Source organism: Streptomyces sp. NPDC045470 (genome assembly GCF_040646595.1).
Classification (GTDB): domain Bacteria; phylum Actinomycetota; class Actinomycetes; order Streptomycetales; family Streptomycetaceae; genus Streptomyces.
Genome location: NZ_JBEZAN010000008.1, coordinates 57,030 through 114,426 on the forward strand (window position 1 = coordinate 57,030; position 57,397 = coordinate 114,426).

Below are 57,397 nucleotides of genomic sequence, written 5' to 3' on the forward strand. Positions count from 1 at the left end.
ACGCGGTCGGCGGCGTGGTGGACGATCCAGATCAGTTGCTCGACGGGGAGGCGCAGGTTGAGCGTGTGGAGGACGGCACCCATGGAGGGGATGGCGAGGTACGCCTCCAAGTGCTCGGCGTTGTTCCACATGAGCGTCGCCACCCGCTCGTCGCCGTCGACGCCCAGTTCGTCACGGAGCGCGTGGGCGAGCCGGGCGGCGCGGGCGCCGATCTCCGCGTAACTGCGGCGGTGCGGCTCGCCGTCACCGGTCCAGGTGATCGCCTCGGCCTTCCCGTGGATCGTTGATCCGTGCGTCAAGATCCTCGAAACGAGCAGGGGTACGTCTTGCATCGTGCTCTGCACCGGGAGCCTCCCCATAGGGTGCGCCTGTTACGCGCGGGTAAGTTCCTGGTGATTGTCCTGGTGTTTCTCGCGGTATGTCACTACCCGGCCCGTACGGATTCGGCCGTTGTCCGGGTGCCCGGCGGCCCTCCGCACCGCCGGTGAGCGGTACGGAGGGGGTGCCGCCATGCTCCTGGGGTACGGCTCGATCAGGCCATCTTCGCCATGTCGGGCAGAGCGGCTTCGCCTCTTCCGCCCCGGTCGAGCGCGAACCACACCCCCTTGCGCCGACGGGTGTCGATGTTGGGCCGGTACACGCCCCACCGCGACGCCAGCGCTTCGACCAGGTGCAGGCCACGCCCCGACCCGTCGTCGAGCAGCGCGGGCAGGCTGAGGAGCCGGCTGCGCGGGGCGTCGTCCCACACGGCCACGCGTACGGATGTGGGGTGCACGGTCACGTCGAGGCGTACGACGGCCGTGTCGGTGTGCAGGTGTACGTTCGTGACCAGCTCACTCACCAAGACGCGTACGTCGTCGACGAGTTCGGCGTTGCCGGTCAGGGTCATCAGGTCGGTCACGACGGCTCGGGCGATCCCCGGCGCGGTGGCCCGGTTGAGCAGATCGAACCGGAACGAGTCGCGTGCGACGGGGGGTGCGGGGGCTGGTTTCGGGGGTGCGAGAGTCATGGCTACGTCTCCCAACGCGAGGATGCGCGCTGCCCGCTGCCGTGGCCTGGCCACTCCCCAGGTGCGCTCCCAAAGGGCGCGCGAGTGACTGCACTTCGGCTGAGCCGACGCGTGGCGCGGTACTGAGAAGGACGGTAGTGGCAACCATGCTCCGTAGCAAGGATGCCCACTCATACTGGTGACGACTGGTCGACCCGTGACACCGTTGCACGGCAGACTCAAGGAAAAGTGGGGACGGTGACATGCCAGCGAGGGACAACCCGACCGCACGGCAGGCGCGTTTGGGTGCCGAGCTGCGGAAGATGCGCGAGGCCGCAGGCAAGACCGCACGCGAAGCAGCCGGCCTGCTGTCGACCGACCAGGCCAAGATCAGCCACATCGAGGCCGGACGGATCGGCGTCTCGGTCGAGCGCCTCACCCGGCTCGCCACCTTCTATTCCTGCGATGACGCCGCGCTCATCGACGCCCTTTGCGCGATCGCGACGGAACACCGAGGGCAGTTCTGGTGGGACGAGTACCGCGGCCGGCTCGCGCCGGGCTTCCTGGACATCGCCGAGCTGGAACACCACGCGACGCGCATGCGGTCCATGCAGTCGGTGAACATCCCGGGGATATTCCAGACGGAGGAATACGCGCGCGCCATCCACCACGGACACATTCCGGCCCTGCCGCCCGACGAGATCGACACACGTGTCGAGTACCGCATGCGCCGACGTAGCGTCCTCGAACGCGCCGCCCCGCCCCGCTTCACCGCCGTCATCCACGAGGCAGCGCTGCGTATGCGGTTCGGCGGACGCAAAGTGGCACGCGCCCAACTCGAATACCTGGTCACCGTGTCCGAGTGGCCGAACGTGGAGGTCCGAGTGCTGCCGTTCACGTGCGAAGACTTCATCGAGGCCACCCAGCCCGTACTGTACGCAAACGGCGTCGTGCCACGGCTGGACTCGGTTCAGATCGACAGCGCTTTCGGAGGACGCTTCCTGGACGCCGAAGTCGAATTGAAACGGTACCGGGCCCTGCTCGACACCGCCGAGAGAGCAGCACTCGGAACCGAGGAATCCCGCAATCTCATCCATCACATCGCGCGAGAACTGTGAGACATCCAAGCATGGGACAGCAGTGGCAGAAGTCGTCGTTCTCCGGAGCAGGGGGCGAGAACTGTGTCGAGATAGCCACGAGGGGAGAGGCGATCTTCATTCGTGAGAGTGACGAACCGAACGTCATAACGGTCGCCGACCGGAGCAAGTTTGCGGCACTTCTCGCAGGCGTCAAAGCCGGGGAATTCGATCACCGACCGTAAGCAAGGCGCGTGACCAGCAAGTAGGCCCCTCGCACCAAACGGTGGAGGGGCTTTGTCCTATGCCGAGTGGCAATGATGCTCCGTAGCACCCTTGCGGCGGGCTGACGCGTACCGCTACGGTCGCAGCGCGTCGCCGCTCCAGGACCGAAACCGCAAGGGCATGGTTCGGCGTACGCGCCCCTCCCCGTCGGGCTGATTTCTCCAAGCAGGTGCGTCGGGGAGGGACCCAGCCCCGCCCGTGGCCCCGGCCGCTCCACCCCCTACCACGCGCTACGCGCGCTCCGCAGCAGAAAATCAGGAGTCTCGCGCCGTACGGTCGTGGCAGCCTGGAGGTATGGGGACGATGGTGGGAACGGTGACCACACTGTGGCGCTATCCGGTGAAATCGCTGCTGGGTGAGGAGGTTCCGGACGTTTCGGCGGACGCCCGCGGGCTGGCGGGGGACCGTGCGCTCGCCTTGGTGCACCAGGTGTCCGGCCAGGTCGCCAGCGCGAAGAACCCACGGTTGTGGCGCGACTTGCTGAAGTTGCGGGCCGAGATCATCGACGGTGCCGTACGGATCACGCTGCCGTCCGGCCGCACCGTACGGTCCACCGACGCGCACGTGGACCGTACGCTCTCCGCCCACCTCGGGCAGTCCGTCACCCTCGCCGACGCCCCGCCCGAGAAGGCCACCCTGGAACGCTCCCGCCCCGAAGAGGTACTGGCCGCCGGCGCGGCGGCCGAGGTGGAGCACGAGACCCTGGAGATCGCCTCGCAGGCTCCGCCCGGCACCTTCTTCGACTACGCGCCGCTGCACCTGATCACCCGCGCCACGCTCGACCGGATCACCGAACTCGGCCCCCGGGCCACCACCGTCGAGGCCGAGCGCTACCGCCCGAACGTCGTGATCCGTACCGAGGCCGCCGGCTTCGTCGAGAACGACTGGCCCGGCCGCGAACTGCGCATCGGCGACGAACTCACCCTCCGGGTCGTGGCCCGGACACCGCGCTGCGCCGTACCGACGCTGGAGCACGGCAGGCTGCCGCGCGACCCGGACGCGCTACGGGTACCCGCGCGCCACAACCGGGTGGTGCCGATGGAGACCATGGGTCCGCAGCCGTGCGCGGGCGTGTACGCGCAGGTCGTACGGCCGGGACGGATGCGCCAGGGGGACGCCGTCCGGCTGGTGTGAGGCTGTACGGGGGCGGCGGGCCGGCAGCGAACGGGTGCTACGCCGCCACCGACAGTTCCGGGTCCTCGCGCAGCTTGGCCAGGGCCCGGGAGACCGCGCTCTTGACCGTACCGACGGAGACCCCGAGCACCTCCGCCGTCTGCGCCTCGCTCAGGTCCTCGTAGTAGCGCAGCACGACCATGGCGCGCTGCCGCGCCGGCAGCCGCAGCACCGCCCGCCACATCGCGTCCCGCAGCACCTGGGCCTCGGCCGGGTCGGGCGCCGGCACCGGGTCGGGCTCGGGTATCTCCTCGCAGGCGAACTCGTCGACCTTGCGCTTGCGCCACTGCGAGGTGCGGGTGTTCAGCAGGGCGCGGCGCACATAGCCGTCCAGCGCCCGGTGGTCCTCGATCCGCTCCCACGCCACGAACGTCTTGGTCAGCGCGGTCTGCAGCAGGTCCTCGGCGTCGCTCGGGTTGGCGGTGAGCGAGCGGGCGGTCCGCAAGAGCACCGGCCCGCGGGCCCGTACGTACGACGAGAACGACGGGAACACAGCGGCGCGGGAGGCGCTGGTGCACACTGGCGTGGTCATGCTCCAACGCTAGAAGCGCGGAACACCGCGAGGGATCGCCCACAGGTGCCGATGCCCCCTCCCCCTCAAGTTGTACGGGTGGGGTTCCCCCTACCTCCTAAAGGCGGACAGCCGCTCGTCCCTCCTCAGGGTGCCCGTCCCCCTTTCGTCAGAGCTCCGGCGCCCGCGCGCCGGAACCCCGCCCGGCCTCCCGGACCGCCGCCCTACCGGATCACGGCCACCGGTGCGTCCACCCGGTTGCGGTCGATGGTCATCTTGCGGCCGCCGTGCGTCTCGGCGACATTGCCCGCGTACTGGTGGATCCGCCGGTGCGGACGCCACGCCGAAGCGGACATCTCGGGCTCGCCGTACAGGTTCGGCTTGGAGTGCCACCGCGCGAACCACATCACCGACGGCAGGTCGCGCGTACCGGCGCGCCGGGCCCGCTCGATGTGCCGTACGCCGGAGTCGGCACTGCTGTAGAAACCGGGCACGTAGCCCTGGCGGACCGTCTCCCGGTTCCAGGCGCGGATGTACTCCAGCGTCTTACGCGTACAGGCCGCGTCGCGCAGGTTGTACGCCTCCATGTCCAGGTACAGCGCGCTGTCCGGGGCGATGCCCAGCGCCTGGGCCCGGCGTACCGCGTCCTGCGCCTCGCCGGTGCCCACCTGCACCGGATCACTGCCGATGGTCACCTTGCGCTTGTGCTTGTTGACCACGCAGGGCGCCTGGGAACCGACGTACAACGGCAGCAGCCGCCAGCCCGCGCGGTGGGCGGCGCGTACCCAGTCCCGGGTGAGGTTGGGCTGGTTGGGGCAGGCCCGGCCGCGCCCGCCGAAGTAGACGCCGACGCCGCGGTACTTGGAGCCCTTCCAGGCCGCCAAGGTGCTCAGCGAGGGTGTCTTGCAGGTGTCGAACGCCCAGCCCTGGAACACGTTCGGGCCGCGTGGCCCGGCCCGGTCGGGCTCCGCGCCGGCGGCCGGTGCGAGGAGTGTGGCCAGCAGACCGAGCAGGCTGGTCAGGGCGGCGGTGAGCAGGACGGCGGGGCGCAGCGCACACCGTCGGATGATCTTGTTTGTGGTTCCCATATCCGGAGTCAAAGTGGGGGCGCGGTGCGCCGCGCGCGGGACACGCCATCGGCCGCACGCATTCAGCCTTCCGAGTGTCTTTTCGGCACGGTGTTCGAAGGGACGTTCCGGCGGCTTCGGTCAGCCGTCCGCGCCGAGCACCAGCCCGGAGGTCGGTACGCCCGTACCGGCGGTGACCAGCACACCGGCGGCGCCGGGCACCTGATTGACCGAGGTGCCGCGGAGCTGCCGTACCGCCTCCGCGATCCCGTTCATGCCGTGCAGATACGCCTCGCCAAGCTGCCCGCCGTGCGTGTTGAGCGGCAGCCTGTCCGCCGCGACGAAGTCCGCCGCCTCGCCCGGCGCGCAGAAACCGAACTCCTCCAGTTGCATCAGTACGAACGGTGTGAAGTGGTCGTAGAGGATGCCGACGTCGATGTCCGCCGGGCGCAGCCCGCTCGTCCGCCAGAGCTGCCGCGCCACGACGGCCGACTCCGGCAGGCCGGTCAGCCCGTCCCGGTAGTAGCTGGTCATCTGCTCCTGGGCCCGGCCGGCCCCCTGTGCCGCGGCCCGGATCACGGCGGGCGGTCGCCGCAGGTCACGGGCGCGTTCGAGCGAGGTGACGACGAGGGCCTGGCCGCCGTCGGTCTCCTGGCAGCAGTCGAGCAGCCGCAGCGGCTCGACGATCCAGCGGGACGCGGCGTGGTCGGCGAGGGTGATCGGCCGGCCGTGGAAGTACGCGGCGGGGTTGCGCGCCGCGTGCCGCCGGCCGACGACCGCGACCTGCCCGAACGCCTCCGGAGTGAGCCCGTACGCGTACAGGTACCGCTGTGCCGCCATGGCGACCCAGGAGGCGGGCGTCAGCAGCCCGGCAGGCAGGTTCCAGCCGAGCGCCGCGCCCTCGGCGGACGGCTCGCGCCGCTGCACACCGGCACCGAACCTGCGGCCCGAGCGCTCGTTGAACGCCCGGTAGCAGACGACGACTTCGGCGATCCCGGCCGCGACGGCGAGGGCCGCCTGCTGGACCGTGGCGCAGGCCGCGCCGCCGCCGTAGTGGACGCGCGAGAAGAAGGACAGTTCACCGATACCGGACGCCTGGGCGACGGTGATCTCGGGGCTGGTGTCCATCGTGAAGGTGACCATGCCGTCGACGTCACCGGGGCCGAGCCCGGCGTCGTCCAGAGCGGCCCGTACGGCTTCGACGGCCAGCTTCAGCTCGCTGCGGCCGGAGTCCTTGGAGAACTCGGTGGCCCCGATGCCGGCGACGGCGGCCCGGCCGTTGAGGGTGTCCGCGCGGTGGAGGGTCATGGGGTGGGCTCCGGGGTGGGCGCCTGAGCGGGCGCGTGCGCGGGGGCGGTGACGGTCACCGTGCCGGTGACGTGGTGGCCGAGGGCGTTGGTGCCCACCACCCGTACGTCCGTCGCGTCACCGTCCCGGGCGAGGACCGTGCCGCGTAACTCCATGACGTCGTCCGGGTAGTTGGGCGCGCCCAGCCGGATCACGACCTTGCGGAGTACGGCGCGGGGGCCGAAGAAGTCGGTGATGTAGCGGCCGACGAGGCCGTTCGTGGTCAGGATGTTCATGAAGATGTCGGGAGAGCCTTTGGCCTTGGCCGCCTCGGCGTCGTGGTGGACGTCCTGGTAGTCACGGGAGGCGATCGCGCCCGAGACGATCAGGGTGCGGGTGACGGGGACGGTCAGTGGGGGCAGTTCGTCGCCGGGCTTCAGCGGTCCCGGCCTCCCGCTGAAGACGGGCAGTACGAGGTCCTCGTCCACCGTCCGGAACTCCAGCCGTACGGGCATCCCGATCCGCACCTCCGCCGGGGGCACGCCGACCAGCCCGGCCACCACCCGTACCCCTTCCGCCAGTTCGACCAGGCCCACCGCGTACGGCGGGTCGAAGGCCGGAAAGGGCGGATGATGCATCACGACGTACGAGAAGACCGTGCCGGAACCGGCGGCCGCCACGGTGTCCCACCCCTCGCCGCCACAGGTGTTGCACCCCGGGAGCCAGGGGAAGCGCAGCGTCGCGCAGTCCGTGCAGCGCTGGATGAGCAGTTCGTGGCGGGCGACTCCGGCCCAGAAACCGGCGTTGTCGCGGTTGATCACGGGGCGGGGGTGGGTGCCTCGATCGCCGGCCCCCGATGACCGAAAACGGCCGTTCCGGGTGACCGGGTCCCGGCGTGCGGCGGGTGCGTACTTGAGGATACGGAAACGGTGCGTCCCGGCCGGTTCGCCGTCCGCCCGTACGTCCATCCGCGTCGTGACGAAGTACCCCGCCCCCAGCTTCGTCGTCTTGCGCGGGGACACCGACTCGATGACGGAGTCGAAGGTGATGCGGTCGCCGGGACGGAGCGGACGCAGATACTCCTGCTCGCAGTCGGTCGCGACGACGGAGGTGCAGCCGGCCTCGTCCAGCAGGGCGAAGAGCGCCTCGTGCGCCGCCGAGCGGCCCGGGTGCCCGGAGAGGCCGCCCATCGTCCACGCCTGCAGCATGGTGGGCGGGGCGACGGCGCCGGGGCCCCGGTACGCGGGGCCGGTGTCGCCCATGGCCTCGCACCAGTGCCGGATCATCGGCTCGTTGACGGGGTCCTTGCCTTCGCCGACGGTCACGGCGGGCTGGCCCACGAAGGGCTTCAGCCGGGCGTACAGGTCGTCGGCGGCGCTTTCTTCGGAGCTTTCGTCGGAGCTTTTGCCGGAGGCCTCGTCAGCACCTCCGGACCCGCGTGCGCCACTAACTCGTCCCGTTCCCGCGGCCGTTGTGCCCGCGGCCGTTGTGCCAGCATCCGCACCCACTCCCGCTCCTTCCCCCGCCACACTCCACTCTCGCCTTTGAAGAGTTTCTGACTGTCCGTCAGCACGCCTTCGAAGTCAAGAGCGAGCGGCCCACTCCCGCGCCGACCCGGCTCGTCGCCGCCACATGCCACCCGCTGCCTGCCGGGCCGCCGTTGTCGGCGTGCGCCACCCCGGCGAAGAGGGGCGCCGCGCAGGGCAGGGCGGCGAAGGCAGCGAGGCGCGAAGGGTGCGAACGCGCGCCATGACGTCATGCCGTTCCTCCTCTCATGGGGCACGCCCGACCATTCCCGACGACGGGGCCGGCAGGCGCTGCACGACGACTGCCCCGACCTGCGGCGCAACATTCCCGCACCTTTCCGGCCTTTCCCGGCCGAGAGCCCATGCACCCCTTCCCTGAATCGAACGCGCATACGAAAATAGCCCCATGGCCTCTCCCCACCTCCCCGCCACCGGAAGCCATCCCTCCCCCTCCGGCACCTGCCTCGGTGACCGCCCTGACGACCGCTCCAGCGGCCACCCTGACGACCGTCCCGGCGGCCGCTCCGGCGACCTCCCCACCCGGCGTCCCGCCCAGTCCCCCCGCCCCGCCCGGCCCGCTCCCCGAGGTGACGCCCACGCCACGGCCCTCACCCACGCTCTCGTCGCGGCCGGCCGCGGCTACTCCGTCCTCCCGCTCACCCGCGCCAAACTCCCCGCCGTACGCTCCCCGCACCACGCCGACCCGACCCCCACCCCCTGCCGCGGCGACTGCGGCCGCCCGGGGCACGGCATCCACGACGCGACCTCGGACCCGCTCGCCGTCCGCCGCCTCTTCGCGGCCGCACCTTGGGCCACCGCGTACGGCATCGCCTGCGGCGTCCCTCCGCACCACCTCATCGGCATCGACCTGGACACCAAGAACGGCGCGGACGGCCTCACCGCCCTGCAACTCCTCGCCGCACAACACCGCTTCACCCTCCCGCCCACCGTCACGGTCCGCACCCCGAGCGGCGGCCGCCACCTCTACTTCTCCGGCCCGCCGGCCCCGCCCGTACCCAACTCCGCAGGACGCCTGGCCCCGGGCATCGACATCCGCGGCACCGGCGGCTACCTGGTCGGCCCCGGCTCCCGTACCTCCCGCGGCGAGTACCGCCTCGCCCCCGGCACCCCACGGCTCCCCGCCCCGGCACCGGCCGCCCTCACCGCCCTCCTACCGCCCCAGTCACCGCCCCACCCGCACCCCCACTCCCTCCACCACCCGTCCGCCCTGCCCTCACCTCCCCCGCACCCCAACCCGGCCCCCGCCCTGCTCCGCTTCGTCCGCACCTCCCCGGACGGCCAGCGCAACGCCCGCCTCTTCTGGGCCGCCTGCCGCGCCTACGAATCCGGCCTCGGCCAGGAAATGGCCACCGCCCTGACCACCGCAGCCCTCCACACCGGCCTCACCGAACGCGAAGCCCGCGCGACGATCGCTTCGGCGGCCCGGCATTGAGGGCAAGAACTGAGCCATTGTTACGTCGGCCCTGTGGCGGGTCGCCAATGGTCACGGCTCACGCGAACCGGCCAGGTACAGCTGGTCGGCCGAGACGTGCGGCACCGCCTCACCCCCGTCGCAGATCCTGCTGACCTGTGGGAGGCGAAGCCCACCGTGAACTGAAAGCGGCGACGCTCTGGCCAGCACCACGCCTGCGGACCGCTCGCCAAATCCCTTCTCCGAGCGCGCCGACTCGCGCCCCGGAACTGGCCGATAGGGGTGGTTACTTGAGTGACACCCGTCGCCCCGTGTTAGTGCACTGCGTAACCTTCACGAACGCAGCCAAGGCAGCAGCTTCGGGGGGACGCATGACACATTTCAAGAGGCTCGTATGTCTGGCCAATTCCCGCAAGGGCGGGGGGCGATGTGTCGCGGGCTTAATTCCCGATACAGGGCGTTGGATACGCCCGGTCAGCGCACGTACGAACCACGAGATATCCCAAGAAGAGCGGCAATACAAGGACGGAACAGACCCGAGAGTACTCGATATCATCGACGTCCCGTTACTCCGACACCAACCGATCAGCTACCAGAGCGAAAATTGGCTCCTCGACCCCCACCGCCGCTGGGTGAGAGCGGGCAGGGCCGAGTGGCACCAACTGCTGACGATGGAACAGCACCCGGACACTTTATGGGTCAACGGGCACAGCACACCCGGGCGCCTTCACGACCGAGTTCCCACGGAACAAGCCGTCACTTTGCGCGACTCTCTCAAGCTCATCCGCGTGAGCCGCATAACGTTGCGCATACGCACCTCGCGCACGAGTCACGGCGAGGCGAAGCAAGCCGTGGACGCCGTGTTCCGGCACACCGGCCGCCTTTACATCGTGCGAGTAACCGACCCCGAGTACGAACAGTCATACCTGAACAAGTACGGAAAGGTACACGAACTGGGTGAATCGTTTATCACGGTGAGCCTCGGCGAAGAGTTCAAGGGCTATGCTTATAAATTAGCGGCATCCATCATCGAGCGATCGAAGGTCGAAGCAGGCAGCAAGCCATGACAACAAGTACCGTGTTCACAGTCGGCCACTCCACGCACAGCATGTCACAGTTTTCAAGCCTGCTTCAGAAACATGAGATCACGGCAGTCGCCGATGTGCGGTCGGCGCCCGCCAGCAGATTCACCCCCCAGTTCAACCGGCACTCGGTGATGCGCGCCCTGCACGACGTCGGCATCAAATACGTCTTCCTCGGCAGAGAACTCGGAGCACGCACACCGGACGCCGCTTGCTATGTCGGCGGCCAGGTGCAGTTCAGCCGTCTCGCACGAACTCCTGAATTCATCAGCGGCATCGAACGCCTGCGGAATGGTGCACAGAGTGAGCGGATTGCCGTCCTGTGCGCCGAACAAGAACCTCTCGACTGCCATCGTTGCATACTCGTGGCGCGAGTTCTCGAAGAATGCGGAATCACCGTCCAACATATTCACAGCGACGGACACGTCGAGAGTCACGCCATGGCAATGCAACGCTTGATGGCCACCTTTGGGCTGGATCAGGCCGAACTGTTCCGCTCCCCGGTCGAACGACTCCAGGAGGCACTCAGCCGCCAGGAAAAGCGGATCGCATACGTCAACGAAGAGCTGAACACCGACGAGGTGCCGGAAAAATGAAACTTTACACGATCGGCTTCACAAAAAAACCGGCAGAGAAGTTTTTCGGTTTATTGCGTGAAGCCGGTGTGACGACACTGGTCGATGTGCGGCTGAACAATGTCTCACAATTGTCCGGTTTCGCCAAGCGCGACGACCTGAAGTACTTCCTCAGTCAGCTTTGCGGTGCGCAATACACCCACCGTGTCGATCTGGCACCGACCCAGGACATGCTCGACGGCTACAAGAGGCAAGGTGCCGGCTGGGCATCCTACGAAGCACAGTTCCTGGAACTGATGCAGACTCGCCAGATCGAGAACACCGTCCCGCAGGAACTACTCGACAACGCGGTCTTGCTGTGCAGCGAAGACAGCGCGGAGCACTGCCATCGCCGACTGGTTGCGGAATACCTCTCACAGCACTGGGACGACGTAACGATCGATCACCTGGCATGAGTCCCGGCCGCCACCACCCGGTGCGAGGACCAGCGGGCAGCACCGGAAAGCGAACGACCCCCGACCGAACTCGCTGGTCAGGGGCCGTTCCGTGCTGCTGAGCTGCGGAGGCTGTGGGATTTGAACCCACGGTGGGGGGTTACCCCACGACAGTTTTCAAGACTGTTCCCTTAGGCCGCTCGGGCAAGCCTCCCCGCGCACCGCCGTGACGGTGGCGCGGGGATCAGACTAGCGCGTCACTTGTCGCCCGTGCGTTGGCCCAGGGTCACCTGGGCGGTGTGCTCCTTGCCGCCACGCTTGTAGGTGAGGGTCACCTTGTCGCCCGGTTTGTGCTGGTAGATGGTGCTGATCAGGGTGGGGCCGCTGTCGATCACGGTGTTGTCGAGCTTGGTGATCGTGTCGCCGGGCTTCAGGCCCGCCTTGTCGGCGGGGCCGTTCGGGGTGATCGCGGCGGAGCCGTCGGCGCCGCCGTTCTGGGGGATGGTCGCGCCGTCGCCGGTGTCGCGCATCAGGACCTGCGCGCCGATCTGCGGGTAGACCGGCTGGCCCTTCCTGATCAGGTCGTCGGCGACCCGCTTGGCCTGGTCGATCGGGATGGCGAAGCCGAGGCCGATGCTGCCGGACTGCTGGCTCTCGCCGCCGAAACCGCCGCCGCCGTTGCCTGCGGACTGGATGGCCGAGTTGATGCCGATGACGCTGCCGGAGGCGTCCATCAGGGGGCCGCCGGAGTTGCCCGGGTTGATCGAGGCGTCCGTCTGCAGGGCACTCATGTACGAGGGGGTGGCGCCGCCGCCGTCGCTGGAGGCCACCGGGCGGTTCTTGGCGCTGATGATGCCGGTGGTGACGGTGCCGGAGAGGCCGAAGGGCGCGCCGATGGCGATCGTCGCGTCGCCCACCTGGACGTTGGCGGACTTGCCGAGCGGGAGCGGGACGAGGTTGGCGTCGGCGGGGTTCTTGAGCTTGATGACGGCGACGTCGTAGCCCTGGGCCCGGCCGATGACCTCGGCGTCGTACTTCTTGCCGTTGGAGAACGTGGCGGTCAGCTTGCCGCCCTGGGCCGCGCTGGCGACGACGTGGTTGTTGGTGAGGATGTGGCCCTGCTTGTCGTAGACGAAGCCGGTGCCGGTGCCGCCCTCACCGGTCGCGCCCTGCGCCTCGATCGTCACGACGCTGGGCAGCGCCTTCTGCGCTATCCCGGAGACCGAGGTGGGCTTGCGGTTCAGCGCCTCCGGGTCGCCGGAGGCGGAGACCGTCGTGGAGTTCGTGTCGGAGCGGTTGGCGGCCCAGAAGCCGATGCCGCCACCGATGCCGCCGGCCACCAGCGCGGCGACGAGTACGGCGGCGACCAGGCCGCCGTTGCGGCGCTTCTTCGGCGCGGGCGCGCCCGGGGCGCCCCACACGCCGTCCGGGCCGCCCGCGCCGCCGCCTCCGTAACCGGGCGGGGGGCCGCCCCAGCCGCCCGCGGAGGCGCCGTGTGCCGCCGTCGCGTACGGAGGCGGCGTGGTCGTGTGGTGGGTGGGGGCACCTGTGGGCGCGCCCTCGCCGCCGGGGTAAGGGTGGCCGCCCGGGTGAGGGCCGTCCTGCGGGGCTGTGGGCTGGGAGAACTGCTGCGTACGGTCGGGGGCGCCGGGCTGGGTGCTGTCCGCCGGGCCCGCCTGGCCGGTCGGGGCCGTAGGGGCGGACGAGCCCGTCCGGCCGGCCGTCGGTGCGAAATCCGGCGGCGGGGGCGCGGAGTGCGGAGTGGCGGCAGGAGCGGGGGTGGAAGGCGTTCCGGGGGCGTCGTGCGCCCCCGCTGCGCCCGGCGCATCGTGCGCCGTTGTGGCGCCCGGCGCGTCCGGTGTGCCCGGCGCGCCCGCCGTGTCCCGTGCGCCCGCGCCGTCCGCCGGACGCGCACCGGACTCGGGTGCGCTGTCGGACGCCTGGGGCGCCGACGGCGGCTGGGCCTCCGGCGGGACGGCGGCGCCCTCGTTCTCGGTGCTCACGGCTCTCTCCTCAGCTTCACGACGGTGCCGGGCCACGGCCCGGCCTCTCCTTCAGGATGCGGTTCGGTGTCCAGGATGCGGTGCGCAACCCTGGCGTACGGGCTACGGGCAGGCGGTACCGGCGACTGTCACAGGCGCAAGCCTTTCCCACCGCGCGTCAGGGCGCTGTAAGCCGAGGCTGTGACTGTCTCTCCATCCTTGATGTCGGACAAAAACGGCGCATCTATTGTTATGCGGATCAGGTAGTGCACAAGGCGTCCCTCCCGCGGGCGATGGCACGATAACCCGGTGACCACCGCGTACCCCCTCCGGGACCGCAGCCCGGGCTCATCCCCCATTTCCGTCGTAGCCCATCGTGGCGCGTCCGAGGACGCGCCGGAACACACCCTGGCCGCCTACCGCCGGGCGATCGAGGACGGTGCCGACGCACTGGAGTGCGATGTGCGGCTCACCGCCGACGGCCACCTCGTCTGCGTGCACGACCGCCGGGTCAACCGCACCTCCAACGGGCGCGGCGCGGTCTCCGCCCTGGAGCTGGCCGATCTGGCCGCGCTGGACTTCGGCTCCTGGAAGGAGGACGAGGACGCCACCTGGGAGGCGCCGGACCGCCAGCACGAGGACCCGGAACGCACTTCCGTCCTGACCCTGGAACGACTTCTCGAACTCGTGTCCGACGCCGGCCGCCGCGTCGAGCTGGCCATCGAGACCAAGCACCCCACCCGCTGGGCCGGCCAGGTGGAGGAGCGGCTGGTCGCCCTACTGGCGAGATTCGGCCACACCCGGGCGTCGGCCGAGGGGCCGCCACCCGTCCGCGTCATGAGTTTCTCGGCCCGCTCACTGCACCGCGTACGGGCCGCGGCCCCCGACATCCCTGGTGTCTACCTGATGCAGTTCCTGACGCCGCGCCACCGCGACGGGCGGCTGCCACCCGGTGTGGGCATCGCGGGACCGGGCGTCCGGATCCTGCGCGCGCACCCCGACTACGTGTCCAAGGCGCACCGCGCGGGCCACCAGGTGCACGTCTGGACCGTCAACGACGAGGCGGATGTCGAGCTGTGTGAACGCCTGGGAGTGGACGCAATCATCACCAATCGCCCCAAACAGGTACGAGCCCAACTGGGTCTCGGATAGCGGGCGTCACGGGGAGTGCACCGGCGCATTCGGCCCGTATTCGATCGTTACGAGTGCGTCACCGCACCTGGACTGGCCGGTTTCCGGTCCAGGCCATTGGGGCATTCATCCCGTGGCGTGGGGCGAAGGAGGTCTCGGGGGTGGCGTTGATGGTGGCACAAGAGGTGCCGACGGCGTCGGTCATGGCCGTACCCCATGGTCCGTCGGGGGTCGGGGTGGCCAGGCGGCGCATGCGTGCCGAGCTGCTGGCGAGCGGCGTTCAGGACACGGTCGTCGACGACGCGGTACTCATTCTTTCCGAACTGTTGAGCAATTCGTGTCGGCATGCACGTCCGATATGCGGGCTGGAGACACCGGGTTCCGTACGGGAGCCCGCCCACGACGGGGCGCCGGACGCGATACGCGCGGCGTGGCGCATCGACGGACACGGCCAGTTGACCATCGCGGTCACTGACGGCGGCGGCCCGACCCGGCCGCAACCGGCCACTCCGTCGGTCACCGCCAAGGGAGGCCGCGGGCTGGCGATCATCCGGTCCCTCGCCAAGGAATGGGGCGTGGAGGACACGGAGGGTGAGGTGACGGTCTGGGCTCTGCTCGCCCTGCACGGCCTCCGCAGCGCGTTCGCTACGCGCGTGGACCTCCCCGTCGAGCTGGCCGCCGACTTCTCCGGCGGGGGGCTCAACGGACTGCCCACCGGGCGGGCCAACGGCGTTCTGCAAGGGCGGGCTTCCGGACGTCAGCGGCCCGAGCGGGCAGCGGCGGCACCGGAGCGGGCCGGGAGACCGGCCACGGCCACGGCCACGCGTCGCGAAGAGTCGGCCGCCGGGCGGGAGAGCGCCGCGTCCGGATGGGAAACCGCTGCATCCGGCTGGGAGACCGCCGCATCCGGGCTGGAGGCCGCGTCCGGGCGGGACATGGTGCCTGGGCAGGGCACGACTGTCAGGGCGGCACTGTCGTTGGTGGAGTGCGACCGCTCGAACGGCTGAGGGGGCAGACGGGCTCCGAGCCCTCGGCCCCCAGGCTCGGGTCCGGGCCGGGCCCGGGCCGCCCTCATAGGCCACGCCCCCCGACGGGCGCCCCGGCGTCCGCCTCGGCCTACGCGCCCCGCCGCCGTCCGTACGCGCCGCACCGTACCCCCGCCGTCCCGGGCGCCGACCCGGCGATACGGCGGCGAACGGTCGCCCGGACCAATTCCGTTGCACCGCGCGGCCGTGGGCGGTGGACGAACGGCGGGCAGGCGGTGGACGGGCAGCGGGCGGACCGTCCGGGGACAGCGGCCGGGGCGCCGTGCCGCCCCCTTCCTGAGCAGCACGCGGCCCCGCCTCGCAGCGCGCGCCGCGAGGCGGGGCCCAGTCGTCTAGGCTCGCGCCGGAACGCGTCCGTACGCCCAGGATCGACCAGGAGAAAGCCTCGCCATGGCCAAGAAGCGCCGTCCCCAGACCAAGGCCGCAGCACCGCAGATCAAGGACGGCGAGATTCCCGTCGTCGGGGCGCGCGAGCCCTGCCCCTGCGGCTCGGGCCGCCGCTACAAGGCGTGTCACGGCCGGAGCGCGGCGCACGCCGTCACCGAGCTGGTGCAGCGCCCCTTCGAGGGCCTGCAGGGCGAGTGCGACTGGGTCGCACTGCGGGAGCTGGTGCCCGCCGCCACCGTCGAGTTGAAGCTCAAGGACGGGCTGCCCGAGGGCGTGCCGTCGGTGACGCTGGCGACCGTCCTGCCCATGGCCTGGCCCGCGCTGCGCCGCGACAACGGCGCCGTCCTGCTCGGCCTGCAGAACGACACCGCCTCGGGGGACCTCAGCCGCGACCTCGCCGACACGCTGCGCCGCGCGCTGGCCGCCGAGCCCGGCACGCCGGTCGCCGCCGAGCGCGCCGCGGCGGACGGCCCGCGTCTCCAGGACCTGCTGGACCCGGCCGCGCCCTTCGAGCCGCAGGTGCACTCCGGCTTCGAGTTCTGGGTGGAGGACGCCGAGAACGCGACGGGCGAGGTCGCCGCTTCCCTGGAGCGGGCCAACGCCGCCGCCATCCCGACCGCCCGGCTGGACGGCCTGGAGGGCGCCTACTGGTGCGAGACGCCCGAGAAGAACCACCTGCGCTGGGTGATGGACCACCCGGAGGAGAAGCTGCTGGACGCGCTGGCCCGGCTGCACGCCGCCGGTACGTCCTCGCTCGGCGAAGGCACCCGTCTGGTCGGTTCGTTCCGTGCGCACGGCCTGGTCGTGCCGGTCTGGGACCTGCCCTCCGGGACGAGCGCCGACGACGTGGCCAAGCCGGCCGCCGCCTTCGCGGAGCGGCTCGCCGCGGCGCTCGACACGGACGCCCCGCTGACGCCGGAGGAGCGCCGTGCCCGCGGTGGCCTCACCAACCGCCAGGTGACGCTGAGCTGACCGTGCCCCGAGGGGCGCGGAACGACGTTCCGGGCGTGACTCCGGTCACAAGTCGCGGTACCGACCGGTAAATACGCGTCCGGAATTCCACGATCGAATTTGCGAACCGCCGATCTCTTGTTACCGTTCTAGGAGCCCGGTCGCTGGTGCATCCCCCGTCGCCAGCGACCGGGCGCTTCCATGCCCGCGTCCGACCGGACCGGCAGGCCGCCCCGGCGCCGCGAGACCGCCGCGGGGCACCCTCCCGCGAGACCGGCCCACCGCGCCCCCTGTGCGCCCGCCTCAGGCCTGCCGCGTACTTCCTGTCGCCCCGCATCACCGACAAGGCCGTCGGCCCCCGTCAGGGCCCGTACCGGCCGCTTCGGACGCCGCCGGCGGCCCGCCGTCGTGCCGGCCCCACAGCGTGCACCCACCGCTCCCGCGCCGTCATTGGTCCGAACCACCGGCATCCGGCGCGGCGTTGCTGCCGGAGCGCAGCAGCTTGCGCTCGCCCCGCGCGTCGGAGACCTCCGCGACCGCGATGTACGACGCCGGGTCCCCGCCGACCGTCGCCTCCCGCGGGGTTTCGCAGGTGGCGGGCTCGTCACCGGCCGGCAGGTCGCAGTGCGCCTGTACGGTCCGGCCGTCCGGCCGCAGCAGGGACAGGACGGCGTGCAGGGGCTTGCCGGAGGTGTTGCGGTAGTACGTGCGCCCCCAGGTCAGGCCGTCCTCGGAGAGAACACACGTCTGAGCTTCCACTCCTTCGGGTGCGGCGAGTTCGGGGCCGCATCGGGTGGTACGACGACCGTCGGCCACCTCAGGGGCATCGGCCGTCGTCCGGGAACCGGTACGGGAGCGGGAATCGGTACGGGAATCGGCATGCGCCCCCGTACGGGGGCCCGCGTGCGCGCCGCGGGACGGGGCCGGGGCCGCATACGGGTCCGGCGCGGCGGACGCCCTCGTACCGACCGGAACATCAGCGTCCGGATGTGTAGCACTCGCGGAGTCATCGGCCGCCGACCGATCGGATTCGGCCGGACCGGCGGTCGCGGCCGCCAGCGGCAGCGCGACGGCGAGCGCGACCGTGCTCGCCAGCGCGATCATGCGGAGGTTCGGCGCACGCTCCATGGGGCCACCTGGATCTGTCAGGGCGACGGAGTTGACCGCCGGATCGACGGTGCGCCGAACATATCGGCCCGGAACGGGCACATATCGGGCCCGTACCCCCGAATCCCCGCCAACACCGGGCAGCTCACACCCGTACGAGTGAATCGCCCGCGCGTCCTTTGTCCTCACCGAGCGGCGGGAGGGAGTTCGGAGGGCGCGGGCGGGAGAGGGAGCCCCGCGGCGGAAGGGAGCGGGAAGGCGCCGGGCGGGCGCCGCAGCGTGCGCGCCCGGCCGAACGGTTCGGTACGGCGAGCCGGTCGAACCGGTCGAGCCGGTACGCGCGTCAGTACGCGAGCCGGCTGCCGCCGTCCGGCGCGCTGGTGCTCGCGGTGACCAGGGCGTCCACGATCGTCTCCACCCGCGGCAGCCAGGGCGCGGCCGGACCGGTGCCCGGCGACCGCTCCCAGCGCACCTTGCCCGCGCCGATCTGCGAGGGCGGCAGCACCACGTAGCCGCCCTCGCTGTGAAAGCGCAACGAGCTGGGCACCCAGTCCCGGGAGTGCAGCAACTCGCCCAGTTCCGCGAGGGAGTACGGGGCGACCAGCAACGACCATCGGGTGGGGGTGGCGACGACCGGGCCGGTCCGGACACCGAAGTGGTCCAGGGCGGTCAGCGCCTGCGCCCCGGCGACGGCCGGCAGGCTCAGCGCGCAGGGCGCGCGGCCGCCGGTGGCCAGCAGGAGGGGCGCGGTCGGCCGGTTCGTCCACCACCAACGCACCATGCGGGCATCGGTCGTGGCGGCGAACAGCCCGGGGTCGAAGGGGTGCGCGCCGGGCACCACACAGTCCGGGTCCGGGCAACTGCACGGGCGCGCCCCGCGCTCGGCACGCCCCCGTCCACCGGGCGGCTTGCCGCCCGCCGGTTTCCCGCCGGTCCGCAGTCCGACGCCCGGGAGTACGGGCCACTGCCACTCGGTGGCGCAGTGGAGCGCCGCACCGAGCAGCGCCGACCTTCCGCCGCGCCGGAGCTGGAGCTTGCGTCGCCTTCCGAGGATCTCGCGCATGAGCGCTCGTTCCTTTCCGTTAACGCCGAGGGCTATGTCCATCGCACTACATGCCGGTTCATGCCGCTTCATGCCGCTTCATGGCGTTGTTCGGTGGCTCCTGCGAACCCCTGACGCCACGTGGATCTCTGGTCACTGCGTGTACGGAGCAGCGCATCACGCCATACGCCGAGCGTGGAACGTGGCGGAGGGTGGCGCACGCATGGCGCTTGCTGTCCCGTGAAGCAGATCCGCCACTTGGGGGTGCGGTGCGGCGCGGTCGTCGCCGTGTTAGACGCCCGTGCCCGTCGGAGAGTTCCGGCGCGGACCCAACTGTCTCCGCGCCTTTCCGAGTACGTACCCGCCATGGTGGTGATGACGCACTGTCGAACGTCGCCAGTCGACCTCAAATTGACGTTCGGGGGGATATTTTCCGGCCAACTTCCTCGTCACGTGGACACCACAAACCCCATGGGGACAATGCTGGACATCGTGTCACTGCGGCGTGTACATGTGGAGGCATTGATAGCGGAGCAGCATGACATGGGGGTTTGCGATGCTATTGAGGAAATTGAGCAGTTCGACACACTACTCAACAGCACTCAACAAAACGCCGCAGCCCGCCTCAACATGCGGCCTGACCTGGGGTTTCACCCGGTCCTACGTAAGCCGTCGGCCATGACCGCCCCGCACGTTCCGAAAGTGGCTGGAATCGAACCAGCACTTCCCGCCCCCACGCACACTGCCGAGTCCGCAACCGCATCAGCCCCGGCGGACACCCCGCCCGAGTCCCGCCGCACGGCCGTACAGGACCGCCTCGCCGGGTGGATCTCCGACCTCACCACGCTGCACGGTCTCACCGAGCAGCTGGCCCGTACGCGGACGCTCGACGCCGCCCTCCAGGAGCTGCTGCGCGCCGGCGCCTCCCTCGTGGGCGCCCGGCGCGGGCTGGTGGTCCTCGAACCGTCCGACGGCCTCGGGCCGGACACCACCGTCGGCCTCGGGCTCGGCCGGGCGGACATCGGCCACATCGAGACCGTGCCGCGCCGCGCGCAGTCCTTCGGCCGGATCCTCGACAGGCTGCCGGTGACGGACGGGCTGACCACGCAAGACGGCCCGGCCACGCGCGACGGACTGGCAACGCGATGCGGCCCGCTCACGCAAGACGGCCTGCCCACTGACGGGTGCCCGGCCGGCGCACCCGCCGGCCACGGTGCGGACGGCTCCGGACCGAACGGCCTACAAGGCGGCGCGGTGGCGGGCAGCGGGCGCACGGACAGCCCCGGCCCGGACACCCCCGGACCAGACGGCCCCGGACCAGCCGCCCCCGGCCCGGACGGCTCCGGCTGTGTCGCCTGCGGGCGCGGCCACATCGCCCAGCCGGACATCCCCGGCGAGCCCGGCCTCGACCCCCGGCTGCGGGAGGTCGCCGCCCGCCTCGGATACGCGGCCAGCTACGCCGTACCGCTGGAGGCCGGCTCCGTCGGCCGGTTCGGCGCGGCGGTCTGGCTCTACGACGAGCCCGCCGCACCCGCCGAGCGGCAGCGTCACCTCGTCGGCCGCTACCTCGCGTACGCCACCGAACACCTCGCCCGCCTCCTCGAACTGCACCGCCAGCGGCAGACCGTGGCCACGCTGCGCGACGAGCTGCTGCCCAGCAGGCTGCCCCGGGTCCCCGGTGTACGGCTCGCGGTACGGCACAGCTCCGGGCCGCTCGGCGGCGGCGACTGGTACGACGCGCTGCCGCTGCCGGACGGCGCGCTGGGCCTGGCGGTCGGCTCCGTCACCGGCTCGGGCCCGGGCGCGGTGGCCGCCATGGGGCGGCTGCGGGCCTCGCTCCGCGCATACGCGGTGATGGAGGGCGAGGACCCGGTCGCGGTCCTCTCCGACCTGGAACTGCTGCTGCGGCTGACCGAGCCGGCCCGCAGCGCGACGGCCCTGTTCGCGTTCGCCGAGGCGCCGCCGGGCGTACCGGGGGCCGGAGCCGGTACGGGAACGGGAGCCGGTACGGGAACAGGGGCCGGTACGGGAGCCGGACCGGGCCCCGGCCCGGGTACGCCCGCACCCGCCGTGCCGGGCGGCGCGGCCGGGCGCCGGATCGTGCTGGCCGGGGCGGGGCACTGCCCGCCGTTGATCATCGGTGACCGCCGTACCGAGTACGTGGAGACCTCGCTGTCCGCACCGCTGGGCATGCTGGCGTGCTGGGAGGCGCCGAGCGTGGAGCTGCGCCCCGTGCCAGGAGAAACCCTTCTGCTGTACAGCGACGGGCTGCTGCGCCGCACCGGCGAGCCGATGGACCGCGCCTTCGCCCGGCTGCACGCCGCCGCCGCGGGCGTCCCCCGGGCCGTACGCCACGACCCCGAGGCCCTGACGGACCACCTGCTGCGCACCCTGCTGCCGGAGGGGCTGGACGCCCCGGAGTCCCCGGAGGACGTGGTGCTGCTCACGGCGTACTTCGAGTGACGGCAGAGCCGCGCGGGCGGACCGCCGCGCGCCCGGAGTGTCTGACAGCTCACCGCTTCCGACCCCTGGACCCCGTTCTTTCCGCACTTACGATGGAATGTGGTGCAGTCGTACAAGGAGGCATAGTGACGGACGAGCTCACGCCGGGGACCCCGGGCGAGGACGAGCAGCCGATCAAGCAGCGGAAGAACGGCCTTTACCCGGGCGTATCGGACGAGCTCGCGAAGAACATGCAGTCGGGCTGGGCCGACACCGAGCTGCGCGGCCTGGAACCCGTCGAGCAGGCTCCGTACGCGGCCCGGCGGCGCGCGGCGCTGTCCCGCCGCTTCCCCGGTGAGCGCCTGGTGATCCCGGCGGGCAACCTGAAGACCCGCTCCAACGACACCGAGTACGGCTTCCGCGCCGCGACCGAGTTCGTGCACCTCACCGGTGACCAGACGGACGACAGCGTGCTGGTCCTGGAGCCCCGCGCGGACGGCGAGGGCCACGACGCGACGCTCTACCGGCTGCCCCGCTCCGACCGCGGGAACGGCGAGTTCTGGCTGGACGGCATGGGCGAGCTGTGGGTCGGCCGCCGCAACAGCCTGACCGAGGCCGCCGCGCTGCTCGGCCTGGACTGCGCGGACGTACGCGAGCTGCCCGACGCGCTGCGCGCGGCGAGCGGCCCGGTCCGGGTGGTGCGCGGTCACGACGCCGGCATCGAGGAGGCCCTGGCCGGCCAGATCACCGCCGAGCGCGACGAAGAGCTGCGGGAGTACCTCTCCGAGGCGCGCCTGGTGAAGGACGCCTTCGAGATCGGCGAGCTGCAGAAGGCCGTCGACTCGACCGTGCGCGGCTTCGAGGACGTCGTGAAGGTCCTGGACAAGGCCGAGGCGACCAGCGAGCGCTACATCGAAGGAACGTTCTTCCTGCGGGCCCGTGTCGAGGGCAACGACGTCGGTTACGGCTCGATCTGCGCCGCCGGACCGCACGCCACCACGCTGCACTGGGTCCGCAACAACGGCCAGGTGCGCTCCGGCGACCTGCTGCTGCTGGACGCGGGCGTGGAGACCACCAGCCTCTACACCGCGGACGTCACCCGTACGCTGCCGATCAACGGCACGTACAGCGACTTCCAGCGCAAGATCTACGACGCCGTGTACGAGGCCCAGGAGGCGGGCATCGCGGCGGTCAAGCCGGGCGCCGCGTTCCGCGACTTCCACGACGCGGCGCAGCGCGTGCTCGCCGAGAAGCTGGTCGAGTGGGGCCTGGTCGAGGGCCCGGCCGACCGGGTGCTGGAGCTGGGGCTGCAGCGTCGCTGGACGCTGCACGGCACCGGCCACATGCTCGGCCTGGACGTCCACGACTGCGCCGCCGCCCGTACGGAGACCTACGTCGACGGGGCGCTGGAGCCCGGCATGGTGCTGACCGTCGAGCCCGGTCTGTACTTCCAGGCGGACGACCTGACCGTCCCGGAGGAGTACCGCGGCATCGGCGTCCGCATCGAGGACGACATCCTCGTCACCGAGGACGGCAACCGGAACCTGTCCGCCGCGCTGCCGCGCCGCGCGGACGAGGTCGAGGCGTGGATGGCGGGGCTGACCGGGCAGCAGGGCTGACCGCGAGCCGGAAGCCGGGGCCGGCCCCGCAGGCGATCGCCACCGCCGTCGGAAGGCGGCCGGTGACTCCCCCGGGAGTCACCGGCCGCCTTCGGCGTTTCCGGGGTGCTGTCCGGCGCCCTCTGTGTTCCGTACGGCATCCGCCGGCGCGAAGACTCCGGCCCGTGCCGCCGCCCACGCGGCATCGGCGGCGCAGTCGGCCAGCCGCGCGTCGACCGGCCTGCGGGCGATCAGCAGCCGGTAGTAGAACGGCGCGCCCAGGGCGGCCACGACCTCGTCCGGGTCGGTGCCGTCGGGCAGTTCGCCGCGTGCCGCGGCACGGGGCACCATGCTGCCCGCCAGCCGCAGCCGCTGGTCGAAGAACTGCCGCAGCACGTCGGCGGCCTCGGGTTGGCGCGCGGCGGCGGACACCACCGCTTCCAGCAGTCCGCAGTAGCGCGGCTCCGTGTAGAAGGCGGCGATCGAACGGGCCAGTGCGCGCAGGTCACCACGGAGGGTGCCGGTGTCCGGGAGCGGAATCCCGCCACTCAGGTCGGCCATCAGCTCGCAGACGAGCCCTTCGACGGAGCGCCAGCGGCGGTAGATCGTCGCGACGTGGACGCCGGAACGCCGGGCCACCCCCTCCATGGTGAGCGCGGCGTATCCGCCCTCGCCCAGTTCTTCGAAGACCGCGTCCAGTACGGCTTGTCTCGTACGCGCGGTACGTCCCCCCGGCCGGGACGCTCCGGGAGGGTGCTGCGCTGTGCTCACGGCGGCTCCGTATTGCAGTGCGGGTTCAGGCCACGTATCGTCCAAACACGCTAACGCGAGTCGTCTCGCGTTAGGTCGGGTGTGCGTGGTTCCCGCGGCAATCGGGGACGCGGCGGGGGACGTCCTTCCCCTGCGGGACCGCGCGACCCGGCTCCGGGGGGCATCGGCAGAACCCAGGTCAGCGGATACTTCTTCGGCACGTCGGTACGTCGCGCAACCGCATGCCGGCTCATCGTTGCCTTGGCAGGTCGCCGGACCAGGACCTTCCGTGCGGGGGATGGCAGGTGACTCCACCGCGAAAGCCCTGCGCAACGGAGAACCGCGCTCGATCGTCCTCACTGGTCCACAGAGTCCCGGAACGTTGCCCCCTGAGCGTGTCCCGCTACGCGCATCCGCTGCTGGCTCGGCGCCGCAGAGACCTAACGCCCCCGTGTGAGCGGACATCCACCCGGCGATAGCGTGTCGGGCGGTTGTGCACTCCATCCAGGAGGGCCTCGCCTTCGAGGAGCACCGCAGCGTCGACCGGGTGGACCTGCCGTGCGGCCCCGCCGTGCTGTCCCTGCACCGAGACGGACGGCACGGGCATTCTGCCGACGCTGGACTTCGCCCACATCGAGCTGTACGTGCCCGCTCCGGTGCACGGCTGGCTGCTGGTGCCCGCTCTCACGACACCGTGCTTCGACGACCTGCCGCGGTACACGCGTATTCTGCGCCAGATCGGTGAATCCTTGGTCGTCCGCCCCGCGACACACGAGGACGACGATCCGGAGGCGCCGGCGGCCGGTGACGTGCGCGCGGTGTTCGGTCAGGGAATCCGACCCGACGAGACGGAACACTCCATGACGCTCACCTTCACCCGCCACCGCAAAGCCGAGCGCTACGAACTGCGCCCGCAAGGCGCTGCCCCCGTCCACGTGCGGCGTGGCGCCCCGGCGGCCGTCCCCTTCCCGAGGGGTGCGAACCGCGCTTCACCCTCGCCGCCGACCCGGCCGGTGCCGGGCCACTCGCCATCGTCGTCCGGAGGAAGCGCGACGGTCACCTCGCCGTGCTCGCTCCGGATCACGAGCACCTGGCCGAGCTGCGCCTGTCACCACGCAGGAAGCTGCGGCGGCCCCTGTACGAGATCCACCTGCCCGACGGGGAGGTGCTGCGCGGGCGGGAGGGAACTGTGCCGTCCCTGCTCCTGTGGCTGGTGATGCTGCCGCTCGTCCTGATCTACCTGATCGGTCCGACACTCTCCGACATGCCCGCCGACGAGGTCGGTTTCCCCTTGCGTACGGCCTGGAAGCGGCCGGGCGGGCTCATCGGCCGGGTGGTCATGACCGGGTCCGCGCGCGGTCGCTTCCGTGACCCGGGTGAGGGGCTCGACCACCGGGTGGCGTACGCGCAAGTGGTGGCGAAGTACTGGAAACAGTGACCCGGGCCCGCTGACCGGTCTGTCGTGGAGCACCCGGTCCCGTTCACGACGCCATCAGCGGTACCTCCTCCTTCCACTTGAGGATCTTGTCGAAGCTGACCACCGCGCCGCGCCGCCCGGTGCGGTTGCGGTAGCGGACGTGGTCGGTCAGGGCCTCGATCAGAAACAGCCCCCGTCCGTGCTCGGCCTGGGCCGGGGCGGGGGCTGCCATGGGAAGGGGCGGCGCGGGTTCGGGCTGTGCGTTCCGCCCGGGGCGCTTGGGCCTGCGGGTCCGCTCCCGGAATCCGGGGCCGGAGTCGGTGACTTCGATACGACAGGTGTCGCCGTTGATGAAGGCGGTGACCCGGTAGTCCTCCGTAGCGGCGTCGCCACCGTGTTCGACGGCGTTCGCACACGCTTCGGAGAGGGCGACGGACAGGTCGTGCGAGACATCCGGGTCCACCCCGGCCGTCTCCATCGTTCCCAGCAGGAGCCGCCGGGCGAGCGGCACGCTCGCGGCCTCGCGCCGCAGATGCAGGGACCACCAGATGCTCATCGCTGCAGCCTCCTGGTCGCGGCTCGACATACCGATACGTATTGCCGGGGCGCATGGTCCGTAAGCGTGCTCCGGACGTGACTCCGCTCATTCGGCGGATGCGCCCCCGACACCCGCCGGTGTAGAAGCGCCGTCCGTGCGCCCGCGTACGCGCCGGCGCACCGCGTCGGCGCTCCGGCGCCGCCCCCTGCCCCTCGCCCCCGGTACTGACCCGCCCCGACCGGAATGGCGTGATCCGCCGGGTGCCGGAGAGACGGACCTGCCGTATGCGGGCCGTAAGGGCAGTGGGATGATGGCGCGGCCATGACTGCCCCGTCCGACCCCGGAGCGCGCGCCGCCGCCGACCTGCGGCTGCTGAGGGCCGCGGTGTTCACCGCGGTCTGCGTCGCGCTGTCCGCGGCCGGGCACATGATCGGGTCCTGCGCCGCCGTCCCGCTGTGGACGCTGGGCGTGGGCTGCGCGGCGGTGTTCGCCGTCGCGGCACCGCTGGCCGGGCGGGAACGCTCGCTGCCCGGCATCGCTGTGGCGCTGGCCGTCGGCCAGCTCGCGCTGCACACCGTTTTCGCGCTGGGGCAGCACCGGATGGCCGCCGTACCGGCGGCCGCCACGGCACCGGCCGGCGGCGGACTCTCCGACCAGGCGGCCATCTCCCTCGCACGGCACATCACCTGCGGCCTCGGCGCCGGGCAACTGGACGGCGCGGCAGCGCGCCGCATCCTGCACACCTCGGTCGTCGGCCCGGGCGGCCCTGCCGCTTCGGCCGGCGGCGCCGGGCACGCCATGGACCCGGCGGCCACCGCCACCACGGCGGCGCACGGGCTGCTGCCCTCGCTGCCGATGCTGCTGGCGCACCTGCTCGCGGCGCTCGCCGCCGGCTGGCTGCTGCGCCGCGGCGAGGCGGCCCTGTGGCGGCTGGTACGGCTCTCGGCACCGGCGGCGCGGGAGGCTTCGGCGGTGGCGGAAGCTCTGGTGGGCGCGCTGCGCGGCGCGCTCGCGCTCGTACGCGCCCTGTGCGCCGGGCTCCTGACGGCGGATGTACGCCCCGTGGCGCGTTTTTCGTACGGGGACGACCAAGCCCGCCCGAAGGAACTCGCGCTCCAGCACAGTGTCGTCAGGCGGGGTCCGCCCGCCCTGGCCCTCGCGGCCTGACGACCACACACCGCTCTCCCCGCAGCAGGGCCGGAACGACCGGCGGAACCGGAACGCCCCGGCAGGACCGGGCACGCTCCGGCAGCACCGGGCGCGCTCCGGCGCACGGGAGGAGGCGGCGTGCGCCGTCGTCGCCGCACGCGCGCCAGCCGTTCCTTCCCCGTCCCTCCTGCCTGTGGAGTGCATTCCCGCCATGTCTGAGACCACCGCCGCACCGTCACCGTTCCCGGTCGCACCGTCCCCCGTCGCACCGTCACAGGGCGCCGCACCGGCGCCGGGCACCGGCCGCCGCGGCCGGCTCGCCCGCCGGCTGCCCGTCGTGGGCGGCCTCGCCGCGGGCGGCGTACTGCTGCTCGCCGGCCCGGCCTTCGCACACGTCAGCGTGCAGCCCGGCCAGGCCGAGCAGGGCGGCTACGCGACGATCAACTTCAAGGTCCCCAACGAGCGCGACAACGCCTCGACCGTGAAGCTCGAAGTGACCCTGCCGACCGACCACCCGCTGTCGTCCGCCATGCCGCAGCCGGTGCCGGGCTGGAAGGTGGACGTCACCAAGTCCAAGCTCGACAAGCCCCTCGAAACGCACGGCAAGAAGCTCACCGAGGCCGTATCGAAGATCACCTGGACCTCGGACGGCAGCAAGATCGAGCCCGGCCAGTTCCAGCAGTTCCCGGTCTCTGTCGGGCAGTTGCCCAAGGCCGACAAGATGGTCTTCAAGGCCCTCCAGACGTACGACAACGACGAGGTCGTACGGTGGATCGAGCCGACCAAGGAGGGCGGCCCCGAGCCGGAGAACCCGGCGCCGGTGCTCGAACTGACCCCCGCGTCCGGCGACGGCCACGGCTCCGGCACGGCCGACGCGAAGAACACCGGCGGCGACGCGGGCGATGCTCAGCAGGCCGCCGCGGACGGCAGCGACACCACGGCGCGCGTCCTGGGCGGCGCCGGCATCGTCGTCGGCATCATCGGTGTCGCGTTCGGCGTGCTCGCCGGCCGGCGCCGCGGCGCCTGACCCGACCCCGTGCCTTCCCCGGTGCCCGTCCTCCCGGGCGCCGGGCCGGCACACTCTTCCTGAAAACGGGACACACGTACATGCGCAAGAGGAACCTCACCGCCGCCGGCATCGCGCTGATCTCGGCTCTGACCCTGGCCGCCTGCGACAGCGGCGGCGACAGCGACCAGCCCGCCGCCAGCGTCTCCGGCGGCACCCGCTCCGAGCCGATCGTCACACTCGACCGGCCCATGGAGAAGCCGGACCTGGTCCTGACCGACACCGAGGGCAAGAAGTACGACCTGATCGAGCAGACCAAGGGCCACCCGACCCTGGTCTACTTCGGCTACACCCACTGCCCGGACGTCTGCCCGCTGACGATGAACAACATCGACGTCGCGATGCGGCAGCTGCCCCAGGCCGAACAGGACGACCTGCGCGTCGTCTTCGTCACCTCGGATCCCGAACGGGACACCCCCGCCGCGCTCAAGAAGTGGCTCGGCGGCATCAACAAGAAGTTCATCGGCCTGACCGGCTCCTTCGACACCATCCAGGCCGGCGCGCGCAGCGTGAACATCGGCATCGAGAAGCCCGTCAAGAAGAAGAACGGCGACGTGGTCTCCACCCACGGAGCGCAGGTCCTGCTCAGCTCCCCCAAGGACGACAAGATCCACTGGATGGGGATGCAGGACGCCGGCGTCGACCACTACTCCAAGGCACTTCCGAAGATCACCAAGGGACAGAACCCGTGAACCGCCGCACCACCCTCGCCGCCGTACTCGCCCTCACCGCCGGATTCGCCCTCGCGGGCTGCGGCGGGGACAGCGCCCCCGAGCTGAAGGTCTCCGGGGCGTACCTGCCGCAGCCGGTCGACCAGAGCATGGCCGGCGCGTTCATGGTCATCGAGAACTCCGGCGGTACGGCCGACAAGCTCACCTCCGTCACCAGCGACCTGAGCGACGACGTCACCATCCACACCACGAAGAACAACAAGATGGAACAGGTCAAGTCCCTGGACATCCCCGCGAACGGCAAGCTCGAACTCGCCCGCGGCGGCAACCACCTGATGTTCATGGGGCTGAAGAAGAAGCCGGCCGAGGGCCAGAAGGTCAACGTGGAGCTGCACTTCGCCACGGCCAAGGCGATCAAGGTCGAGGTGCCGGTCCGGTCCGCCACCTACGTCCCGGAGAACGGCGGGGCCGGGGGCGGCTCCGGCCACGCGGGGGCCGCCGACCACGGGTCGACGCAGCACGGCGGACCGACGCAGCACGGCGGATCGGGACACGGCGGCTCGCAGGACAGCGGCTCAGCGCACGACGGCTCGCAGCACGGGGGATCGACGGACGACCACGCGCAGCACCACGCCGAGAAGTAGGGGGCGCCTCGCCATGACCACCACCGTCCTCTGCGCACCGGGCTCCGGCGCCCGCGCTCCGAGCGCACGCCGGGCCGGCACGTCGCGCGCCCGCCGGTCGTCCGCGCTGCGTCTCCTGGTGCTCGCGGCGGCCCTGCTCGGCGCGCTCTTCGGGGGCGCCGCCCCGGCCTCCGCCCACGCCGCGCTGACCGGCAGCACCCCCGCGCAGGGGTCGGTGGTGCAGAGCGCACCGGAACAGGTCACCCTCACCTTCTCCGAGGGAGTCGCGATGAGCGACGACTCGGTCCGGGTCCTCGACCCGCAGGGCAAGCGGGTGGACCGCGGCAAGCTGCGCGACCTGTGCAGCGGCGAGACGGTCAAGTACGGCGCCGGACTGCCGCCGGGACTCCCGGACGGCACGTACACCGTCGCCTGGCAGGCGGTCTCCGCCGACAGCCACCCGGTCTCCGGCGCCTTCACCTTCTCGGTGGGCGCGCCCTCCGAGACGAGCGCACCGCTGCCGCAGCAGGAGGCCGGCGGCGGTGTGGTCGGCGCGCTGTACGGCATCGCCCGCTATCTCGCGTACGCGGGCTTCGTCGTCCTGGTGGGCGGGGCGGCGTTCGTCCTGATCTGCCGCCCGGCCGCCGCGCGCGTACGGTCCGTGCAGCGTCTGGTCGCCCGCGGCTGGGCGGCGCTGACCGCCGCGACGATCGCGATGCTGCTGCTGCGCGCCCCGTACACGACCTCCGGTGACCTGGCCGACGTCTTCGACCTCGGCGGCCTCCGCCAGGTCCTGGAGACCAAGCCGGGAGCCGCGCTGGTCTCGCGGCTGCTGCTGCTCGCCGCCGCGGCCCTGTTCGTGGCCGTCCTCTTCGGCGCGTACGCCCGCGCGCAGCAGGACGAAGGGCGTGCGGGGCAGGACGAGGGGCGTACGGACGCGGAGGGAGCGGACGAAGCGGCCTCGGGCGCCCCGGACGCCCTGGCCGGCGACGCCAAGCGCCGCAAGGACCTCACCTTCGGGCTCTCGGTCGGCGGCGCGATCGTCGCCGTAGGGCTGGCCGCGACCTGGGCCATGGCCGAGCACGCCTCGACCGGCCTGCAGACCGCCGTCGCCATGCCCGTCGACGTCCTGCACCTGCTGGCCGTCGCCACCTGGCTCGGCGGCCTGACGGCGCTGCTCGTCTCCCTCTACCGTGGCCCGTCCGTGGCCCGTTCCGCCGTGCGCCGCTTCTCGCGGCTCGCGTTCGGTTCCGTCCTGGTGGTGGTCGCCACCGGCGTGTACCAGTCGTGGCGGCAGGTCGGCACGTGGCAGGCGCTGACCGACACCTCGTACGGGAAGCTGCTGCTGGCCAAGGCGGTGCTGGTCGTCGTTCTCGTCGGCTTCGCCTGGTTCTCGCGGCGCTGGACGGCCCGGCTGGGCGAGGGCCCGGCGCCGGAGGCGGAGGCCGCCGCCGTACTGGAGAGCGTGGCGGCACGTACGGAAACGACAACGGCGCGGTACGAGGCGGCGCCGGAAGGAGCGACCGCACCTGAAGGAGCGACCGCACCGCCCGGCGGGGCCACCGGTCCGCCCGACGGGGCCACCGCTCCGGCCGGCACCGACGGCTCCACGGCCGAAGCCGAGGCCGACCCGGAACGCGCCGCCCAACTCGCCCGCCAGCGCGCCGCGCTGGCCACCGCGCGGACGAAGCGCATCCGTGACGCCGACCCCGAGCGTTCCGGGCTGCGCCGCTCGGTCCTGGCCGAGGCGACGGTCGCCGTGGTGGTGCTGGCCGTCACGACCGTGCTCACCTCCACCGAACCGGCACGTACGGAGGCGGCGGTGAAGGCGGCCGGCGGGGCCGGGCAGTCGGCCGACGCCAACCAGCCGAAGGTGCTGAACATCCCCTTCGACACCGGCGGCCCGCGCGGCAAGGGCACCGCGCGCGTCGACCTGGACCCCGGCCGCAGCGGCAGCGGCAACGCCCTGCACCTGCGGCTCGCCGACCCGGACGGCCGGACGGTCGACGTCCCCGAGGTGAAGGTCTCCTTCACCCTCCCGGACAAGGACCTCGGGCCGCTGCCGGTCACCCTCGACCATGTCAGCGAGGGACACTGGAGCGCGCGTGACGTCCAGTTGCCGGTGCCCGGACAGTGGCAGCTCTCCCTGGTCGTACGGACCTCCGACATCGACCAGGTGACCGAGACCAGGAACGTGAAGATCAACTGATGACGACCACCGCTTCTTCCTCCGGCGGCGCCTCCGGGCACGACGGCCGCACCGGCTCCGGCACCGGCCCCCATTCCGCTTCCGGCTCCGCTACCGGGCCCGAGCCCACCGACACCCTCGAACTGTCCCGCCGTCGCCTGCTCGGCACCGTCGGCGCCGCGGGCGCGGCGGGCCTCGTCGCCGGTGCGGCGGGCGGCGCGATCGGCGTCGCCGCCGCCCAGGACGACCCGCCCACCGCCCTGAGCAGCGTCGGCTCGGCCTCGGTGGCCTTCCGCGACGAGCGCGCCAAGCACCAGGCGGGCATCACCACGCCCCTCCAGGCGCGCGGCCACCTCGTCGCCTTCGACCTCGCCCCGGGTGCCGGACGCAAGGAGGCGGCCGCGCTGCTGCGCCGCTGGTCGCGTACGGCCGAGGAGCTGATGGCCGGCCGCGCACCGGCCGCGGACACCGGCGTCGCGCTGGACGCGGGCCCCTCCTCGCTCACCGTCACCTTCGGTTTCGGCCGCACCTTCTTCGACCGTACGGGGCTGACCGCGCACCGCCCCGTCCAGCTCGAACCGCTGCCGGACTTCTCCTCGGACGTGCTGGACGCCGGGCGCAGCAACGGCGACCTCTGGATCCAGATCGGCTCCGACGACGCGCTGGTCGCCTTCCACGCGCTGCGCGCCCTCCAGAAGGAGGCCGGGGGCACCGCGCGGCTGCGCTGGCAGATGAACGGCTTCAACCGCACGCCCGGGGCCACCGCCGCCCCGATGACCGCCCGCAACCTGATGGGCCAGGTCGACGGCACCAACAACCCCAAGCCCGCCGAGCCGGACTTCGAGGAGCGGATCTTCGTCGGCCGGGACGCCGGCAGCGGTCCGTACGCCTGGATGCGCGGCGGCTCGTACGCGGTGGTCCGCCGGATCCGGATGCTGCTGGACGACTGGGAGAAGCAGCCGCTGACCAAGCAGGAGAAGGTGATAGGCCGCCGCAAGGCCGACGGCGCGCCGCTGACCGGCGGTGACGAGCACACCAAGATGGACCTGGACAAGAACGGCCCCGACGGGCTGCCGGTCGTCCCGGCCGACGCGCACGCGCGCATCGCGGCGCCGGAGTCCAACCAGGGCGCGGCCATGCTGCGGCGGCCCTTCTCGTTCCACGACGGGTTCCGGGACGACGGCGCCCCGGACGCCGGTCTGCTGTTCATCTGCTGGCAGGCCGACCCGCTGCGCTCCTTCATCCCGATCCAGCGCAAGCTGGACCGGGGGGACGCGCTGTCGCCGTTCCTGCGGCACGAGGCGAGCGGGCTGTTCGCCGTACCGCCGGCCGCGGTGGCAGGCGGGTACGTGGGGCAGCCGTTGCTGGAAGGGTGATGGTCGGAACGTGTGTCTCACGGGCCCGGTGAGGCTGTGGGCCGGCTCCGGGGGCCGTGAGTCGATTCGGGCTTCCCGGCCGGGGCGGGCGGCCGGGCGGGTAACGTGGCGAGCGGGTGATCGGCGAGTCGGTCCCCACCGGAGCGTGAGGGAGTCAGAGGGACATGTCGGTCAGCCGCTATACGTACCTGGGACCCGAGGGAACGTTCACGGAGGCGGCCCTGCGGACGCTGCCGGAGGCCGCCACCCGCGAGCTGGTCCCGATGGTGTCCGTACCGGCCGCGCTGGACGCGGTACGGGCCGGCGAGGCCGCGGCCGCGCTGGTGCCGATCGAGAACTCGGTCGAGGGCGGAGTGACCACCACCCTGGACGAACTGGCCGCAGGCGAACCGCTGATGATCTACCGCGAGGTGCTGCTGCCGATCGCGTTCGCCCTGCTCGTCCGGCCCGGCACCGCCCTCGCGGACGTCAAGACGGTCACCGGGCACCCGGTGGCCCAGCCGCAGGTGCGCAAGTGGCTCGCGGAGCACCTGCCGGAGGCGGTGTGGGAGTCGGCGGCCTCCAACGCGGACGGTGCGCGGCTGGTCCAGGAGGGCCGGTACGACGGCGCGTTCGCGGGCGAGTTCGCGGCGGCGACGTACGGCCTCGAACCGCTGGTCACCGAGATCCACGACGCGCAGAACGCCGCCACCCGCTTCGTGCTGGTCGGCCGCCCGGCCCGGCCGGCGGCGCGCACCGGCGCCGACAAGACCTCGGTCGTGCTGTGGCTGCGCGAGAACCACCCCGGCGCCCTGCTGGAACTGCTCCAGGAGTACGCGGCCCGCGGCGTCAGCATGATGCGCATCGAGTCGCGGCCGACCGGCGAGGGCATCGGCCAGTACTGCTTCTCCGTCGACTGCGAGGGGCACCTCACGGACCGCCGGGTCGGCGAGGTGCTGATGGCGCTCAAGCGGGTCTGCCGTGAGGTGCGCTTCCTCGGGTCGTACCCGCGCGCCGACCAGGTGCGGCCGAACGTACGGCCGGACACGGTCGACGCGGCGTTCACGGACGCGGCGGACTGGCTGACGCGTTGCCTCGACGGACGCGCCTGAGACGTCCGCGGCGGGCGGCAAAGCGGCCGGACGACGTTCCGGAGGGGCCCGCCGGGGGCCTGGTCTGGGGTCTTGGGGTTGTCCACAAAGTTATCCACAGGGCCCGTTCTCGACCTGGGGATAAGTCGACACGGTGGACCCTGCGACACGGTCCGAGTCGACATGTTGCTCTACCGACCCCCAGGACCTTCCACAGCGCCGCACCCCGGCCCGCGTCAGCACAAATTACGCGAACAATCCTTTAGGGCGAGGAAATCCCACACGAAAGAGCGTCCACTGGGGGTTTCTTCGATGAATCCATGGCAACGCATTCTTGAAACGGAACACGCTCTTCCGACTTCCACAGATTCCACACACAGCCTGTGGATAAGATTCCGCACCCTCTCACCCCTGTGGACAACCCTGGGTACAACCCTCGTCGCCCGCCGTTCCGACCCGCCCGCCAACTCCTCCCGCACGCAAGGGAAGCCGGTCGGCGCGCACGGAGCGACTACCCCCGCACCGACGCCGGCGCAAGATTCTTCCACCGCTATTTCCCGCCACTTTCCGCACGCCCGCACGACCCCCGTCCGCACTTCCCGCACATCCGCCCGCACCGGGCCCACTTCCCGCGCGCCCCTTATGCGCCCCTTATGCACCCCCACCAGACCGCCTTACCGGGCCGTACCGCCCGGAATAGCCAAACACACTAAACATCAACAAACCGGACAAAGCGCCACGCGGGGAATATGGCGTCGAAGGTCCGCCCCGTGCCCCGGTAGCCTGGTGGGGTGATTGACCTTCGCCTGCTCCGTGAGGACCCCGACCGTGTGCGCGCGTCCCAGCGCGCCCGTGGAGAGGACGTCGCACTCGTCGACGCACTGCTCTCCGCCGACGAACGGCGCAGGACCTCCAGCGTCCGCTTCGACGAGCTGCGCGCCGAACAGAAGTCGCTCGGCAAGCTCATCCCCAAGGCCGCCGGCGACGAGAAGGCCGCGCTGCTGAAGAAGGCCGGGGAGCTGTCCGCCGCCGTCAAGGCCGCCGACGCCGAGCAGGACCAGGCCAAGGAGGAGACCCAGTCCCTCCTGCTGAAGCTGGGCAACATCGTCCACCCCGACGTGCCCGTCGGCGGCGAGGAGGACTTCACGGTCCTGGAGACGCACGGCACGATCCGCGACTTCGCCGCCGAGGGCTTCGAGCCCAAGGACCACCTGGAGATCGGTCAGGCGCTGGCCGCGATCGACGTCGAGCGCGGCGCCAAGGTCTCCGGCTCGCGCTTCTACTACCTGACCGGCATCGGCGCGCTCCTGGAGCTGGCGCTGGTCAACGCCGCCATCGCGCAGGCCACCGAGGCCGGCTTCACGCCGATGCTCACCCCGGCCCTGGTGCGCCCGCACGCCATGGAGGGCACCGGATTCCTCGGCCAGGCCGCGGAGAACGTGTACCACCTGGAGAAGGACGACTTCTACCTCGTCGGCACCTCCGAGGTCCCGCTCGCCGCGTACCACATGGACGAGATCCTCGACGCGGACAAGCTGCCGGTGCGCTACGCGGGCTTCTCGCCGTGCTTCCGCCGCGAGGCCGGTACGTACGGCAAGGACACCCGCGGCATCTTCCGCGTCCACCAGTTCGACAAGGTCGAGATGTTCTCGTACGTCGACCCGGAGGACGCGCAGGCCGAGCACCAGCGCCTGCTGGACTGGGAGAAGCAGTGGCTGACCGGCCTGGAGCTGCCGTTCCAGGTGATCGACGTGGCCACCGGTGACCTGGGCGCCTCGGCCTCGCGCAAGTACGACTGCGAGGCGTGGATCCCCACCCAGGGCAAGTACCGCGAGCTGACCAGCGCCTCGAACTGCGACGAGTTCCAGGCCCGCCGCCTGTCGGTCCGGATGCGTACGAACAAGGACGGCAAGCAGCAGGTCAAGCCGCTCGCCACGCTCAACGGCACGCTCTGCGCGGTGCCCCGCACCATCGTGGCGATCTTCGAGAACCACCAGCAGGCGGACGGCTCCGTGCGCGTACCCGAGATGCTGCGCCCCTACCTGGGCGGCCGGGAGATCCTGGAGCCCGTCGACCGGTGACCACCGCCCCCGAGCCCGCGCGCCGGGCCGACCAGGCCCGCCCGCTGCCGTACAAGCTCGTCGCGACCGACCTCGACGGGACGCTGCTGCGGCACGACGACACGATCTCCGAGCGCACCCGCGCCGCCCTGGCCACGGCCACGGCGGCGGGGGCCGCGCACATCGTCGTCACGGGCCGCGCGGTGCCGTGGACCCGGCACATCCTCGATGCGCTGGACTACGACGGCATAGCGGTGTGCGGGCAGGGCGCGCAGGTCTATCACGCCGGCGAACACCGGCTGCTGACCTCCGTCACCCTGGACCGGCAGCTCGCCGGGCTGGCCGTGTCCAAGATCGAGGCGGAGGTCGGCCCGCTGTTCCTGGCCGCGAGCCGGGACGGCCTGGAGGGCGAGGTGCTGGTCACCCCCGGCTACCGCATCCAGGAAGGCCCGCTGCCGAACCTGCTGGTCCACGATCCCGGCGACCTGTGGGCAGCACCCATCAACAAGATCTACATTCAGCACCCGACCCTCGGCGACGACGAACTGGCCCGCGCGGCGCGCGAGGTCGCCGGCGACCTGGTCGGCGTGATGATGGCCGGCGAGGGCGTCGTCGAACTCCTCCCCCTCGGCCTCTCCAAGGCCACCGGCCTCTCCCTGGCCGCCCGCCGCCTGGGCGTGAAGGCCGCGGACACCATCGCCTTCGGCGACATGCCCAACGACATCCCGATGTTCGGCTGGGCCCGGCACGGCGTCGCCATGGCCAACGCCCACGACGAGCTCAAGGCCGTCGCGGACGAGATGACGGCGTCCAACGAGGAGGACGGGATCGCGGTCGTGTTGGAACGGCTGTACGGCGCCTGAACCCGAGGCGTCCTCCGGCCCGGCCCCGGCGGCCGGGTCGGTCTTCTTTTCGGAACGTACGCACGAAGTCATGCCCGGGACGGGGTAACTGTACGTTTATCGACTCGTTTTCCCCTGTGCGTGGAGGCAACTGGAGTTCGAGGCGTCGAGGGTTCGTGAAGTGCTGGGGTTTGCCGGTGACGGTCGTGAAGCGGTGCAGCCGTACGACGGGGAACCGGACATAGAGGTAGTGGCATCCGTGAGCAGCCTCCGCTCCTGGCCCTGGATACGGGCGTTCAGTTGAAAGAGTCAGCTTGTCTCTTTCAAACCGCTTCCGGTTTGAGTGGAGGGCATGTACATGCCATCTGAAGCTGTACTGCTGGAGTCGCGGGCCATGCGCGCCAGTGTGATGGACCGCACCGAAGTCCTCGACAAGGTCAAGGCACTCGCCTTGCTGCCGGACGGGGTGCACGCGACGACAGAGGGGGTCGCGGCCTACTTCGTTGTACACAGGGAGGTCGTCAAGAAGCTCACCCAACGACACCGTACGGAACTCACCTGCAACGGGTTGCAGGTGCTGCGAGGCTCTGACCTGCAGCTCTTTGAAAGGGACAACTTGTCCCTTTCAAGCGGAGGTTATCCACAGGGCCGCGCCCACCTCACCCTCTACACCCGCCGCACCCTCCTCAACATCGCCATGCTCCTCCGCGACAGCGAGGTCGCGCGGGCGGTCCGTACGTACCTCCTCGACGTCGAGGAGGACGCGCGGGAACAGGTCGAAAGGCCCCGGCAGGCCCGGCCCGCGCCGACGGTCGAGTCGCTCGACCACCGGCTCACGAACGTCGAGTCGTCGCTCGCCGACATCGGCCCGGCCCTACGGGACCTGGGTCCGGTGATCGGCCGGATCTCCGGGCGGCTGGACCGGCTGGACCGGCGGCTGGACGCCACCAACCATGTGGTGTGCGCGATGAGTGAGCGGCTCAGCGGTCTGGCGGAGGACGTACGGGAGTTGCGTTACGGCCCCCGTCCGCTGCCCCGCCCGCACCGGCATCCGGGGTCAAGGCCCAAGCGGCGAGACCAAGGATGAGCGCGATGGCGTGTCCGATGTCGGTGAACGTGGCGCCTGACAGGAGCGGGATGCCGAAGAAGCCGACGACGGCCGCCAGGTAGAGGTAGCGCCACGGCGGCGGCAGCCGGTAGGTGAGCAGGCCGGCTGCCGCTGCCAGGCCGTAGGACACACCGATGTCGACGACATGCGACATGGAACGGGGCAGCCGGTGGCCTTCGATGGCGAGCAGGACCAGTTCCTGGCTGGCGAGGGTGGCGGTGACGTGGGCGGCGCCGACGGTCAGCAGCCAGCGCCAGGTGCCCAGCCAGCGTTCGACGTTGGCATGCACCAGCTCGAAGAGGACCGCGTAGAGCACGAAGGAGGACGGGTTCTCGATCCAGAAGCCGCTGATGAGGAGGGAGGAGAGGGGATGCCCGTTCAGTTCGTGGATGTTGCTGCTGGTGCGGTGGAGGAGGAAGTGCTCCAAGCCCTCGCTGGCACCGGCGATCACGAGGCTCGTCACGCCGATGATCAGCAGCCAGATGTGGGTGCCGGGTGCGGACCGTACCCAGGCGGCCACCCCGTCGACGGGCGAGGGCGGGAACACCGGCCTCATCGCGCATGCACCGACCTCATCATGCGGGCACCGGCCTCACCGCGCCCGGGCCGGTGACAGCGAGGAGGTGACCGGGCCGGAGCGGACCCGCCCGTACCCGTGCGGTCCGGGGCCCTTGAGGCGGCGGATCAGTGGGGCCGTCTCCATGTTCCGTACGGCGGGCAGCGTCGCGATCCGGGTGGTCAGGTACGTGTAGAGGGCGCGCACGTCCGGGCACAGAACCGTCGCGAACAGGTTGTGCGGCCCGGTGGTGGCGCAGGCGAAGGCCACCTCGGGGTGCTGGGCCAGCGCCGTGCCGGTGGCGGCGAGTTCGCTGGGGGCGACGGAGAGCCAGAGGGAGACCATGACGCCGAGCCCGAAGTGCCGGGCGTCGTAGTCCACGTCGTAGTAGAGGATGCCGTCGGCGCGCAGTTCGGACAGGCGGCGGCGGACGGTGGTCTGGGACCAGCCGGTGGCCGCGGCCAACTCGCCAAGGGCGGCCCGCCCGTCCTCGGCGAGGGCGGCCAGGAGGCGCCGGTCGGCGTCGGTGAGTGTGACGGGTGCCGCCTGCCCGGGCGGGTCGGCGGCCCGCGCGTCGGCCGCCGCGGACGCCGGGTGACGTAGCTGTGCGGCCTGCTCCTCGGTCAGCGCGCCGGACTTGTTGACCAGCCCGAGCGGACCGCCGAAGAACTCGTGCACCATGCAGTGCGCGGTGACACCGACCACGCTCGGTGTCCGCGGCAGCTTCTGCAGGAGGAGCGCGTCGCTGTCCCGGCTGCTCGCGGAGCGGCAGGTGACGCTGATCTCGGTGCCGCCGGACATCAGACTCACCCAGGACGTGTCGGGCCGCCGGGCGAGCGCCTCGGCGACGGCGACGGCCGCGTCGGGCGTGCACTGGACCCGTACGATCCACTCGATCTCGCCCAGGGCGGCCGGGTCGGTGAGCCCCATGACCTTGATCATGCCCGCGCCGCGCAGCCGGCTGTAGCGGCGGGCGACGGTCTGGTCGGAGACGCCGAGCACCTCGGCGATGCGGCTGAAGGGGGCCCGGCCGTCGAGCTGGAGGGCGTGGACCAGACTCCGGTCCAGTCTGTCGAAGCCGTCGGTTTTCACCAGGAAAGGCTAACTCGTGTCGGATCGCGCCGCACGGGACCGCGTGGTTGGGAGGTGCGGGGGCCGGACCGGACTCTGGACGGAACACACGACACGGAACACCGATCCATCTCAGAGGTTCTTGATGCACAACGGGCGGAGCAAATGGTGGCCCCTGGTCGCCATCACCCTGGGCAACTTCATGTTGCTCGTCGACGTCACGATCGTGAACACCGCGCTGCCGCGGATCGCCGACGGTCTGGACGCCTCCTTCACCTCGCTGCAGTGGGTGATGGACATCTACGCGCTGGCGCTGGCCGCGCTGCTGATGGTGGCCGGTTCGGCGGCCGACCTGCTCGGGCGCCGCAAGCTGTACCTGGCGGGCCTCGGACTCTTCGCGCTGGCGTCGCTCGCCTGCGGGCTGGCGCCCGACGAAGGCGTGCTGATCGCCGCGCGCGCGGTGCAGGGCGTGGGCGCGGCGGCCATGTTCGCCACCAACACACCGCTGCTGATGGCCGCGTACCAGGGCCGTGACCGCGGGGTGGCCTTCGGCATCTGGGGCGGTACGAGCGGCGCCGCGGCGGCGGTCGGTCCGGTGCTGGGCGGGGTGCTGACCCAGTACATCGACTGGCGGGCGATCTTCCTGGTCAACCTGCCGCTGACGGCGGTGGCGGTCTGGATCACCCTGCGGTCGGTCCAGGAGTCGCACGGCGACCGTACGGCGCGCATCGACTGGCCGGGCGCCGGCGCGTTCACGCTGTGCGCGGGCGCACTGACGTACGGGCTGATGCGCGGCGGCGAGGAGGGCTGGACGGAGTCCGGCACCCTGCTGGCCCTTGCGGTGGCCCTGCTGTCGCTGGTCGCCTTCGTCGCCGTGGAGCGGCGCGCGCGGCAGCCGCTGCTGGACCTGAAGCTGATGCGCCGTCCGGCCTTCGCCGTACTGATGGCGGCCGCGCTGCTCCTCCAGGCCGCGGCGTTCCCGTACCTGACGTACGTGGGTCTGTGGGTGCAGAACATCCTGGGCCTGAGCCCGGTGATGGGCGGTGTCGCGGTACTGCCGATGGCGGTGGCGTCGATGGCCGTGGGCATGTTCGGCGGCCGGTTCCTGCACCGGCTGGCGCCGCGGCTGCCGATCGGCATCGGTCTCCTGCTGATCGGCGCCGGCCCGCTGCTGCACGTCCTGCTGCTGACCGACGCCTCCGGCTGGGCGGTCCTCGTCCCGGGCCTGCTCGTCAGCGGCCTCGGCATCGGCATGTCGATGCCGGTGCTGGTCTCGGCGGCACTCGGCGCGGCTCCGCCCCAGCGGGCCGGCATGGCCAGCGGCGCGGTGAACACCTTCCGCCAGCTCGGCTACGCGCTCGGCATCGCGATCCTCGGCACGGTCTTCACGCAGGGCCTGCGGTCCGCGGGCGCGCACGCCGCCCCCGGTACCGCGTACGTGCACGGCCTGAGCCGGGTGTCCCTGGTCGCGGGCGTGGTGGCGGTGGCGGCGGGCCTGCTGGTCCTGGCCGTCGTACGCCGCCCGGAGGCGGAGCAGAAGGCTCCGGCTGCCGCGGGCACGGCGGGGCGGGGTACGGCGAAGCCGGACGCGGTGCCGGGTACGGCGACGCCGGACGCGGTGGTGCCGGGTACGGCGGGCCGGGCCGGTGACGTGCCCGTCGGCGCCGACCGAGGGTGAGGCCGTAGGCGTACGGATGAGGCCGAGGACGTACTGGTGAGGCCGCACGCGTAAGGGCGAGTCCTCAGGTGTACGGCGTGACCGTAGGCGTACGGCGTGAACGTACGCCGGCGCCCTTCCCCCCCCCGGGGGCCGGCCCATGGCGGGTCGGCCCCCGGAACCGTACGGCGCCGTAGCCGGTTCCGGGTGGCCGCCCTGGGCCCTGCTCCGATCCTCGTCCCGCCCGCACACCCAAGTCAATCCTCGGGTTTCCTTTCAATTGCCCCAGCGATACCTTGGGTTGGTGACTCTCGACGACCTCCGCGCCTTCGTCGCCGTCTGCGAGGCGCGCAGCCTCAGCGCCGTCGCCCGTGACCTGGGCTGTACGCAGTCGGCGGTCAGCCAGCGCGTCAAACGGCTCGAACGCGAGGCGGGCATCGCCCTGTTGGAGCGGCGGCCGCGCGGCGTGGCCCCCACCCAGGCGGGCCGCATCCTGTGCCGCGCCGCGACCGGCTCGCTCGCGGAACTGGACCTGGCCCTGCGCCGCCTGGCCGACCTGCGCCTAGGCGACGGCGGCACCCTGAGGATCACCACGGGAGCCACGACCGTACGGCACTTCATGTCGGCGGCGGTGGTCACCTTCCGGGCCCGCCACCCGCACGTCGACCTGGAGTTCCAGACCGAGAACTCCGGCCGCCGCTGCTTCGAGGCGGTGGCCGACGGCACCGCCGAACTGGCCTGGATCACCATCGGCCCGCCGGTACGCGGTATCGAGCAGCACCCGGTGCTGGAGCTGCCGTGGGTCCTCGCCGTACGGTCCGACGACCCGCTCGCCGGGCGCGACCACATCGAGCCGGCCGAGCTGGCCGGCGGCCTGTCCGGCATCCGGCACATCCGGCTGCCGGAGAACTCCGTCTCGCGGATGCGGCTCGACGGCCACCTGCGACAGCCGGATTCCGGTCCTGGGCCCGCCGCCGCGCCCGCCAGTTCCACCAGTGTGGCCGACTGGGACACCGCGATCCTGCTGGCGGAGCTGGGCGTCGGGCACGCGGTGGTACCGGACCTGCCGGGCTGGCGGGGCGCCGGGCACCCGTCGCTGCGGCTGATCCCGATCCCGGGGCTGCCCCCGTTGGCGGCCGGCTGGGCGGTACGGCAGTGGGCGGCGCTGAGCCCGGTGGCGGTGGAGTTCGCCGAGACGGTGAACAAGTCGCTCGGGAAGGGTGCGGCGGGCAGGGCAGCGGGTTCGGATGCGGTGGCGGGCACAGGTGCAGTCCCTGGTGCAGTCCCTGGTGCGGCGGCAGGCACAGCGGCACGTCCCGTTGCGGCGGCAGGTCCGGGCGCGGTGGCGGGCACGGCTGCCGGTCCGGGCGCAAGGCCCCGCGCACGACGGCTCTCGGACGTCGAAGCAGATGTGCCGACGTGCGCCCCTACGTGCGCCGGCGCACCCGAGGGGCACGATGTGGGACCGGCCCGGGCACCGGCCTGAGGACCCCAACGACCCCAACGACTCCGGTAGCCTCAGCGGCCCCGGCGGGCCCAACGGCCCCGGCCGCCCCGGCAACGTGCCGTCCGCCCTTCCGACCGCCCTCGGCTCACTGCTCCACGGTGATCGGCTCCTGCAACTCGGTCACCCAGTCCTCCCGGTTCTCCGGACACTCCAGCGTCAGTTCCCGCGGATACCCGGCGGACCGGTAGGGGCTGTCGTCGAGCCAGCGGGCCAGCACCTGGGCCGTGGGCAGCACCCGCTCCATGGGCCCGCGGTGCACCACCGTGGCGGCCTGCGCGAGCGGCGGCAGGTCCACGATCGCGAAGTCGTGGGAGGGCTGCGGAGCGGCCGCGACCACGACCGCCGCATGCACCGTGATGCGGTCCCCGCCGCCGGGCGCGTCCGCGTAGTGCGCGATGCCCGGGCCCGCCGGCTCGACGCCCGCGGTGGCCAGCCGCCGGAACAGCTCGTCGTACAGCGGCCCGACGACCGGACCGATGTCCTCGGGCCCGAAGCTCGCCGCGATACCCGTCAGTTGGGCGACCCGTACCGCTTCGACCCGCTTGACCACCACCTCGTCGGCGGCCATTCGCCCTTCGCTCTCGATCGTCCGCAGCCGTGCCTCGACCCGGGCCAGCCGGGCGCCGGTCGCCGTGACCGCCGCCGTCAGCTCGGCCCGGCGCAGCCGCAGCATGCCGCGCAGTTCCGCCGCGCTGACCTGTTCGTCCAGGATGGCCGTCACCTGCTGGAGGCTGAAGCCGAGGTCCTTGAGGGCGATGATGCGGTTGAGGCGGGCGAGCTGCCCGGCCTCGTAGTAGCGGTAGCCGGTGACCGGGTCCGTGCGGGCCGGACGCAGCAGCCCGATGGCGTCGTAGTGGCGCAGCATCCGGGCCGACACACGGCCGTGGCCCGCGAACTCTCCGATGGTGAACATGAGACTCCCAGTGCAGGGCTTGCCACGGTGTGAAGGTCAAGGGGCGGGCCGAGGATCGGCGGACGGCGGACGGCGGACGGCGGACGGCGGACGGCGGACGGCGGACGAGGCGATCCTCGTGGACGGCGGACGGCGACATGCCGTGTTTCGGCATATGCCGAGGCGTATGCACGGGCCCGCGCCGGGGCGCACGTTGTTTCCGTGCACCGGGGCATGCGCCGGGGCACCAGCATTCCGTCAAGGGGCGTCCACGGGCCGTCAATGATGCGTCAGTACGCCGCCGTGCGCAGGCCGGTACGGGCATAGCGTCGAGGAGGAGCCCCGGCACTTCTCTTCCCACCGGTCCGGGGCCATTGCCGCACGAGGAGCGACGCCGTGCCCCAGCAACACCTGTACGCGGAAGATCCCGAACCCGCCGAACCCATCCCGGCCGGACTGCTGTTCGTCCCCGTCCGGCCGGGCCCCGCGGGCTGTACGGCCCGCCTGTTCCGCACTCCGCTCGGCGGCCGTACCGCCGTCGGTTTCACCTCCGCGCAGCGGCTCGCCGCCGCGCTCGGCAGCGACCAGCCGTGGATCCGGCTCGCCGAGCCCGCGCTGCGCGCCCTCGCCGAACCGCTCGGCGCGGCCGTCCTGACCGTGGACCCCCGCCTCGCCCCCGGTACTCCCCGTACACCGCTGCTGCGGGCCGTCTGAGAAGGGGCGTACGACCACCATGACCGTGACGACCACGACACCGCAGCCCCCCGCGGGAGAGCGGACCGACCCGCCTCGCCCCCACCCCGCCGATCCCACTGATCCCGCGGCTCGCGTCCGCCCCACAGACTCCACCACCCACACCACCCCCACCACCCCCACCGACCCCACCGACCTCGGCGTATGGCCCGCCTCCACGGCCGAACTCCCCGACGCCGACCTCACCGTCGGCGGCGTCCCCCTCACCGAACTCGCCGCGCGCTTCGGCACCCCCACGTACGTCCTGGACGAGGCCGAGGTACGCGCCCGCTGCCGCGCCTACCTGCGCGCCTTCCCCGACGCCGACGTCCTGTACGCGGCCAAGGCATTCCTGTGCCGCGCCATGGCCCACTGGGTACGGGAGGAGGGCCTGGGCCTGGACGTCTGCTCCGCGGGCGAACTGGAACTCGCCGTCACCACCGGCTTCCCGCCCGGCCGGATCGTGCTGCACGGCAACGCCAAGAGCCCCGAGGACCTGCGCACCGCGCTGCGCCTCGGGGTCGGCCGGATCGTCATCGACAGCACCTCCGAGATCGCCCGGCTCGCCGCCGCGGTGCCCGCCGGCACCCGGCAGCAGGTCCTCGTACGGGTGGTTCCGGGCATCGCCGCCGGCGGCCACGCCAAGATCCGTACGGGTACCGACGACCAGAAGTTCGGTCTCTCCCTGGCCGACGGTTCGGCGCAGCACGCCATCACCCGCATCCTGGGCCAGCCGCGGCTCCAGCTCGTCGGCCTGCACTGCCACCTGGGTTCGCAGATCACCACCGTGAAGCCGTACCTGTCGGCCGTACGGCGGCTGGTCGGGCTGCTGGCGCGTATCCACGAGCAGCACGGCGTCACGCTGCCGCAACTGGACATAGGGGGCGGCCACGGCGTCGCCTACCGGCCCGGCGAGGACAGCATGGACATCGCGGCGCTCGGCGCCAAGGTGCGGGCGGAGCTGGCCGGCGGCTGCGCGGCGGCCGGGCTGCCGGTGCCTCGGCTGACCGTCGAGCCGGGCCGCGCCATCGCGGGTCCGTCGGGCGTCGCCCTCTACCGGGTGCTGTCCGTCAAGCGGACCGGTGAGCACACCTTCGTCGCCGTCGACGGCGGGATGAGCGACAACCCGCGGCCCGCGCTGTACGGGGTGCGGTACGCGCCCCGGCTGGTCGGTCGGCGGTCCTCCGCCGCGCCGGTGCCGGTGAGCGTGGTGGGACGGCACTGCGAGGCGGGCGACGTACTCGCCGCCGGTGTACCGCTGCCCGGGGACGTGCGGCCGGGGGACCTGATCGCCGTGCCGGTGGCGGGCGCGTACCACCTCTCCATGGCCTCGGGGTACAACCTCGTCGGCCGCCCGCCGGTGGTCGCCGTCGCGGACGGGCACGCGCGTGTCCTCGTACGGCGCGAGTCCTTGGCGGACATCCAGGGGCGCGACATCGGTCTGTGACGGCAGGCAGGCAGGTAGGCAGGTAGGCAGGTAGGCAGGCGCAGTGTGCACGGAGCGGGAACTCCGTGCATACTGCACCCATCAGTTGTAGGATGACCGGGCAACCGGGCGATCACTTGCGCCCGTACCCGACCGGCACCCGGCGCAGGCCGGAGCAGGCGGGGCAGGCCGGAGCAGGCCGGGACCGAACCAAGGAGATGCGCATGGCGTTGCAGGCAGCGGGACGACAGTCCCTCGTGGACACCGTCGTCGACGCCCTGCGCACGCAGCTGACCGCCGGCACCTGGCCGGTCGGCGAGCGCATCCCCACCGAGCACGCCCTGGCCGAGCAGCTCCAGGTCGGCCGCAACACCGTCCGTGAGGCCGTACGGGTCCTCGTGCACGCCGGCATGCTGCGCTCGCGGCAGGGCGAGGGCACCTTCGTGCTCTCCTGCACCGATCCCGGCGACATCATGCGCGGCGTCCAGCGGGCCGGGGTCCGGGACGTGCTGGAGCTGCGTATCGCCCTGGAGGCGGAGGCCGCCCGGCTGGCGGCGCAGCGGCACCGGCCGGACGACCTGGACCGGATGCGCGCCGCGCTGGACGCCCAGGCCGCGCTGGAGGCCGAGGGCGGACAGCCGTTCGGCGGCGACCTGGAGCTGTACGCCGATCACGACGTCGCCTTCCACCGGGCCGTCGTGGAGGCCGCGCACAACACCGCGCTCACCGCCACGTACGCCTGGTTCAGCAGCTCCGTACGCGAGGCACTGGTCTCCTCGCTCGGCGACGAACTGATGCCGCGGATCGTGCACGGCGACCACCGCGCCGTCCTGGACGCGATCGCCTCCGGCGACCCGGAGGCCGCCGAGAAGGCGGCCCGCGCACTGCTGGAGCCCCCGAAACGGGCGGTGGAGAAACTGCTCGCGGAGCGGTGAGCGGAGCCGGTCACCCGTGATCGCGGCGGGCCCGCAGCCTCACACCGCCGCCCCGCCGTACGGAGTGCCACCTCTGCGCGTACGGCCACCGCAGAAACGTTTTCCCCCTCCCCCCGCGCCTCCACCCCCTCTCTCCCCCACCCCCTCACACAAGGAGCGTCACCCACCCATGTCAGGGACCCGGCCCGAAGCACCACTGATCGACGCCGAGGAGGACCTCGCCCCGGCACCGCCGGTAGCCGCGGCCCGCCGCCGGCTGCGCGCGCACCCGGTCCTGGTCCTGCTCGGCATCGTGCTCGCCTCACTGAACATGCGCGCCGCACTGGCCGGCGTCTCGCCCCTGGTGAGCGAGATCGGCGACCACTTCCACCTCGCCGCGACCGCGAGCAGCCTGGTGACGACCATTCCGCTGGTCTTCATGGGCCTCGGCTCGATCGCCGCGCCGCGGCTGGCCCGCCGCTGGGGCACCGAGACGGTGCTCTGCGGCGCGCTGGTGCTGCTGTGCGGCGGCATCCTGCTGCGCATCGCCCCGCCGGTCGTCGCGCTGTTCGTGGGCTGCGCGGTGGTCGGTACGTCCATCGCGCTGCTGAACGTCCTGATGCCCGGCCTGATCAAGCGGGACTTCCCGGAGCAGGCCGCGGGCATGACCGCCCTGTACTCCACGGCGATGATCCTGGGCGCCACCGTCTCGGCCGCCTCCGCCGTGCCGCTGGAGAACGCCCTGGGCGGCTGGCAGGGATCGCTGGCCTCGTGGGCGCTGCTGGCCGCGGTCGCCGCCCTCGTCTGGATCCCGCAGGCGGTGCTCGCCCGGCGCGGTACGCGGCACGGCCAGGCCGCCGCGACGCCGACGCACGCCGCCGAGGACGGGCCCAACCTGAGCCGTACGCCGCTGGCCTGGCAGGTCACGCTCTTCATGGGGTCGCAGTCGCTGATCGCGTACGTGATGATCGCCTGGATGCCGACGATCTTCACCGACCACGGCATGAGCAAGGCCACGGCCGGACTGGTCTTCGCCTTCAGCACCCTGGTGCAGATGGCCGGTTCCTTCGTGGTGCCGATGCTCGCCGGGCGGATGCGGCGGCAGCGGCTGCTGGCCGTCGCCGTCACCGCCCTGATGGCCTGCGGCATCGTGGGCCTCCTGGTGGCCCCGGTGGCGGGCGCCTGGATCTGGGCCGTACTCCTGGGCATCGGGCAGGGCGGCGCGCTCGGCCTGGCCCTGACGATGATGGTGCTGCGCTCCGGAGACGCCCACACCGCCGCCCGCCTCTCGGGCATGGCCCAGACCTGGGGCTACCTCCTCGCCGCCGCCGGCCCGCTCGTACTCGGCGCGGTACACCAGGCCACCCACGGCTGGACGGTCCCGATCGTGCTGCTGCTGGCCGTCTGCGCGGGCCTGGTCCTGCTGGGCCTGGGCGCGGGACGGGACCGACGGATCGGGGCAGGGACGTAACGGGCCTCGTCCCTCTCCCCCGCGCGCTGCCGGAGATCTGCGGTCTCGGGCAGCGCGCGCCGCGTTCTGCCGTGTTCCGGCTCCGCAGACGCCTTACGGCGCAGCCAGTCCAGGTGCCCGGTGCCCGCCGGGCAGCAGTGCCTCTCCATCACCAGGCAGAAGGCGTCACCCCGGGCTGAGGCGACAGACCCGGGGCCCACGCAAAGCGCCCGGCCGGGAACCCCCAGCCGGGCGCACGCACGAACCGCTCGCAGCCCCCGCCTACTCCTCCCCCGCCAGCGTCAGCGACCGCAGCTTGCGCGACGCGTACCAGGTCGCCAGGCCCGTGACGGCCACCAGGAGGACGAGTGCCAGCGGCAGGCCGACCTCGGACGTGATCGCGCCTTCCGCGCCGATCTTCTGGCCCACCGCGAGGGCCCACTGCTGGACGCTCAGCGTCCGCGCGCCCGGGACCAGGTTGCCGAACAGGGTCTCCCACACCAGGGCGTAGACCAGGCCGAAGACGACCGCGTGCCGGCTGATCGTGCCGAAGAACAGGAACAGGGCGCTGTACGCGACGGAGGCCACGGCCGCGGCGACGGCGTACGCGACGGCGATCTGCTGGCTGTTGCCGTTGAGGACGAAGCCGGCGATCAGCACCGGGATCGCGGAGAAGGCGGCCGTCACCCCGATCGCCACGAGCAGCTTGGTGAAGATGATCGAGGACCGGCGCAGCGGCTTGGCCAGCAGGTAGACGACGGAGCCGTCGTCGATCTCCGGGCCGATCGCGCCCGTACCGGCGATGACGCCGATCAGCGGCACCATCGTGGCGAGCGCGAAGGTGCCCAGGACACCGTTGGCGGTGGAGTCGTCGGCACCGGCCAGCGCCCGTACGGCGACGGAGATGACGATCAGGAGGGCGGGCAGCGCGAAGAGGATCAGCGCGCGGCGCCGCCCGAGGAGGGCCCGGTAGGTGAGCCGGGCGACGGTGGGGTTGAAGAGCGCCGGGGCCGCCGAGGGGCCCGCGGCGGGTGCCGGGGACGGGTCCGGCCGGACCGATGAGGTCGCTGACATCGCTTTCAGGCTCCTTTCAGGCCGCGACGAGATAGGAGAAGACCGATTCCAGGGACTCGTCGGAGGGCGAGACCGTCAGGAGGCGGATGCCGTGGTCGCGGGCGACGCGCGGCAGCAGGGCGGTGAAGCGGGGGAAGTCGACGGCCTGGACGCGCAGCGCGCCCTCCTGGAGGTCCACCTCGATGCCGGCCGTGGAGGGGTCGGCGATCAGGGCGGCGGCCAGCGCGCGGTCGTCGTCGGAGCGGATGAGGTAGCGGTGCGGGCGGTCCGTCATCAGGCGGCGGATCTTGCGGAAGTCACCGGACGCGGCGTGCCGTCCGGCCACCACCACCTCGATGTGCGAGGCCAGTTGTTCGACCTCTTCGAGGATGTGGGAGGAGAACAGCACCGTACGGCCCTCGTCGCCCATCCGCCGCAGCAGCTCCATGAGCTGCGTCCGCTGGCGCGGGTCCATGCCGTTGAACGGCTCGTCCAGCAGCAGCACGGACGGGTCGTGGACCAGCGCGGACGCCATCTTCACGCGCTGGCGCATGCCCTTGCTGTACGTGGAGATCTTGCGGTCCTGCGCGTACTCCATCTCGACGGTGGCCAGCGCGCGCCGCGCGGCGTCCCGCCCCAGGCCGTGCAGTTCGGCGTTGGCGACGACGAACTCGCGGCCGGTGAGGAAGTCGTACATCGCCTCACGTTCCGGCACGATGCCGATGTCGCGGTATATGCGTTCGTTGCGCCAGATGGCACGTCCGTCGAGGGTGACGGACCCGCCGGACGGGGCGAGGAAGCCGCCCATCATGTTGATCAGGGTGGACTTGCCCGCGCCGTTGGGGCCGAGGAGGCCGGTGACACCGGGGCCGATGGTCATGGTGATGTCGTTGACGGCAACGACGTTGCCGAACCAGCGGGAGACGTGGTCGATCTGGATGGTCGTCATGGGCGCGGCCCGTTCCTTCGGGAGCTGGTGGCGGGCATCGTCGGGTGCGCCTTCAGGGGCGCGGGGCGGGCGCTCACAGGCCGGCCTTCCGGTAGCGGCGCATCAGCAGGGCGTACGAGCCCGCGACGGCGGCCAGCGTGACCAGGAGGGCCACCAGCCCGGCGGCGGTGGACGGCTGGACCTCGTCGGGGAACGACGCGGTGCCGCCGAGGAACGTCGCCTGCACGCTGTCGATCAGGGTGATGGGCGAGAACAGGGCGAGCCAGCCCACGACCCCCTCCTGGCCCTGTACGGCGGCGATGCCCTGGACTGCGCTCACCGCCGCGTACGGGATCGTCAGCGCGGCGATCACGGCCGCCACGCCGAAGCCGCGGCGCGGGGTCAGCGCGGAGATCAGCAGGCCGACACCGGCGAAGAGGAGGGAAAGCAGGGCCACCGAGACCAGGCCCTGAGCCAGCCCCTTGGTCTGGTCGACGAAGTCCATCTTGGCCAGCAGCGCGCCGATGTAGAGGATCAGCAGCGGCGCGGCGGTCAGGATGAACAGCGCGCCGGCCATGGCCGCGACCTTCGCCACCACGTAGTCGACCCGCTCGATCGGGCGCGAGAAGTACAGCGGGACGGTCTTGAAACGCAGGTCGCGGGAGACGGACTGCGGTGCCTGGGCGGCCAGGTAGAGGCCGATGACCGCCTGGAGGAAGATCGCGTAACGGGTGTACGCCACCGGCAGGTCGTTCATCTTCGTGAACACCGCGACCGCCACCATGATGCCCGCGGGCAGGCACATGACGGCGAACAGCAGCATCGGCAGGACCTTGGACTTCGCCGAGCGGCCCAGTCCGTAGGCGCCGCGCAGGCTCTGCGAGAACAGCGAGCGGCGGGCGTAGGCGCGGCCCAGGCGGGGGCCGTCGAAGTGGCGGTAGCCGATGTCGTGGATGACGTCCTGCGCCGCTCCGGCGGTAGCGGGGTTCCTGGTCTCAGGCGGCATCGGGGGCGCCTCCGTCCTTGGTGGCTCGGTGGGCGGTCGTCGCGGAAGCGGCCGCCGCGGGGGCGGCCGCCGCGGGGGCGGTGGGACGGGGTGCGGCGGGCTGCGTGTCCGGTGCCTCCGGGACGCCCGCGGTCGCCGCGTCGTCACTCTGGAAGACCTCGGAGATGCGGTGCCTGCGCTGCTCCATCCGGACCAGGCCGAGGCCGAGGCCGGCGACGGTGTCGCGCACCAGGTCGTACGTCTCTTCGCCGGTGGCCTCCACGTACAGCACGTGGGCGGTGGAGGCGCCGCTCTCCGAGCCGGGAGCCGCGGTGGTCACCGCCACACCGGCACGGGTCAGGGCCGCGCGCAGCGACGCCGTGCCGTCCGGGTGCTCGTCGGTGTCCGTGACCTCGACCGCGAGGGAGGCGGTGAGCTGGGTGAAGTCGTCGGTCGAGGAGGAGCGCAGCAGCCGGCCGCCGTCGATGACGACGACGTGGTCGCAGGTGCGCTCCAATTCGCCGAGGAGGTGCGAGGTGACCAGGACCGATATGCCGAATTCGGTGTGCACGCGGCGGATCAGGCCGAGCATCTCGTCGCGGCCGACCGGGTCCAGGCCGTTGGTCGGCTCGTCCAGGAAGACCAACTGCGGGTCGTGGACCAGCGCCTGGGCCAGCTTGACACGCTGCTTCATACCCGTCGAATAGCCGCCGATGGGGCGGTAGCGCTCCTCGTAGAGGCCGACGTGCCGCAGCGTGTCGGCGGTGCGCTCACGGGCCGCGGTCGGCGGCAGACCCGACATGCGCGCCATGTGGACGACGAACTCGGTGGCCGAGACGTCGGGCGGCAGACAGTCGTGCTCCGGCATGTAGCCGACGCGCTCCCGGATGGCGCCGCCCTCCCTGGCCACGTCGAGGCCGAGGACGGTCGCGGACCCCTCACTGGCCGGGGCGAGGCCCAGCAGCAGCTTGATCAGGGTGGACTTGCCGGCGCCGTTCGCACCCACCAGGCCGGTCACACCCGGGCCGATGTCAACGGTGAGCCGGTCCAGCGCGGTCACCCTCGGGTACCGCTTGCTCAGGCTTTCGGTCACGATCACAGTCACGTCAACGACGGTAGTGGCGCTCACCACACCGGTCGTCAGACCTGGCGGCTGGATCGGCGTCCGACCACAGGGGGAGGCGCCCGTAGGGGAGGTCCGGCTTTCGGCCCACGGAAGTCGGGGGCGGGGCGGGGGCGGATGTGGGGGCCGGGCGCTCGTCGCGGGCGATTTCTGATCGTTTTCGGTCGGATCGCTGATCGGGTGCCGGTAGCCCCGCTGGTCGGGTGCGGGTCCGCCTGCTGGTCGGGTCCCGGCGGCCTCTTCCGTTCGGTTGCCGATGGCCTCCCACGGGTTTTCCACAGGCCCGTACCGACCCCTTGACGCCGCCGCCGAGCATTGTCACATTCATCAGTGTCAAGTTACGGGCACGTACCGCGATGAACGGCATACGGGACGGACGGTTGGCGATGACCTCAGCGACAGGGGCCGCAGCGGCCCGGAGGGGCGGCGGGGCGGCCCGGGCGAGCGGCGGCACGGCCCCCGGGGCCGACCAGGTGGGCGGGGTGCGTGAACTCACCGCCGAGCTGCGGGGGTTCAGAGAGGTGCAGCGCCTTGCGTACGACTGCGCCGAAGCGGTCGCCGCACAGCTCAGGCCGGGGGTGACGGAGCGGGAAGCGGCGCGGATGCAGCGCGAGTGGCTGCACGAGCGCGGTGTACGGGACTGGTTCCACCTCCCCTTCGCCTGGTTCGGCGACCGTACGGCGTTCACGAACTTCCGTGTACCACTGCAGTTCTTCCCCACCAACCGGCGCCTGGAGCCCGGGATGGCCTTCATCCTCGACATGGCGCCGGTCCACCGGGGCTGCACGGCCGACATCGGCTACTCCGGCTGCCTCGGCCTCAACCCCGTGCACGACCGGCTGCTGGCCGACCTTGAAGCACACCGCGAGCTGATCCTGCGCGAGGTGCGCGAACGCCGCCCGCTGCGCGAGATCTACGAGGACGTCGAGCGGCTCATGATCCGCCAGGGGCATGCGAACCGGCACCGCGCCTATCCCTTCGGCGTGATCGCCCACAAGATCGACCGGGTGAAGGAGCGCCGCTGGTCACCGACGGTCTTCGGGTTCGGTACGCAGGCGCTCAAGGGCCTGGCCTCCGACGCGCTGCACGGCCACCGGGACGGCTGGTCGCCGCTGTGGAGCCCGTACAAGTTCTCCGACCACCCGCCGCAGCCGGGGCTGTGGGCGGTCGAACCGCACCTCGGATTCCGGGGCACGGGCGCGAAGTTCGAGGAGATCCTCGTCGTGACGGACTCCGCCGACCCGCTGGAGAGCGCCTTTTGGCTGGACGACGATCTGCCGCACGTGCGGCGCTGGCAGGAGGAGAAGGCCGCATGAGCAGGACGACAGGGGCCCGAGCCGGGGCCAAAGCCGGAGCCGGACCGGACGGCGCCCGGGAGCGCTGGGTCCGTACGGGCGGGGTCGAGCTGTGCGTCGCCGAACTGGGCGACGCCACGCGCCCCACGGTGGTGCTGGTGCACGGCTACCCCGACAGCAAGGAAGTGTGGTCGGACGTGGCCCGGGGACTGGCCGACCGCTTCCATGTGGTGCTGTACGACGTCCGGGGCTGCGGCCGGTCCACCGCGCCCGAACCGCTGCGCGGCGGCTTCACGCTGGAGAAGCTGACCGACGACTTCCTCGCCGTGGTGGACGCGGTGAGCCCGGACCGGCCGGTCCACGTGGTCGGCCACGACTGGGGCTCGGTGCAGGCGTGGGAGTTCGCGACGGCCCGGCACACGGAAGGCCGGCTCGCCTCCTTCACCTCGATGTCCGGCCCGTCGCTGGACCACTTCGGCCACTGGATCAAGAAGCGCGCCGCCCGCCCCACTCCGCGCCGCGCGGCACAACTGATCGACCAGGGCGTCAAATCCTGGTACGTCTACCTGCTGCACACCCCGGTCCTGCCCGAACTGGCCTGGAAGGGGCCGCTCGGCAAGCGCTGGCCGAAGATCCTCCAGCGGGTGGAGAAGGTGCCCGCGGGCGACTACCCGACGGCGTCCCTGCCCACGGACGCCGCCCACGGCGCGTGGCTCTACCGCGACAACGTCCGCGCCCGGCTGCGCCGCCCGCGCGCCGACGCCTACGCCCACTGCCCGGTGCAACTGATCACGCCCACCGGGGACGCCTTCCTGTCCCAGCGGCTCTACGACGACCTGGACCACTGGGTGCCGAAACTGGTCCGGCGCACGCTCCCGGCCAAGCACTGGGTGCCCCGCACCCGGCCCGATCAACTCGTCTCGTGGATCGCCGAATTCGTGACCTCCACGGAGGAGGGCGACCCGGCCAGGGAGACCGTCGCCACCGGCCCGTACGCCGACCGGTTCGGCGGCCAGTTGGTGCTCGTCACCGGCGCCGCCAGCGGCATCGGGCGGGCCACCGCGTTCGCCTTCGCCGAGGCGGGAGCGCGCGTCGTCGCCGTCGACCGGGACGCCGAGGGAGCGGCCCGTACGGCCGATCTGGCGCGGCTGGTCGGCGCCCCGCAGGCATGGGCCGAAACGGTGGACGTCTCGGACGAGGCCGCCATGGAGAAGCTGGCCGACAAGGTCGCCGCCGAGTACGGCACCGTCGACGTACTGGTCAACAACGCCGGCATCGGCCTGTCCGGATCCTTCCTCAGCACCACCACCGAGGACTGGAAGAAGGTCCTGGACGTCAACCTCTGGGGCGTCATCCACGGCTGCCGGCTCTTCGGCCGGCAGATGGCCGAGCGTGGACAGGGCGGCCACATCGTCAACACCGCCTCGGCAGCGGCCTTCCAGCCGTCGAAAATCCTGTCCGCCTACGGCGCTTCGAAGGCGGCGGTGCTCATGCTCAGCGAGAGCCTGCGCGCCGAACTGGCCGGCCAGGGCATCGGCGTCACGGCCATATGCCCCGGCATCGTGAACACGAACATCACCACGACGGCCCGCTTCACGGGCGTCTCCGCGGACGAGGAGAAGCGCCGCCAGGCCAAGGTGGCCCGCGCGTACGGGCTGCGCAACTACCCGCCGGAGAAGGTCGCCGACGCCATCCTCCGCGCGGTCGTCCGCAACGAAGCGGTCGTCCCCGTCACGCCCGAGGCACGCGGCGCCCACCTGATGTCCCGCTTCGCCCCACGCGCGCTGCGCGCCCTGGCCCGTTTCGACCCGCCCGTGTGAGGGCGCGCGCCACGGCGCGGACAGACCGGGGCGAACGTATGCCGGGGCGAACTCCGGGGCGTACGTATGCCGGAGCGAGCCCATGCCGGTACAGACGCATGCCGGGGCGGACGCGCCACTGCCTCGGCTCCCCTCCCCCCCCGGCCTCACCATCGGCCTTCCCCTTCCCCGCCCCCTCCCTCTCCCCTCACGTCTTATGTCAGGAGCACAGCGTGAGTACGAACCCCACCGAACCGGAGGAGCACCACACGATCGCACCCCGCCGGGTTTCGTTCGACTGGCGCGAGACCCCGCTGCACTGGATACCGGACGAACCCACCGCCACCCACGTCATCAACGTGCTGCACCTCCTGCTGCCCGCCGGAGAGCGCTGGTTCGTCAAGGTCTTCAAGGAAGCCCTGCCGCTGGTCCGTGACCCCGCGCTCCTCAAGGACGTCAAAGGCTTCATGGGGCAGGAGGCCACCCACAGCGTCCAGCACGCCTACGTCCTGGAGCACCTCGCCCACCAGGGCCTGGACACCGCGCCCTACACGAAGCACGTCGACTTCCTCTTCACCTACCTCCTCGGCGAACGGCCACCGTTCGCCGCTCCGGTGCCCACCCAGGAGTGGCTGCGCTTCCGGCTCTCCCTCATAGCCGCCATAGAGCAGTTCACCGCCGTCCTCGGCAACTGGGTGCTGCACGCCGAGGGCCTGGACCGGGCCGGCCCCGACCCGGTCATGCTCGACCTGCTGCGCTGGCACGGTGCGGAAGAGGTCGAGCACCGCGCCGTGGCCTTCGACATGTACGAGCACACCGGCGGCGAGGGCCTGCCCCGGTACGCCCGCCGCGTGCTGGGCATGGCCGTCACCGCACCCGTCCTCCTCTACCTGTGGGCCTGGGGCGCCGCCTACCTCATACGCCACGACCCTCAGCTGGCCGGCCGCCTGCGGTACTCCCTGCGCGCACACAACCGGGCCGTGCGCGCACAGCTCCTGCCGACCTGGCGCGAGCTGGGCGCCGCCGTACCGCGCTACCTGAAGCGGTCGTACCATCCCTCGCAGGAAGGGTCGCTGCGCAAGGCCGTCGCCTACCTGGCGTCCTCCCCGGCCGCCCGCGCCGCGGCGGGAGCGGTGGGCCGCGCGGCCATCTCGTAAGGAGCACCGCATTGACCGACCAGTCGCCGCCGGCCGAGTACCGCATCGAGGACCTGGCGCACATCAGCGGCACCTCGGTCCGCACGATCCGCGCCTACCAGGACCGCGGCCTCCTGCCCAAGCCGGAGCGCCGCGGCCGGGCCAACGTCTACGGCGACGAGCACCTGGAGCGGCTGCGCCGTACCGCCGACCTGCTCGACCGCGGGTACACCCTCGCCAGCATCAAGGAACTCCTGGAGGCCTGGGACACCGGCCGCGGTCTCGGTGGCGTACTCGGCCTGGTCGCCGAGATCGACGGCCCGTGGAGCGACGAGGAGGCGGCCCGCATCACCCGCGAGGAGCTGTACGCCGCGTTCGGCGGATCACCGGACGAGGAGGCCCTGGCGGACGCCGTCGAGCTGGGCGTCCTGGAACGCCTCCCCGGCAGCGACGACGTCTTCCGCGTCCCCAGCCCCCGGGAACTGGCCGTCGCAGCCGAGCTGCACTCCGCCGGCGTCCCCCTCACCGCCATCTCCGGCCATCTGCGCGAACTCCGCGGCCAGGTCGAGCACATTGCGGCTCGCTTCCTCGACTTCACCACCGAGTACGTCTTCCATCCCTACCTCGACCACCAGCCCACCGAAGCCGAGGCCACCGAGGCCGCCGGTCTCGTACGCCGCCTCCGCCCCCTCGCCCAACAGACCGTGGACGCCGAACTCGCCCGCGCCATGCGCACCATGGCCACCCGCTACATCCATCACCACCTCGGCGACATCAGCAATGTCAACAACAACAGCGGCACCGCCCCTCACCCCGCCAGCACCAGTACTTCCGCCACTGGCACCGGCACCGGCACCGGCAGCACCGCCCCCGAGGCCGACCTCGCTCCCGCT

The 57,397-nt window shown here is 71.9% G+C and carries 47 protein-coding genes, 1 tRNA gene and 4 pseudogenes (2 of these 52 only partly in view); 33 read left to right on the forward strand and 19 right to left on the reverse strand.

The features are described from left to right. Positions 1–344, reverse strand: partial view of a long-chain fatty acid--CoA ligase gene (locus AB0A97_RS22770; protein WP_361152834.1) — the beginning only. It extends 1,309 nt beyond the left edge of the window; 344 of the gene's 1,653 nt are visible here — the first part of the coding sequence; it begins with the start codon at positions 342–344; the stop codon falls past the left edge of the window. Between the two features lie 188 nt (positions 345–532). Continuing rightward, positions 533–1,009, reverse strand: coding sequence for an ATP-binding protein (locus tag AB0A97_RS22775; protein WP_361152836.1), 477 nt, complete (start codon positions 1,007–1,009; stop codon positions 533–535). A gap of 242 nt (positions 1,010–1,251) precedes the next feature. On the opposite strand from AB0A97_RS22775, the gene AB0A97_RS22780 reads away from it, so the two are divergent. The 3 genes from AB0A97_RS22780 (at position 1,252) to AB0A97_RS22790 (ending at position 3,483) form a co-directional block, all read left to right on the forward strand. Then, positions 1,252–2,106 carry a helix-turn-helix transcriptional regulator gene (locus tag AB0A97_RS22780; RefSeq protein ID WP_361152839.1) on the forward strand — a complete coding sequence of 285 codons (855 nt, stop codon included), beginning with the start codon at positions 1,252–1,254 and terminating at the stop codon, positions 2,104–2,106. An 11-nt stretch (positions 2,107–2,117) separates the two neighbouring features. Continuing rightward, a complete protein-coding gene (locus AB0A97_RS22785; RefSeq protein WP_361152841.1) occupies positions 2,118–2,309 on the forward strand; it encodes a DUF397 domain-containing protein in 192 nt (63 codons plus the stop codon). 334 nt (positions 2,310–2,643) lie between these two features. Continuing rightward, positions 2,644–3,483, forward strand: coding sequence for an MOSC N-terminal beta barrel domain-containing protein (locus AB0A97_RS22790; protein ID WP_361152843.1), 840 nt, complete (start codon positions 2,644–2,646; stop codon positions 3,481–3,483). 37 nt (positions 3,484–3,520) lie between these two features. Here the strand turns inward: AB0A97_RS22790 and AB0A97_RS22795 are convergent, their stop codons facing one another. From AB0A97_RS22795 to AB0A97_RS22810, 4 genes and pseudogenes are all read right to left on the reverse strand, one after another. Continuing rightward, positions 3,521–4,054 carry a SigE family RNA polymerase sigma factor gene (locus tag AB0A97_RS22795; RefSeq protein ID WP_361152845.1) on the reverse strand — a complete coding sequence of 178 codons (534 nt, stop codon included), beginning with the start codon at positions 4,052–4,054 and terminating at the stop codon, positions 3,521–3,523. A gap of 203 nt (positions 4,055–4,257) precedes the next feature. Next, positions 4,258–5,121, reverse strand: coding sequence for a DUF1906 domain-containing protein (locus AB0A97_RS22800; protein WP_361152848.1), 864 nt, complete (start codon positions 5,119–5,121; stop codon positions 4,258–4,260). Between the two features lie 120 nt (positions 5,122–5,241). Beyond that, entirely contained in the window at positions 5,242–6,408 is a 1,167-nt protein-coding gene (locus AB0A97_RS22805; protein ID WP_361152850.1) for a lipid-transfer protein, read from the reverse strand. 437 nt (positions 6,409–6,845) lie between these two features. Continuing rightward, positions 6,846–7,751 (reverse strand): annotated as a pseudogene (locus tag AB0A97_RS22810) (OB-fold domain-containing protein); the annotation flags it as partial. A gap of 568 nt (positions 7,752–8,319) precedes the next feature. On the opposite strand from AB0A97_RS22810, the gene AB0A97_RS22815 reads away from it, so the two are divergent. The 4 genes from AB0A97_RS22815 to AB0A97_RS22830 all read left to right on the forward strand — a co-directional run bounded on the left by AB0A97_RS22815 (position 8,320) and on the right by AB0A97_RS22830 (position 11,457). Then, entirely contained in the window at positions 8,320–9,366 is a 1,047-nt protein-coding gene (locus AB0A97_RS22815) for a bifunctional DNA primase/polymerase (protein ID WP_361152852.1), read from the forward strand. Positions 9,367–10,133: 767 nt separating this feature from the next. After that, on the forward strand, positions 10,134–10,412 hold the full coding sequence (locus AB0A97_RS22820) for a hypothetical protein (RefSeq protein WP_361152855.1): 279 nt from the start codon (positions 10,134–10,136) through the stop codon (positions 10,410–10,412). Positions 10,413–10,423: 11 nt separating this feature from the next. Further along, entirely contained in the window at positions 10,424–11,023 is a 600-nt protein-coding gene (locus AB0A97_RS22825; protein ID WP_361152857.1) for a DUF488 domain-containing protein, read from the forward strand. After that, entirely contained in the window at positions 11,020–11,457 is a 438-nt protein-coding gene (locus tag AB0A97_RS22830) for a DUF488 domain-containing protein (protein ID WP_361152861.1), read from the forward strand. The genes AB0A97_RS22825 and AB0A97_RS22830 overlap by 4 nt, the downstream gene beginning before the upstream one ends. A 105-nt stretch (positions 11,458–11,562) precedes the next feature. Here AB0A97_RS22830 and AB0A97_RS22835 read toward each other — a convergent pair. Continuing rightward, positions 11,563–11,650 (reverse strand) — tRNA-Ser (locus AB0A97_RS22835). Between the two features lie 43 nt (positions 11,651–11,693). Further along, positions 11,694–13,439, reverse strand: a complete 1,746-nt coding sequence (locus tag AB0A97_RS22840; protein WP_361152863.1) for a trypsin-like peptidase domain-containing protein — start codon at positions 13,437–13,439, stop codon at positions 11,694–11,696. Between the two features lie 288 nt (positions 13,440–13,727). On the opposite strand from AB0A97_RS22840, the gene AB0A97_RS22845 reads away from it, so the two are divergent. From AB0A97_RS22845 to AB0A97_RS22855, 3 genes and pseudogenes are all read left to right on the forward strand, one after another. Continuing rightward, complete coding sequence (locus tag AB0A97_RS22845; protein WP_361152865.1) at positions 13,728–14,570, forward strand: glycerophosphodiester phosphodiesterase; 843 nt, start codon at positions 13,728–13,730, stop codon at positions 14,568–14,570. Between the two features lie 53 nt (positions 14,571–14,623). Beyond that, a pseudogene (locus AB0A97_RS22850) lies at positions 14,624–15,166 on the forward strand (ATP-binding protein); the annotation flags it as partial. 819 nt (positions 15,167–15,985) lie between these two features. Further along, complete coding sequence (locus tag AB0A97_RS22855; RefSeq protein ID WP_361152868.1) at positions 15,986–16,954, forward strand: DUF5926 family protein; 969 nt, start codon at positions 15,986–15,988, stop codon at positions 16,952–16,954. 426 nt (positions 16,955–17,380) lie between these two features. Here AB0A97_RS22855 and AB0A97_RS22860 read toward each other — a convergent pair whose 3' ends face one another. Together AB0A97_RS22860 and AB0A97_RS22865 are read right to left on the reverse strand one after the other, a co-directional pair. After that, complete coding sequence (locus tag AB0A97_RS22860; protein WP_361152871.1) at positions 17,381–18,061, reverse strand: hypothetical protein; 681 nt, start codon at positions 18,059–18,061, stop codon at positions 17,381–17,383. 322 nt (positions 18,062–18,383) lie between these two features. Then, the gene (locus AB0A97_RS22865; protein ID WP_361152873.1) at positions 18,384–19,103 is read right to left on the reverse strand and encodes a bifunctional DNA primase/polymerase; all 720 of its coding nucleotides are present in this window, start codon (positions 19,101–19,103) and stop codon (positions 18,384–18,386) included. Positions 19,104–19,784: 681 nt separating this feature from the next. On the opposite strand from AB0A97_RS22865, the gene AB0A97_RS22870 reads away from it, so the two are divergent. Together AB0A97_RS22870 and AB0A97_RS22875 are read left to right on the forward strand one after the other, a co-directional pair. Continuing rightward, complete coding sequence (locus AB0A97_RS22870) at positions 19,785–21,545, forward strand: PP2C family protein-serine/threonine phosphatase (protein ID WP_361152875.1); 1,761 nt, start codon at positions 19,785–19,787, stop codon at positions 21,543–21,545. A gap of 125 nt (positions 21,546–21,670) precedes the next feature. Beyond that, positions 21,671–23,143 (forward strand): aminopeptidase P family protein, encoded by a 1,473-nt coding sequence (locus tag AB0A97_RS22875; protein ID WP_361152877.1) that lies wholly within the window; start codon positions 21,671–21,673, stop codon positions 23,141–23,143. 78 nt (positions 23,144–23,221) lie between these two features. Here the strand turns inward: AB0A97_RS22875 and AB0A97_RS22880 are convergent, their stop codons facing one another. Next, a complete protein-coding gene (locus tag AB0A97_RS22880; protein WP_361152879.1) occupies positions 23,222–23,893 on the reverse strand; it encodes a TetR/AcrR family transcriptional regulator in 672 nt (223 codons plus the stop codon). Between the two features lie 1,045 nt (positions 23,894–24,938). On the opposite strand from AB0A97_RS22880, the gene AB0A97_RS22885 reads away from it, so the two are divergent. Next, positions 24,939–25,310, forward strand: a complete 372-nt coding sequence (locus AB0A97_RS22885; protein ID WP_361152881.1) for a hypothetical protein — start codon at positions 24,939–24,941, stop codon at positions 25,308–25,310. Positions 25,311–25,353: 43 nt separating this feature from the next. On the opposite strand, the gene AB0A97_RS22890 is transcribed toward AB0A97_RS22885, so the two are convergent. Continuing rightward, complete coding sequence (locus AB0A97_RS22890; protein WP_361152884.1) at positions 25,354–25,845, reverse strand: ATP-binding protein; 492 nt, start codon at positions 25,843–25,845, stop codon at positions 25,354–25,356. 303 nt (positions 25,846–26,148) lie between these two features. On the opposite strand from AB0A97_RS22890, the gene AB0A97_RS22895 reads away from it, so the two are divergent. The 10 genes and pseudogenes from AB0A97_RS22895 (at position 26,149) to AB0A97_RS22940 (ending at position 37,959) form a co-directional block, all read left to right on the forward strand. Further along, entirely contained in the window at positions 26,149–26,994 is an 846-nt protein-coding gene (locus AB0A97_RS22895) for a hypothetical protein (protein ID WP_361152886.1), read from the forward strand. 193 nt (positions 26,995–27,187) lie between these two features. Continuing rightward, complete coding sequence (locus AB0A97_RS22900; protein WP_361152889.1) at positions 27,188–28,003, forward strand: YcnI family protein; 816 nt, start codon at positions 27,188–27,190, stop codon at positions 28,001–28,003. A gap of 80 nt (positions 28,004–28,083) precedes the next feature. Next, on the forward strand, positions 28,084–28,734 hold the full coding sequence (locus AB0A97_RS22905; RefSeq protein WP_361152892.1) for an SCO family protein: 651 nt from the start codon (positions 28,084–28,086) through the stop codon (positions 28,732–28,734). Beyond that, positions 28,731–29,171: pseudogene (locus tag AB0A97_RS22910) on the forward strand (copper chaperone PCu(A)C); the annotation flags it as partial. The gene AB0A97_RS22905 and the pseudogene AB0A97_RS22910, both read left to right, overlap by 4 nt. Before the next feature lie 199 nt (positions 29,172–29,370). Then, on the forward strand, positions 29,371–31,545 hold the full coding sequence (locus AB0A97_RS22915) for a copper resistance protein CopC (RefSeq protein ID WP_361152894.1): 2,175 nt from the start codon (positions 29,371–29,373) through the stop codon (positions 31,543–31,545). Next, on the forward strand, positions 31,545–32,900 hold the full coding sequence (gene efeB, locus AB0A97_RS22920) for an iron uptake transporter deferrochelatase/peroxidase subunit (RefSeq protein WP_361152896.1): 1,356 nt from the start codon (positions 31,545–31,547) through the stop codon (positions 32,898–32,900). The genes AB0A97_RS22915 and efeB overlap by 1 nt, the downstream gene beginning before the upstream one ends. A gap of 164 nt (positions 32,901–33,064) precedes the next feature. Then, positions 33,065–33,991, forward strand: a complete 927-nt coding sequence (pheA, locus tag AB0A97_RS22925) for a prephenate dehydratase (RefSeq protein ID WP_361152899.1) — start codon at positions 33,065–33,067, stop codon at positions 33,989–33,991. A gap of 770 nt (positions 33,992–34,761) precedes the next feature. Then, complete coding sequence (gene serS / locus AB0A97_RS22930; protein WP_361152902.1) at positions 34,762–36,051, forward strand: serine--tRNA ligase; 1,290 nt, start codon at positions 34,762–34,764, stop codon at positions 36,049–36,051. Next, positions 36,048–36,893 carry an HAD family hydrolase gene (locus tag AB0A97_RS22935; protein ID WP_361152904.1) on the forward strand — a complete coding sequence of 282 codons (846 nt, stop codon included), beginning with the start codon at positions 36,048–36,050 and terminating at the stop codon, positions 36,891–36,893. Before serS ends, AB0A97_RS22935 begins: the two co-directional genes overlap by 4 nt. A 337-nt stretch (positions 36,894–37,230) precedes the next feature. Beyond that, entirely contained in the window at positions 37,231–37,959 is a 729-nt protein-coding gene (locus tag AB0A97_RS22940) for a hypothetical protein (RefSeq protein ID WP_361152906.1), read from the forward strand. Here the strand turns inward: AB0A97_RS22940 and AB0A97_RS22945 are convergent. Together AB0A97_RS22945 and AB0A97_RS22950 are read right to left on the reverse strand one after the other, a co-directional pair. Then, complete coding sequence (locus AB0A97_RS22945; protein ID WP_361152908.1) at positions 37,853–38,536, reverse strand: rhomboid-like protein; 684 nt, start codon at positions 38,534–38,536, stop codon at positions 37,853–37,855. The genes AB0A97_RS22940 and AB0A97_RS22945 overlap by 107 nt on opposite strands. A gap of 36 nt (positions 38,537–38,572) precedes the next feature. Next, positions 38,573–39,628 (reverse strand): Lrp/AsnC family transcriptional regulator, encoded by a 1,056-nt coding sequence (locus AB0A97_RS22950; protein WP_361152910.1) that lies wholly within the window; start codon positions 39,626–39,628, stop codon positions 38,573–38,575. A 124-nt stretch (positions 39,629–39,752) separates the two neighbouring features. On the opposite strand from AB0A97_RS22950, the gene AB0A97_RS22955 reads away from it, so the two are divergent. Then, a complete protein-coding gene (locus tag AB0A97_RS22955; RefSeq protein ID WP_361152913.1) occupies positions 39,753–41,285 on the forward strand; it encodes an MFS transporter in 1,533 nt (510 codons plus the stop codon). 283 nt (positions 41,286–41,568) lie between these two features. Next, positions 41,569–42,465 (forward strand): annotated as a pseudogene (locus AB0A97_RS22960) (LysR family transcriptional regulator); the annotation flags it as partial. Positions 42,466–42,856: 391 nt separating this feature from the next. On the opposite strand, the gene AB0A97_RS22965 reads toward AB0A97_RS22960, so the two are convergent. Then, on the reverse strand, positions 42,857–43,684 hold the full coding sequence (locus AB0A97_RS22965) for a MerR family transcriptional regulator (RefSeq protein ID WP_361152915.1): 828 nt from the start codon (positions 43,682–43,684) through the stop codon (positions 42,857–42,859). Positions 43,685–44,059: 375 nt separating this feature from the next. Here AB0A97_RS22965 and AB0A97_RS22970 point away from each other — a divergent pair, with 375 nt between their 5' ends. The 4 genes from AB0A97_RS22970 to AB0A97_RS22985 all read left to right on the forward strand — a co-directional run bounded on the left by AB0A97_RS22970 (position 44,060) and on the right by AB0A97_RS22985 (position 48,206). Continuing rightward, positions 44,060–44,377 carry an SAV_915 family protein gene (locus AB0A97_RS22970; RefSeq protein ID WP_361152917.1) on the forward strand — a complete coding sequence of 106 codons (318 nt, stop codon included), beginning with the start codon at positions 44,060–44,062 and terminating at the stop codon, positions 44,375–44,377. Between the two features lie 19 nt (positions 44,378–44,396). Next, positions 44,397–45,842 (forward strand): diaminopimelate decarboxylase, encoded by a 1,446-nt coding sequence (lysA, locus tag AB0A97_RS22975; protein WP_361152920.1) that lies wholly within the window; start codon positions 44,397–44,399, stop codon positions 45,840–45,842. A 203-nt stretch (positions 45,843–46,045) separates the two neighbouring features. After that, entirely contained in the window at positions 46,046–46,756 is a 711-nt protein-coding gene (locus AB0A97_RS22980; protein ID WP_361152922.1) for a FadR/GntR family transcriptional regulator, read from the forward strand. Positions 46,757–46,925: 169 nt separating this feature from the next. Then, a complete protein-coding gene (locus AB0A97_RS22985) occupies positions 46,926–48,206 on the forward strand; it encodes an MFS transporter (RefSeq protein ID WP_361152924.1) in 1,281 nt (426 codons plus the stop codon). A gap of 261 nt (positions 48,207–48,467) precedes the next feature. Here the strand turns inward: AB0A97_RS22985 and AB0A97_RS22990 are convergent, their stop codons facing one another. The 4 genes from AB0A97_RS22990 to AB0A97_RS23005 all read right to left on the reverse strand — a co-directional run bounded on the left by AB0A97_RS22990 (position 48,468) and on the right by AB0A97_RS23005 (position 52,256). Further along, positions 48,468–49,259, reverse strand: coding sequence for an ABC transporter permease subunit (locus tag AB0A97_RS22990; RefSeq protein WP_361152927.1), 792 nt, complete (start codon positions 49,257–49,259; stop codon positions 48,468–48,470). A 16-nt stretch (positions 49,260–49,275) separates the two neighbouring features. Further along, on the reverse strand, positions 49,276–50,187 hold the full coding sequence (locus AB0A97_RS22995) for an ABC transporter ATP-binding protein (RefSeq protein WP_361152929.1): 912 nt from the start codon (positions 50,185–50,187) through the stop codon (positions 49,276–49,278). A 73-nt stretch (positions 50,188–50,260) separates the two neighbouring features. Beyond that, positions 50,261–51,172 carry an ABC transporter permease subunit gene (locus AB0A97_RS23000; protein ID WP_361152931.1) on the reverse strand — a complete coding sequence of 304 codons (912 nt, stop codon included), beginning with the start codon at positions 51,170–51,172 and terminating at the stop codon, positions 50,261–50,263. Beyond that, positions 51,162–52,256, reverse strand: a complete 1,095-nt coding sequence (locus AB0A97_RS23005; RefSeq protein ID WP_361152934.1) for an ABC transporter ATP-binding protein — start codon at positions 52,254–52,256, stop codon at positions 51,162–51,164. The genes AB0A97_RS23000 and AB0A97_RS23005 overlap by 11 nt, the downstream gene beginning before the upstream one ends. Before the next feature lie 500 nt (positions 52,257–52,756). Between AB0A97_RS23005 and AB0A97_RS23010 the strand changes: the two genes are divergently transcribed. From AB0A97_RS23010 to AB0A97_RS23025, 4 genes are all read left to right on the forward strand, one after another. Continuing rightward, on the forward strand, positions 52,757–53,590 hold the full coding sequence (locus tag AB0A97_RS23010) for a M24 family metallopeptidase (protein ID WP_361152936.1): 834 nt from the start codon (positions 52,757–52,759) through the stop codon (positions 53,588–53,590). Beyond that, positions 53,587–55,389: an SDR family oxidoreductase gene (locus AB0A97_RS23015; RefSeq protein ID WP_361152939.1), complete on the forward strand. Its 1,803-nt coding sequence runs from the start codon at positions 53,587–53,589 to the stop codon at positions 55,387–55,389. Before AB0A97_RS23010 ends, AB0A97_RS23015 begins: the two co-directional genes overlap by 4 nt. A gap of 212 nt (positions 55,390–55,601) precedes the next feature. Next, on the forward strand, positions 55,602–56,525 hold the full coding sequence (locus tag AB0A97_RS23020; protein ID WP_361152942.1) for a metal-dependent hydrolase: 924 nt from the start codon (positions 55,602–55,604) through the stop codon (positions 56,523–56,525). A gap of 11 nt (positions 56,526–56,536) precedes the next feature. Beyond that, positions 56,537–57,397 carry the 5' portion of a MerR family transcriptional regulator gene (locus AB0A97_RS23025; protein ID WP_361152945.1) on the forward strand. Its footprint extends 204 nt past the window's final position, so the window shows 861 of its 1,065 coding nt (coding positions 1–861); its start codon is at positions 56,537–56,539; the stop codon falls past the right edge of the window.

Bases quoted from the DNA above. Each gene is read 5' to 3' on its own strand.
- AB0A97_RS22860 (WP_361152871.1), bottom strand. From the start codon at position 18,061: ATGGAGCGTGCGCCGAACCTCCGCATGATCGCGCTGGCGAGCACGGTC.
- AB0A97_RS22900 (WP_361152889.1), top strand. From the start codon at position 27,188: ATGTCTGAGACCACCGCCGCACCGTCACCGTTCCCGGTCGCACCGTCC.
- AB0A97_RS22865 (WP_361152873.1), bottom strand. From the start codon at position 19,103: ATGCGCGAGATCCTCGGAAGGCGACGCAAGCTCCAGCTCCGGCGCGGC.
- AB0A97_RS22965 (WP_361152915.1), bottom strand. From the start codon at position 43,684: ATGTTCACCATCGGAGAGTTCGCGGGCCACGGCCGTGTGTCGGCCCGG.
- AB0A97_RS22980 (WP_361152922.1), top strand. From the start codon at position 46,046: ATGGCGTTGCAGGCAGCGGGACGACAGTCCCTCGTGGACACCGTCGTC.
- AB0A97_RS23000 (WP_361152931.1), bottom strand. From the start codon at position 51,172: ATGCCGCCTGAGACCAGGAACCCCGCTACCGCCGGAGCGGCGCAGGAC.
- AB0A97_RS22775 (WP_361152836.1), bottom strand. From the start codon at position 1,009: ATGACTCTCGCACCCCCGAAACCAGCCCCCGCACCCCCCGTCGCACGC.
- AB0A97_RS22995 (WP_361152929.1), bottom strand. From the start codon at position 50,187: ATGACGACCATCCAGATCGACCACGTCTCCCGCTGGTTCGGCAACGTC.
- AB0A97_RS22895 (WP_361152886.1), top strand. From the start codon at position 26,149: ATGACTGCCCCGTCCGACCCCGGAGCGCGCGCCGCCGCCGACCTGCGG.
- AB0A97_RS22955 (WP_361152913.1), top strand. From the start codon at position 39,753: ATGCACAACGGGCGGAGCAAATGGTGGCCCCTGGTCGCCATCACCCTG.
- efeB (WP_361152896.1), top strand. From the start codon at position 31,545: ATGACGACCACCGCTTCTTCCTCCGGCGGCGCCTCCGGGCACGACGGC.
- AB0A97_RS22915 (WP_361152894.1), top strand. From the start codon at position 29,371: ATGACCACCACCGTCCTCTGCGCACCGGGCTCCGGCGCCCGCGCTCCG.
- AB0A97_RS23015 (WP_361152939.1), top strand. From the start codon at position 53,587: ATGAGCAGGACGACAGGGGCCCGAGCCGGGGCCAAAGCCGGAGCCGGA.
- AB0A97_RS22985 (WP_361152924.1), top strand. From the start codon at position 46,926: ATGTCAGGGACCCGGCCCGAAGCACCACTGATCGACGCCGAGGAGGAC.
- AB0A97_RS22940 (WP_361152906.1), top strand. From the start codon at position 37,231: ATGCCATCTGAAGCTGTACTGCTGGAGTCGCGGGCCATGCGCGCCAGT.
- AB0A97_RS22855 (WP_361152868.1), top strand. From the start codon at position 15,986: ATGGCCAAGAAGCGCCGTCCCCAGACCAAGGCCGCAGCACCGCAGATC.
- AB0A97_RS22830 (WP_361152861.1), top strand. From the start codon at position 11,020: ATGAAACTTTACACGATCGGCTTCACAAAAAAACCGGCAGAGAAGTTT.
- AB0A97_RS22800 (WP_361152848.1), bottom strand. From the start codon at position 5,121: ATGGGAACCACAAACAAGATCATCCGACGGTGTGCGCTGCGCCCCGCC.
- AB0A97_RS22945 (WP_361152908.1), bottom strand. From the start codon at position 38,536: ATGAGGCCGGTGTTCCCGCCCTCGCCCGTCGACGGGGTGGCCGCCTGG.
- lysA (WP_361152920.1), top strand. From the start codon at position 44,397: ATGACCGTGACGACCACGACACCGCAGCCCCCCGCGGGAGAGCGGACC.
- AB0A97_RS22905 (WP_361152892.1), top strand. From the start codon at position 28,084: ATGCGCAAGAGGAACCTCACCGCCGCCGGCATCGCGCTGATCTCGGCT.
- AB0A97_RS22890 (WP_361152884.1), bottom strand. From the start codon at position 25,845: ATGAGCATCTGGTGGTCCCTGCATCTGCGGCGCGAGGCCGCGAGCGTG.
- pheA (WP_361152899.1), top strand. From the start codon at position 33,065: ATGTCGGTCAGCCGCTATACGTACCTGGGACCCGAGGGAACGTTCACG.
- AB0A97_RS22780 (WP_361152839.1), top strand. From the start codon at position 1,252: ATGCCAGCGAGGGACAACCCGACCGCACGGCAGGCGCGTTTGGGTGCC.
- AB0A97_RS22805 (WP_361152850.1), bottom strand. From the start codon at position 6,408: ATGACCCTCCACCGCGCGGACACCCTCAACGGCCGGGCCGCCGTCGCC.
- AB0A97_RS22790 (WP_361152843.1), top strand. From the start codon at position 2,644: ATGGGGACGATGGTGGGAACGGTGACCACACTGTGGCGCTATCCGGTG.
- AB0A97_RS22815 (WP_361152852.1), top strand. From the start codon at position 8,320: ATGGCCTCTCCCCACCTCCCCGCCACCGGAAGCCATCCCTCCCCCTCC.
- AB0A97_RS22785 (WP_361152841.1), top strand. From the start codon at position 2,118: ATGGGACAGCAGTGGCAGAAGTCGTCGTTCTCCGGAGCAGGGGGCGAG.
- AB0A97_RS22795 (WP_361152845.1), bottom strand. From the start codon at position 4,054: ATGACCACGCCAGTGTGCACCAGCGCCTCCCGCGCCGCTGTGTTCCCG.
- AB0A97_RS22990 (WP_361152927.1), bottom strand. From the start codon at position 49,259: ATGTCAGCGACCTCATCGGTCCGGCCGGACCCGTCCCCGGCACCCGCC.